General features: G+C 50.6%; 17 protein-coding genes and 1 pseudogene (2 of these 18 cut by a window edge). 16 read left to right on the plus strand and 2 right to left on the minus strand.

Going from position 1 to position 57,671, the window contains the following annotated elements; translation table 11 throughout:
* From BA1DRAFT_RS02525 to tnpB, 6 genes and pseudogenes are all read left to right on the plus strand, one after another.
* On the plus strand, positions 1–33,476 hold the 3' portion of the coding sequence (locus BA1DRAFT_RS02525; RefSeq protein WP_036775858.1) for a non-ribosomal peptide synthase/polyketide synthase. 2,920 nt of this gene lie to the left of the window's left edge; 33,476 of the gene's 36,396 nt are visible here — the last part of the coding sequence; its start codon lies off the left edge, out of view; the stop codon is at positions 33,474–33,476.
* Between the two features lie 2,297 nt (positions 33,477–35,773).
* Positions 35,774–36,193 (plus strand): DUF1795 domain-containing protein, encoded by a 420-nt coding sequence (locus tag BA1DRAFT_RS02530; RefSeq protein WP_036775859.1) that lies wholly within the window; start codon positions 35,774–35,776, stop codon positions 36,191–36,193.
* A gap of 21 nt (positions 36,194–36,214) precedes the next feature.
* Positions 36,215–40,549, plus strand: a complete 4,335-nt coding sequence (locus BA1DRAFT_RS02535; protein WP_235200948.1) for an RHS repeat-associated core domain-containing protein — start codon at positions 36,215–36,217, stop codon at positions 40,547–40,549.
* Entirely contained in the window at positions 40,546–40,983 is a 438-nt protein-coding gene (locus BA1DRAFT_RS02540; protein WP_036775861.1) for a hypothetical protein, read from the plus strand. Before BA1DRAFT_RS02535 ends, BA1DRAFT_RS02540 begins: the two co-directional genes overlap by 4 nt.
* 187 nt (positions 40,984–41,170) lie before the next feature.
* A complete protein-coding gene (tnpA, locus tag BA1DRAFT_RS02545; RefSeq protein WP_036775863.1) occupies positions 41,171–41,473 on the plus strand; it encodes an IS66 family insertion sequence element accessory protein TnpA in 303 nt (100 codons plus the stop codon).
* Positions 41,467–41,670: pseudogene (gene tnpB, locus BA1DRAFT_RS02550) on the plus strand (IS66 family insertion sequence element accessory protein TnpB); the annotation flags it as partial. The gene tnpA and the pseudogene tnpB, both read left to right, overlap by 7 nt.
* Before the next feature lie 214 nt (positions 41,671–41,884).
* On the opposite strand, the gene BA1DRAFT_RS02555 reads toward tnpB, so the two are convergent.
* Positions 41,885–42,763 (minus strand): LysR family transcriptional regulator, encoded by an 879-nt coding sequence (locus tag BA1DRAFT_RS02555; protein ID WP_036775865.1) that lies wholly within the window; start codon positions 42,761–42,763, stop codon positions 41,885–41,887.
* Positions 42,764–42,932: 169 nt separating this feature from the next.
* Between BA1DRAFT_RS02555 and BA1DRAFT_RS02560 the strand changes: the two genes are divergently transcribed.
* Positions 42,933–44,144, plus strand: a complete 1,212-nt coding sequence (locus BA1DRAFT_RS02560; RefSeq protein ID WP_036775866.1) for an MFS transporter — start codon at positions 42,933–42,935, stop codon at positions 44,142–44,144.
* Between the two features lie 64 nt (positions 44,145–44,208).
* On the plus strand, positions 44,209–45,228 hold the full coding sequence (locus BA1DRAFT_RS02565) for an alpha/beta hydrolase (RefSeq protein ID WP_082303617.1): 1,020 nt from the start codon (positions 44,209–44,211) through the stop codon (positions 45,226–45,228).
* A gap of 226 nt (positions 45,229–45,454) precedes the next feature.
* Here BA1DRAFT_RS02565 and BA1DRAFT_RS02570 read toward each other — a convergent pair whose 3' ends face one another.
* Complete coding sequence (locus BA1DRAFT_RS02570; RefSeq protein WP_036775870.1) at positions 45,455–46,195, minus strand: SDR family NAD(P)-dependent oxidoreductase; 741 nt, start codon at positions 46,193–46,195, stop codon at positions 45,455–45,457.
* A gap of 1,529 nt (positions 46,196–47,724) precedes the next feature.
* Between BA1DRAFT_RS02570 and astC the strand changes: the two genes are divergently transcribed.
* The 8 genes from astC to BA1DRAFT_RS02610 form a co-directional block, all read left to right on the plus strand.
* Positions 47,725–48,933: an aspartate aminotransferase family protein gene (astC, locus tag BA1DRAFT_RS02575; RefSeq protein WP_036775871.1), complete on the plus strand. Its 1,209-nt coding sequence runs from the start codon at positions 47,725–47,727 to the stop codon at positions 48,931–48,933.
* Between the two features lie 44 nt (positions 48,934–48,977).
* Entirely contained in the window at positions 48,978–50,006 is a 1,029-nt protein-coding gene (gene astA / locus BA1DRAFT_RS02580) for an arginine N-succinyltransferase (RefSeq protein WP_229001395.1), read from the plus strand.
* A gap of 2 nt (positions 50,007–50,008) precedes the next feature.
* Complete coding sequence (gene astD / locus BA1DRAFT_RS02585; RefSeq protein ID WP_036775874.1) at positions 50,009–51,484, plus strand: succinylglutamate-semialdehyde dehydrogenase; 1,476 nt, start codon at positions 50,009–50,011, stop codon at positions 51,482–51,484.
* Positions 51,485–51,533: 49 nt separating this feature from the next.
* Complete coding sequence (gene astB, locus BA1DRAFT_RS02590; RefSeq protein ID WP_036775876.1) at positions 51,534–52,877, plus strand: N-succinylarginine dihydrolase; 1,344 nt, start codon at positions 51,534–51,536, stop codon at positions 52,875–52,877.
* Positions 52,878–52,889: 12 nt separating this feature from the next.
* Complete coding sequence (gene astE, locus BA1DRAFT_RS02595; protein WP_051560626.1) at positions 52,890–53,876, plus strand: succinylglutamate desuccinylase; 987 nt, start codon at positions 52,890–52,892, stop codon at positions 53,874–53,876.
* A gap of 94 nt (positions 53,877–53,970) precedes the next feature.
* On the plus strand, positions 53,971–55,425 hold the full coding sequence (locus BA1DRAFT_RS02600) for an amino acid permease (RefSeq protein ID WP_036775877.1): 1,455 nt from the start codon (positions 53,971–53,973) through the stop codon (positions 55,423–55,425).
* Positions 55,426–56,155: 730 nt separating this feature from the next.
* Positions 56,156–57,040, plus strand: a complete 885-nt coding sequence (locus BA1DRAFT_RS02605; protein ID WP_036775879.1) for an LPD16 domain-containing protein — start codon at positions 56,156–56,158, stop codon at positions 57,038–57,040.
* Between the two features lie 12 nt (positions 57,041–57,052).
* Positions 57,053–57,671 carry the 5' portion of a cysteine desulfurase family protein gene (locus BA1DRAFT_RS02610; protein WP_036775880.1) on the plus strand. Its footprint extends 536 nt past the window's final position, so the window shows 619 of its 1,155 coding nt (coding positions 1–619); it begins with the start codon at positions 57,053–57,055; its stop codon lies beyond the right edge, outside the window.

Here is a 57,671-nt window from a genome sequence, read left to right on the forward strand (position 1 = left end):
CTCGCCTGTACCGCACCGGGGATTTGGCCCGTTATCTGCCGGACGGCAATCTGGAATTCCTGGGCCGAAACGATCAGCAGGTTAAAATCCGCGGCTTCCGCGTTGAACTCGGGGAAATTGAAGCCCGGTTAGCCGAGCACCCAACGGTGCGTGAGGCGGCGGTGTTGGCTCGGGGGGAAGGGCAGGATAAACGACTGGTGGCCTATGTGGCGGCGGAAGCCCATGACGGGCTGGTGAACAGTCTGCGTGCTCATCTGCAAGCTATTTTGCCTGACTATATGGTGCCGTCAGCCTTTGTGCGGCTGGATGCGTTTCCGCTAACGGCGAACGGTAAATTGGATCGTCGCGCACTACCGGCACCTGATAGTGAAGCCTTTGCCCGTCAGATTTACGAAGCGCCTCAAGGAGAAACAGAAATAGTGCTGGCGGCGATTTGGCGTGAATTACTGGGGATTGAGCAGATAAGCCGGTATGACAGCTTTTTTGCTCTGGGTGGTCATTCGCTACTCGCGATACGGGTGGTTGAACGGCTGCGTCACTTGGGATTGACACTGACGGCGCGTGATCTGTTCCAATCGCCGGTGTTATCAGACCTGGCGCAAACATTGGGACAGCATCAAGCTGTGATAATACCGCCTAACGTTATTACGCCAGCAACTACGGCCCTGACGCCAGCGATGTTGCCGCTGATTGATTTGACTCAGGCTGACATTGACCGCATCGTCGGGCAGGTGCCGGGCGGGATCGCTAATATTCAGGATATCTACGCCCTATCGCCGTTGCAGGATGGTATTTTGTTCCACCATTTACTGGCAAACGAAGGTGATCCCTATCTGTTGACGGGGCAAATGGCTTTTGCTGATCGGGCGCTGTTGGATCGTTATCTGGCGGTGGTGCAACGGGTGGTTGATCGCCACGATATCTTACGTACCGCTTTTATCTGGCAAGGATTGTCAGTCCCAGCGCAAGTGGTCTGGCGTCAGGCCACTTTATCGGTGACTGAACTGACATTAAACCCGGTTGATGGCCCGGTTAGTGAACAGTTAATCCAGCACTTTGATCCACGTCAGCATCGTCTCGACCTGAGTGAAGCGCCGTTATTGCGTTTTGCCGTGGCGCAAGAAACCGATGGTCGTTGGATTCTGCTGCAATTGCTGCATCACCTGATTGGCGACCATGAAACAATGGAAGTGATGCACCGCGAAGTTCAGGCATATCTAACAGGTCAGGAGGAGAGCCTGCCTGTACCGGTGCCTTTCCGCAATCTGGTGGCTCAGGCCCGGCTGGGGGTGAATCAGGAGGAACATACCCGCTTCTTTACCGAGATGCTGGCGGAAGTGGATGAACCGACGCTGCCATTCGGCTTGACAGAGGTGCATCGTGATGGTTCACAGGTGACGGAATCTCACCGGATGTTGGCGCCTGAGTTGAATACCCGTTTGCGCGGTCAGGCCCGGCGTTTGGGCGTCAGTCTGGCGGCGTTGTGTCATCTGGCCTGGGCACAGGTATTGGCGCGTACCAGTGGTCAGGAGCAAGTCGTGTTTGGCACCGTACTGTTTGGGCGTATGCAGGCAGCGGATGGCGCCGACAATGGTATGGGGCTGTTTATTAATACCTTGCCATTGCGGTTGGATATCGATGAAACCCCGGTACGGGAGAGTGTACAGATTGCTCATACCCAACTCGCCGGATTACTGGCGCATGAGCATGCGTCACTGGCGCTGGCTCAGCGTTGCAGTGGGGTTGCCAGTGGTACGCCGCTCTTTAGCGCCCTGTTGAACTATCGGCATAATGCCTTATCGGCAGCATCAGATGAACTGATTGGCGGTATTGAATTCCTTGGCATACAGGAACGAACCAACTACCCGTTAGTGCTGTCAGTGGAAGATTTTGGCGATGCACTGGGACTGACAGCTCAGGTAGTGCAACCGTTTGAGTCAGAACGGGTATGTGGTTATATGCAACAGACGCTGGAGAGTCTGGTGGAGGCTCTTGAGCAAACCCCGGATATGGCTGTTCGGGCATTGGAAATTCTGCCGGAAGCGGAACAGACGTTGCTGTTAAAAAATTGGAACGCCACGGAAACCGCCTATCCTGATGCGTTATGTATCCATCAGTTGTTTGAACAACAGGCGGAGAAAACCCCTGACGCGATAGCATTAGTGTATGAAGATCAGACCCTCAGTTATGCCGAATTAAATGCCCGCGCTAACCGGTTGGCTCGTCAACTCATAGAACAAGGGATGTGTCCCGGTGATCATGTCGCGTTTCTGCTAGAGCGCTCGATGGAGCTGGTAGTGGCGCAATTGGCGATTCTCAAAGCCGGTGCTGTTTACGTGCCGATAGATCCTAATGTGCCGGATGAGCGGAAAAATTGGCTGATAAATGATTGCTCCGCCAGATTGCTGCTTACCGATACACAGGCGGACATTCCGGCGGATCTGGCTGTGCCGCTGTTGCGTCTCTCGGATGAGACAGAGACAGACAACGAGGAAGATCGCCTTAACCTTGACTTACCGCGTTCCAGCACTGAGTTGGCGTATATCATGTACACCTCCGGTTCGACCGGGATACCTAAAGGCGTCTTGGTGCCGCATCGTGCGGTGGTCCGGCTGGTGATTAACAACGGCTATGCTGAAATCGAACCCGATGATCGGGTGGCTTTTGCCGCTAACCCGGCTTTCGATGCCAGCACGTTTGAAGTCTGGGCGCCGTTGCTGAATGGTGGCGCGTTAGTGGTTGTTGATCACGCCACTTTGCTGACGCCGCTAGAGTTTGTACAGGTTCTACAAGTTCAGCGAATTACTGTTCTGTGGTTGAGTGTTGGATTGTTTAACCAGCTAGCAGAAGAGCTATCTCCGGTTTTACCGCAGATAAGGCTCCTGATTGTCGGCGGAGATGCCCTTGATCCGCATGTTATCGGTCAGGTGCTGCGCACGAATCCGCCACAACAGCTATTAAATGGCTATGGGCCGAGTGAGGGCACTACCTTCACGACCACATACCGTATCAATGCAGTCGCGCCGGGAGCGACCAACATCCCGATTGGCCGACCGGTAGCCAACACGCGGGTTTATCTGTTGGATGCCTATGGCCAGCCGGTGCCGTTGGGGGTAGTCGGAGAGATTTATGTGGGTGGAGATGGGGTGGCCTATGGTTACCTTAATCGGCCTGAATTGACCGCCGAGTGTTTCCTTGTCGATCCGTTCAGTGATAACCCGGATGCCCGTATGTACCGCAGCGGAGATTTGGCGCGTTATCTGCCGGACGGCAATCTGGAGTTCTTGGGCCGTAATGATCAGCAGGTTAAAATCCGCGGTTTTCGTATTGAACCAAAAGAAATTGAGGCCCGGTTAGCCGAGCATCCAACGGTGCGTGAAGTGGCGGTGTTGGTACAGGGGGAAGGTCAGAATAAACGGCTGGTGGCCTATGTGGTGGAATCAGCGGATGACGGGCTGGCGGACAGCTTGCATACTCACCTGAGCACTATTTTACCTGACTATATGGTGCCAGCGGCCTTTGTGCGGCTGGATGCTTTTCCGTTGACGTCGAACGGTAAGTTGGATCATCGGGCGTTACCGGTGCCGGACAATGAAATTGTTGCCCGTCAGGTTTACGCTGAGCCTCGGGGAGAAACAGAAATAGCGCTGGCGGCGATTTGGCGTGAATTACTGGGGATTGAGCAGATAAGCCGGTATGACAGCTTTTTTGCCTTGGGTGGTCATTCATTGCTTGCTGTACGTATGATTGGGCGCTTGCGTCATTTGGGACTGACACTGACGGCGCGTGATCTGTTTCAGTCGCCGGTGCTGTCAGATCTGGCGCAAACATTAGGACAGCATCAGGCTGTGAAAGTGCCGCCTAACGTCATTACGCCAGCAACCACAGAGTTGACGCCGGCAATGTTGCCGCTGATTGATTTGACTCAAGCTGATATTGACTGCATCGTCGGGCAGGTGCCGGGAGGGGTTGCCAATATTCAGGATATCTATGCTCTGTCGCCGTTGCAGGATGGCATTTTGTTCCACCATTTGCTGGAGAATGAAGGCGATCCCTATCTATTGTTCAGTCAGATGGCCTTTGCTGACCGGGCGCTGTTGGATCATTATCTGGCCGCGGTTCAGCGGGTGGTTGATCGCCACGATATTTTGCGTACCGCTTTTCTCTGGCAAGGATTGTCAGTGCCGGCGCAGGTAGTCTGGCGTCAGGCCGCCTTATCGGTGACGGAACTAACACTGAATCCAGTTGATGGTCCGGTCAGTGACCAGTTAACCCGGCGTTTTGATCCGCGTCAGCACCGTATTGATTTGAGGGAAGCACCGTTATTACGTTTTGTAGTGGCGCAAGAAACTGATGGCCGTTGGATCTTGCTGCAATTGCTGCATCACCTGATTGGCGACCATGAAACGATGGAAGTGATGCACCGTGAAGTGCGGGCGTATCTGGCAGGTCAGGAGGAGAGCCTGCCTACACCGGCGCCTTTCCGTAATCTGGTGGCGCAGGCCCGGTTGGGGATGAGTCAGGAGGAACATACCCGTTTCTTTACTGACATGTTAGCAGAGGTAGATGAACCCACGTTACCATTCGGATTGACGGAAGTGCATCGTGATGGCTCGCAGGTGGCTGAATCTCACCGGATGTTAGCGCCTGAGCTCAATAACCGTTTGCGCAGTCAGGCCCGACGCTTGAGTGTTAGTCTGGCGACTTTGTGTCATCTGGCTTGGGCACAGGTGTTGTCGCGTACCAGCGGACAAGATCACGTGGTGTTCGGTACGGTTCTGTTTGGGCGTATGGCGGCGGGAGACGGGGCTGACAATGGCATGGGGCTGTTTATTAATACCTTGCCGTTGCGGTTGGATATGGATGATACCCCAGTACGGGACAGCGTACAGACCGCCCATACCCGATTGGCTGGATTATTAGCACATGAGCACGCGTCACTGGCGCTGGCACAGCGTTGCAGCGGCGTGCGGGGTGAGATACCCCTGTTTAATAGCTTGTTGAATTATCGGCACAATACTTTGCCGATAACGTCCGATGATTTGATGAGCGGTATTGAGTTTCTTGGCGCGCAGGAGCGGACCAACTATCCGTTAATGCTATCGGTGGAGGATTTTGGCGATGCTCTGGGGCTGACGGCTCAGGTCGTGCAGCCGTTTGAGTCGGAAAGCCTGTGCAGTTATATGCAGCAAGCACTGGAAAGCTTGGTGACAGCGCTGGAACAAGCACCGCAAATGCCGGTACGACAGTTGGAAATTCTGCCGGAAGCGGAACGTACCTTGTTGTTAACAACTTGGAACGCCACGAAAGTCGCTTATCCTGACCAGTTGTGTATTCATCAGTTATTTGAACGACAGGCGGAGCAAACCCCGGACGCGACAGCGTTAGTGTATCAAGAACAAACCCTCAGTTATGCCGAATTAAATGCCCGCGCCAACCGTCTGGCCCATCAACTTATCGCACTGGGCGTCGCACCTGACCAACGGGTAGCGATTTGTGTGGCGCGTTCATCGGCAATGGTGGTGGGATTGCTGGCGGTAATGAAGGCGGGTGGAGCCTATGTGCCGTTAGACCCGGCTTATCCTGGCGCACGTCTGGCTCATATTCTGACCGATGCGGCTCCGGCCGTGGTGCTGGCAGATGAAGCTGGTAGGGTTGCACTGGGTGAGGAAGCGCTGACCAAACTGACAGTACTGAACCCGAATACCTTGCCTGATCAACCGGATTGTAATCCACAGGTACCGGAGCTGACTTCTCGTCATCTGGCCTATGTGATTTATACTTCCGGCTCCACGGGGGTGCCCAAAGGGGTGATGATTGAGCACCGCAATACGGTTAATTTCCTGCATTGGGCTCAACAGGCTTTTGGGGCGGAAGAGATCCGCGAGGTGCTGTTCTCAACGTCGATGAATTTCGACCTGTCCATTTTCGAATGTTTTATGCCGTTATCTCGCGGTGCGGCGATTTATCTGGTGGATGATGCGTTGTCATTGATGCAGCATGCCCTGCCGGTGACTTTGATCAACTCAGTCCCGTCTGCGATGAAACCATTATTGCAGGCTCGGGCGCTGATGGCGTCGGTTCATACTGTCAATCTGGCGGGGGAACCGCTTAAAGGCGCCTTAATTGAGCAGATTTTCAAAGACACGCAAATACAACGGTTGTGTAATCTCTATGGACCTTCTGAAACGACAACTTATTCAGCTTGGTTGCCGATACAGCGAGGCGACCGAATCATTGAAAGTATCGGCCGTCCGATAGCCAACACCTGTCTTTATTTACTGGACGAATATGGTCAACCGGTACCGTTAGGTGTAGTGGGGGAAATTTATATCGGTGGGGCGGGAGTGGCGCGTGGCTACCTCAATCGCCCTGACTTGACGGCGGAACGGTTCCTGATTGATCCATTTAGTGATATGCCGGATGCCCGGATGTACCGCACCGGGGATTTAGCCCGTTATTTGCCGGACGGCAATCTGGAATTTCTGGGCCGTAACGACCAGCAGGTTAAAATCCGCGGCTTCCGTATTGAACCGGGGGAAATTGAATCCCGGTTGGTGGAACACCCGGCGGTGAGTGAAGCTGTGGTATTGGCACAGGGGGAAGGGCAAGAAAAACGGCTGGTGGCCTATGTGGCGGCAGAAGCGAGCGAGGGGTTGATTAACCGTTTACGCGAACATCTGAGCGTTCAGTTGCCTGACTACATGGTGCCGTCGGCCTTTGTGCGGCTGGATGCGCTGCCATTGACGCCGAACGGTAAATTGGATCGTCAGGCGTTACCGGCGCCAGACAATGACGCCTTTGTCCGCCAGGTTTACGAAGCGCCTCAGGGAGCAATGGAAATGGCGCTGGCGGCGATTTGGCGTGAAGTTCTGGGCGTTGAACAGATCAGCCGGTATGACAATTTCTTTGCCTTGGGCGGCCATTCATTGCTGGCGGTACGGGTAATGAACCGGGTAGCCGCTTTGGGTATCGAACTGCCGCTAACCACCCTGTTTAAATTCCCTTCGTTAAGGGCATTTGCTGAGGCTATGCAGACTCGGAAGGAGCAAGCGGATACTATCCTGCCAGCTATTGTGCCGATATCCCGTGAAGGGGAATTACCGTTGTCATTTGCTCAACAACGCTTGTGGTTCTTGGCACAACTTGAGGGCGTCAGTGAAACTTATCATATTCCGATGGCCCTGCGTTTGTGTGGTGAGTTGGATATCGTGGCCTGGCAAAAAGCGCTGAATACCTTATTTGCCCGCCATGAAGCGTTGCGCTCTGTTTTTGTCTCTGTAGATGGTCAGCCGCAAGTGCGGCTGTTGGAGCCGGATAGTGGGCTACTGTTATCTCAATATGATCTGCGCGGGGTTCCAGATGCGGATGGGGTTCTTGAGCGCTTGAGCGTAGAGGAAGCCCATGCGTCATTTGACCTTGACAGTGGTCCGCTTATCCGCGCCTGTCTTATCCGAATCGCTGATGATGAATATCAGTTTTTGCTGACCCAGCATCACATAATTTCTGATGGCTGGTCTGCCAGTGTGTTGGTACAGGAACTGAACACGCTCTATACAGCGTTTATGGCCGGACAATCCGATCCGTTGCCGCCGTTGGCGATTCAATACCCGGATTACGCCGCCTGGCAGCGTCAGTGGTTGTCGGCTGAACGTATTCAGGTTCAGTCTGACTATTGGCGCGCCATGTTGGCTGACGCGCCGGTTCTGTTGGATTTGCCGACAGATCGGCCTCGCCCGCCGGAGCAGTTGTTTGCCGGACAAGCCGTGCCGGTTAACTTAGATGTTGAATTAACGACTGCCCTTAAACGCTTGAGTGAGCAACAGGGCGTCACTTTATTTATGACGTTGTTGTCAGCGTGGGGAATAGTCCTGTCGCGCCTGTCAGGTCAGGAAGATGTGGTGATTGGCACCCCGAGCGCGGGCCGTAGTCGTCGGGAAGTGGAGCCGTTGATTGGCTTCTTTGTCAATACGTTAGCGTTGCGCATGGATTTATCCGGTGAGCTGACCGTGACGGAACTACTGGCGCGAGTTCGGCAAACCGCATTGGCGGCACAGGAGCATCAGGATTTACCGTTTGAACAGGTGGTGGAAATCGTGCAACCACCGCGCCGACTGGCGCATACCCCGTTATTCCAGGTGATGTTTGCCTGGCAGAATAATGAAAGCACGGCATGGGGATTGCCGGGGCTGGCGGTGTCGGCGGTCGATCAGGTCGTTGATGCTGTTAAGTTTGATCTTGAGCTCAACCTGTTAGAAGAGGAAGGCAGGATTGTTGGGGCGTTGAGCTATGCCACGGCTCTGTTTGATCTATCGACCATGGAACGGCAAGTGGGATATCTGCGTGCGGTGCTGCAAGCGATGGCGGCTAACCCTCAACAGCCGGTCGGAGAAATTGATATTCTGTCTCCGGCAGAGCGCAGGTTGTTGTTGGAAACCTGGAACGCGACGGCAACCGTTTATCCTGAGACGTTATGTGTTCATCAATTGTTTGAACGGCAGGTGGAGAAAACTCCAGAGGCGGTGGCCTTGGTGTGTGAAGGGCAGACCCTCAGTTATGCCGAATTAAATGCCCGTGCTAACCGGTTGGCTCATCAGCTTATTACACTAGGGGTAGAGCCGGATCAACGGGTGGCGATTTGCGCGTCGCGTTCACCGGCAATGGTGGTGGGATTGCTGGCGGTAATGAAAGCGGGCGGGGCTTATGTGCCGCTGGACCCGACTTATCCTGGCGGGCGTCTGGCGCATATCTTGCGTGATGCGGCCCCGGCTGTGGTGCTGGCGGATAAGGCTGGCAGGGGGGCGCTAAGCGAGGAAGCGCTGGCTGAATTAACGGTACTGGACCCCAATGTTTTGTCTAACCAAGCGGACGGCAACCCGCAGATATCTGGGCTGACTTCACGGCATCTGGCCTATGTGATTTACACTTCCGGCTCCACTGGGACGCCCAAGGGGGTGATGATTGAGCACCGCAATACGGTTAACTTCCTGTACTGGGCTCAGCAGGCTTTTGAGACGGAAGAGATCCGTAAGGTGCTGTTCTCAACGTCGATAAATTTCGACCTGTCCATTTTTGAATGTTTTATGCCGTTATCTCGTGGCGCGGCGATTTATCTGGTTGATGATGCTCTGTCATTGATGCGGCATGCCTTGCCGATAACCTTGATTAACTCAGTCCCGTCTGCGATGAAACCGTTATTGCAGGCTCAGGCGCTGATGGCGTCGGTTCATACCGTTAATCTGGCGGGGGAACCGCTTAAAGGCGCCTTAATTGAACAGATTTTCGAGAAAACACAAATACAGCGGTTGTGTAATCTCTATGGACCTTCTGAAACGACCACCTATTCAGCCTGGTTGCCGATACAGCGGGGAGACCGGATTATTGAAAGCATCGGACGTCCGATAGCCAACACTTGTCTTTACTTACTGGACGCATATGGTCAACCGGTACCGTTGGGCGTGGTAGGGGAAATTTATATCGGGGGCGCGGGGGTGGCGCGTGGCTACTTCAATCGCCCAGATTTGACGGCGGAACGCTTCCTGATTGATCCGTTTAGTGATGTGCCGGATGCCCGGATATACCGCACTGGGGATTTAGCCCGTTATTTGCCGGACGGCAATCTGGAGTTTCTGGGCCGTAACGACCAGCAGGTTAAAATCCGCGGCTTCCGCATTGAGCCGGGGGAAATTGAATCCCGGTTGGTGGAACATCCGGCGGTGAGTGAATCGGTGGTATTGGCGCAAGGTGACGGGCAGGAGAAACGGTTGGTGGCCTATGTGGTGGCCGCAGCTCATGAGGGATTGATTAACAGTTTACGCGAACATCTGAGCGTTCAGTTGCCTGATTACATGGTGCCGTCGGCCTTTGTGCGGCTGGATGCGTTTCCGTTAACGCCTAACGGTAAGCTAGATCGGCAAGCGTTGCCAACGCCGGACAATGAAGCCGTCGCCCGTCAGGTTTACGAAGCGCCACAGGGAGAAACGGAAATGGCGCTGGCGTCGATTTGGCGTGAAGTTCTGGGGATTGAGCAGATCAGCCGGTATGACAATTTCTTTGCTCTGGGCGGTCATTCGTTGCTGGCGGTGCGGGTGATGAACCGGGTAGCCGCTTTGGGTATCGAACTACCATTAACCACTCTGTTTAAATCTCCTTCGTTAAAGGCATTTGCTGAGGTCATGCAGGCCGGGAAGGGGCAATCGGATACTATCCTGCCAGCCATCGTGCCGATATCCCGCGAAGGAGAATTACCATTATCATTTGCTCAACAGCGCTTGTGGTTCCTGGCGCAGCTTGAGGGCGTCAGTGAGACTTATCATATCCCAATGGCCCTGCGCTTGTGTGGTCAACTGGATATCATGGCTTGGCAGAAGGCGCTGGATACCTTATTTGCCCGTCATGAAGCGTTACGCTCGGTCTTTGTCTCTATTGATGGTCAGCCACAAGTACGGTTGTTGGCGCCGAATAGTGGCTTACTGTTATCGCAATATGATCTGCGCGGACTCCCGGATGCGGATGTTGTTCTTGAGCGTCTAAGCGTGGAAGAGGCTCACGCGTCATTTGATCTTGAAAGCGGCCCGCTTATCCGTGCTGCGCTCATCCGGCTCACCGATGACGAATATCAATTTTTGCTGACTTTGCATCACATAATTTCCGATGGCTGGTCTGCCAATGTACTGATACAGGAACTGAACACGCTCTATACGGCATTTATGGCCGGGCAATCCGATCCGTTGCCGCCGTTGTCGATTCAGTACCCGGATTATGCCGCCTGGCAGCGTCAGTGGCTGTCGGCTGAACGTATTCAAGTTCAGTCTGACTATTGGCGGGCAATGTTGACTGACGCGCCAGTCTTGCTGGATTTGCCTACTGACCGGCCCCGTCCGCCGGAGCAGTCGTTTGCCGGTCAGACCGTGCCGATTAATCTGGATGCGGCGTTAACGACCGCCCTGAAACGCCTGAGTGAGCAGCAGGGCGTCACCTTGTTTATGACGCTGTTGTCGGCCTGGGCGGTGGTGCTGTCGCGTATGTCAGGTCAGGAAGATGTGGTGATTGGCACCCCGAGTGCCGGCCGTAGTCGTCAGGAAGTGGAGCCATTGATTGGCTTCTTTGTCAATACGTTGGCGTTGCGCATGGATTTATCGGGTGAGCTGACCGTGACTGAGTTGCTGGCGCGAGTCCGGCAAACCGCATTGGCGGCTCAGGAGCATCAGGATTTACCGTTTGAACAGGTGGTGGAAATTGTGCAGCCGCCGCGCCGGTTAGCGCATACCCCATTATTCCAGGTGATATTTGCCTGGCAGAACAATGAGAGCACGGACTGGGAACTGCCGAAGCTGGCCGTCTCACCGGTCGATCAAGCGGTTGATGTGGTCAAGTTTGATCTTGAACTGGGCTTGTCAGAAGAGGAGGGCCGGATTGTTGGGGCATTGAATTATGCCACCGTCTTGTTTGATTCGTCGACGATGGAGCGACAAGTGGGATATCTGCATGCGGTGTTGCAAGCGATGGCGGCTAACCCTCAACAGCTCATCGGAGAAATTGATATCCTGTCTCCGGCGGAGCGCAAGTTGTTGCTGGAAACCTGGAACGCGACGGAAATCGCCTATCCTGAGACATTGTGTATTCATCAATTGTTTGAACAACAGGTAGAGCAAACCCCTGACGCGCTAGCGTTAGTGTATGAAGATCAAACGCTCAGTTATGCCGAATTAAATAGCCGTGCTAACCGGTTGGCTCATCAGCTTATCGCACTGGGCGTTGTGCCCGATCAGCCAGTGGCGATTTGCGTGTCGCGTTCGCCGGCAATGGTGGTGGGGGTATTGGCAATACTGAAAGCCGGTGGCGCCTATGTGCCGTTGGACCCGGTTTATACCGGGGAGCGTTTGGCGCATATTTTGACTGATGCCGCGCCGGCTATGGTGCTGGCGGATGATACCGGGCGTAGTGCGCTGGATGAAAAAACGCTGGCTGCGCTAACGGTGCTCGATCCTAATATTTTGCCTGATCAGCCGGATAGTAACCCACAGGTACCGGCATTAACCGCACAGCATCTGGCTTATGTCATTTACACCTCGGGCTCGACGGGGACGCCGAAGGGGGTGATGGTCGAGCATCGTAATATCCAGCGTTTGTTTGAGGCGACGGAATCTTGGTATCGTTTTAACCGGCAAGATGTTTGGTGCCTGTTCCATTCCATTGCGTTTGACTTCTCGGTATGGGAATTATGGGGAGCGTTACGCTATGGCGCTAAATTGGTTCTGGTGCCGCACGCGATTGCCCGCTCCCCTCAAGAGCTGCATCAATTCGTGTGTCAGCACGGTATTACGGTGTTGAATCAGACGCCGAGCGCTTTCAAAGCCTTTATTGCCAGTTATGTTGACAATCCATTACCGGACCAGTTGCGTTATATCATCTTTGGGGGAGAAGCCCTCGACCCGGGTATGTTGCGGCCGTGGTATCGCCTGCGTGAAGAGACCTCGCCAAGGTTGGTGAATATGTACGGTATCACGGAGACGACGGTTCATGTGACTTATCGGGAACTGAATCCGCATGATGTGGAACAGATAACCAGTCCTATTGGTACGCGCATTCCGGATCTAACCCTCTATCTATTGGATAAATACGGTCAGCCGGTGCCGTTAGGGGTAACAGGTGAATTGTATGTTGGAGGGGGTGGTGTCGCACGGGGTTATCTGAATCGCCCGGAGCTGACGGCGGAACGTTTCCTGATTGATCCGTTTAGTGAGCAACCGGGCGCTCGTATGTATCGTACTGGAGATTTAGCCCGTTACCTGCCGGAAGGGGATTTGGTGTTTGTGGGCCGCAACGACCAGCAGGTTAAAATCCGCGGTTTCCGCATTGAACCGGGTGAAATTGAGGCTCGATTGGTAGAACACCCAGCGGTGAGTGAATCGGTGGTGTTGGCATTGGGTCAAGAGCGAGATAAGCGTCTGGTTGCTTATGTCGTGGCGCCCGCGGATGAGGGGCTGGCGAATAGCCTGCGTGCGTACCTAAGCGCTATTTTACCGGATTATATGGTGCCGTCGGCCTTTGTACGGCTGGATGCGTTTCCGCTAACGCCGAACGGTAAATTGGATCGTCGGGCCTTGCCGGCCCCGGACGGCGAGGCTTTTGCTCGTCAGATTTATGCAGCGCCGCAAGGGGAGACAGAAACCACATTGGCGGCTATCTGGCGTGAGTTGTTAGGTATTGAACAGATCAGTCGGCACGATAGCTTCTTCGCACTGGGGGGCCATTCTCTGCTGGCAGTACGAATGATTGAACGTCTGCGTCACCTGGGGCTGACACTGGCGGTACGTGATCTGTTTCAGTCGCCAGTGTTGTCTGAATTGGCGCAAACGTTGGGGCCGCATCGGGCTGTGGTGGTGCCGCCAAATGTCATTACGTCAGCGACGACGACAATTACGCCGGGAATGTTGCCGCTGGTAGATCTGACTCAGGCTGACATTGACAGTATCGTCGGGCAAGTGCCGGGTGGGATGGCCAATATTCAGGATATTTATGCCTTGTCACCGTTGCAGGACGGTATTTTGTTCCATCACTTATTGGCGAGCGAAGGTGATCCCTATCTGGTGATCAGTCAGATGGCTTTTGCTGATCGCGCTTTGCTAGACCGTTATTTAGCGGCAGTGAAACAGGTGATTGAACGTCACGATATCCTGCGTACCGCCTTTATCTGGCAAGGATTATCTGTGCCGGTTCAAGTGGTTTGGCGTCAGGCGCCTTTATCGGTCACTGAATTGACGCTGAACCCGGCGGATGGGCCGATTTGTGAACAACTGACTCAACGTTTTAATCCCCGTCATTATCGTCTTGACTTGAATCAAGCGCCATTGTTGCGGTTTGTGGTGGCGCAGGAGACTGATGGGCGCTGGATGGTACAGCAATTGCTGCATCACCTGATTGGCGACCATACGACGATGGAGGTCATGAACCAAGAAATTCAAGCGTATCTTATCGGGCAAGAGAATAGCCTGCCGGTTCCGGTGCCTTTCCGTAATTTAATTGCTCAGGCACGGTTGGGGGTTGATCAGGCAGAGTATATCCGCTTCTTTACCGACATGCTGGCTGATGTGGATGAATCTACGTTACCCTTCGGATTGGCGGAGGTGCATCGTAATGGCTTGCAGATGACGGAATCACACCAAATGTTATCTCAGATGTTGAATGATCGTCTGCGTAGCCAGGCCAGACGTCTGGGCGTCAGTTTGGCAACGTTGTGTCATTTGGCTTGGGCACAGGTGTTGTCGCGTACCAGTGGTCAGGAGAAAGTGGTGTTCGGCACCGTACTATTTGGGCGCATGGCGGCGGGGGAAGGCGCTGACAGTGGCATGGGGTTATTTATTAATACCTTGCCGTTGCGGTTGGATATCGATGATACCCCGGTACAGGACAGTGTACGGGCAGCACACTCCCGATTAGCCAAATTGTTAGATTATGAGCATGCTTCATTAGCGTTAGCTCAGCGTTGCAGCAAGGTACAGGGTGAAATGCCACTCTTTAGTGCTTTGTTGAACTATCGGCATAACTCATCGGCGGTGGTTTCGGATGAAACCATGAGTGGTATCGAATTCCTTGGTGGGCAAGAGAGTAGTAACTATCCGTTCTCCTTGTCGGTGGAAGATTTTGGTGATGCTTTGGGGCTAACGGCTGAAGTTGTCCAGCCATATGAGCCGGAACGAGTATGCGGCTATATGCGGCAGGCGCTGGAAAATCTAGTGGAGGCGCTAGAGTCGGCCCCGGAGACACCGGTACGGACACTCGGCATTCTACCTGAGGATGAACGCGCGTTATTGCTGGAAACCTGGAACGCCACGGAGACCCCTTATCCTGATCCATTATGTATTCATCAGTTGTTTGAACAACAGGCAGAACAAGCCCCGCACGCCACGGCGTTGGAATATCAACAACAGACTCTCAGTTATGCGGAACTGAATATTCGTGCTAACCGACTGGCTCATCAACTGATTGCGCTGGGCGTCACACCGGACCGGCGGGTCGCGATTTGTGTGGAACGCTCCCCGATGATGGTGGTGTCATTGCTGGCGGTGCTGAAAGCCGGTGGGGCTTATGTGCCGCTGGATTCGACTTATCCGCGGGAACGTCTGGCATATATCCTGAGCGACAGTGCGCCGTCAGTGGTGCTGGTTGATGAAGCTGGCCGGGCGGCGCTGGGCGAGCAGGCGCTGGTAGGTGTGACGGTACTTGATCCGAATATCCAACTTGACCAGCCCGACAGCAACCCGCAGATCCCGGCGTTGACGCCACAGCATTTGGCCTATGTGATTTACACCTCCGGCTCCACCGGGCAGCCGAAAGGGGTGATGGTGGAACATCAGGCGATTTACCAACGTTATCTGGGTTTTAACGACACCTATGCGGTCACCGCGCAAGACCGGCTACTGCAATTTGCCGCGTTTGCGTTTGATGTTTCAGTGGAAGATTTCTTTTCGTCATTATGCAACGGAGCCACACTGGTTATCCGGGATGATAGCTGGCTGGCTTCGATACCAGAATTTATTGCCTTAACCCGACAATATCGTATTACGATGATGTCACTGCCGACGCTATTCTGGTCTGAGCTGGCGGCCAGAGATAATGGATTACCGCTGCCGGATTGTCTCCGGCTCATCATCATTGGCGGTGAGGCGGTGAAAAAGAGCGCTATTCAAGACTGGTTTAGACAGACAGGCCACCGGCCCCGGCTATTGAATGGTTATGGCCCGACAGAAAACACCGTGACGGTGACCTATAAGGACGTGCTATCCCTGGACGATGCCCGTTCTATCGGTCGCCCGGCCAAAAATGCCCGTATTTACCTGCTAGACAGATATGGCGAATTGGTGCCCGCGGGTTGCGTGGGCGAGATGTATATTGGCGGCGTGGGTGTGGCTCGGGGGTATCTCAACCGACCGGCGTTGAGCGTGGAACGTTTTATGCCGGACCCTTTTAGCCGGCTATCTGGTGAGCGGATGTATCGTTCCGGGGATTTGGCCCGCTATCTGCCGGACGGTGACCTTGAATTTCTGGGCCGTAACGACGAGCAGGTTAAAATTCGGGGATTCAGGATTGAACTGGGGGAAATTGAAACCCGACTGGCGGAACACCCGGCGGTACAAGAGGCGGCGGTACTGGCGTTGGATGACGGGCAGGAAAAACGGTTGGTGGCGTATGTGGCGGCGCAAGCAGATGATGAATTGGTTAATAGCCTGCGTATCCATTTGAGTGCTATTTTGCCTGATTACATGATACCGGCGGCTTTTGTACGCCTGGATACTTTCCCGCAGACCCCGAATGGCAAGCTGGACCGCCGGGCATTGTCGGCATCGGGCGAGGAAGCATTTGCTCGTCAGGTCTATGAAGCCCCACAAGGGAAGATAGAGACGATGCTGGCGGCTGTTTGGCGTGAGTTGCTAGGCATTGAGCAGATTAGCCGACATGACAACTTTTTTGCGCTGGGCGGTCATTCATTGCTCGTTGTGCGGATGATTGAACGATTGCGGCGTATCGGTTTGGGTATATCGGTACAAGCGCTATTCCAGAATCCAACACTCCGTGTGCTTGCGCAGTCTCTGGCTGAACATGATGAAATCCCGGTACCTGACAACCGTATTACACCGGATACGGTAGCGTTGACACCGGATCTGCTGCCGTTAATCGATCTGACTCAAACGGAGATTGACCTTATCGTTGAGCAGATACCGGGCGGGCTTAAAAATATTCAGGATGTCTATGCGCTGTCGCCGTTGCAGGATGGCATTTTGTTCCACCATCTACTGGCGAATGAAGGTGATCCGTATCTGTTGACCGGTCAGATGGCCTTTGCTGACCGGGCGCTGTTGGATCGTTATCTGGGGGCGATTCAACTGGCGGTTGATCGGCACGATATTTTACGTACTTCCTTTATCTGGCAAGGGTTGTCAGCCCCGGCTCAGGTGGTCTGGCGTCAGGCCCCATTATCAGTGACTGAACTGGTGCTGGACCCGGCTGACGGTCCGGTTAGTGAGCAGTTGGCCCGCCGTTTTGATCCACGTCGGTATCGTCTCGATTTGAGACGTGCGCCATTGCTGCGCTTTGTCATCGCTCAGGAAGCGGATGGTCGTTGGTTGTTGCAGGAATTACAGCATCATTTGATCGGCGACCATGAAACGATGGAAGTGATGCACCGCGAAGTCCAAGCCTATCTGACGGATCAAGGGGACAGCTTGCCTACGCCGACGCCTTTCCGCAATCTGGTGGCTCAGGTTCGACTGGGGGTGAGTCAGGAAGAACATACTCGCTTCTTTACTGACATGCTGGCGGAGGTCGATGAACCGACCCTGCCGTTTGGACTGACGGAAGTGCATCGCGATGGCTCGCTGGTGGCTGAATCCCACCGGACGTTGCCGGCCGAGTTAAATGACCGTTTGCGTTATCAGGCGAGACATTTGGGCGTCAGTCTGGCGGCCTTGTGTCATTTGGCCTGGGCTCAGGTGTTGTCGCATACGAGTGGTCAGAAGAAAGTCGTGTTCGGCACTGTACTGTTTGGACGTATGCAGGCGGGAGACGGCGCTGATAGTGGTATGGGGCTGTTTATTAATACCTTGCCGCTGCGGCTGGATATTGATGATACCCCGGTACGCGATAGTGTACAGACAACACATACCCGGCTGGCTGGATTGCTGGTGCATGAGCATGCGTCACTGGTGTTGGCTCAGCGTTGCAGTCGTGTACAGGGTGATATTCCGCTCTTTAGTACTTTGTTGAACTACCGGCATAATGCGAATCTGATAGCCCCGCATGAGGCTGTGCAGGGCATTGAATTCTTGGGAGGGCAAGAGCGCACTAACTATCCGTTTGTGCTGTCGGTGGAAGATGGCGGCTCTACTTTGGGATTGACTGCTCAGGTAGTGCAGTCGTTTGAGCCAGAGAGACTATGCGGTTATATGCAGCAGGCACTGGAAAGTTTGGTAGAGGTGCTTGAACAGGCACCGGAAACGCCGGTACGGATACTGAATATTCTACCTGAAACGGAACGGAGGCTGTTGCTGGAGACGTGGAACAAGACTGAAACCGCCTATCCTGAACAGTTATGCGTTCATCAGTTATTCGAGCGTCAGGCAGAGAAAAATCCTGATGCCACGGCACTGGTTTATGAAGAGCAAACACTCAGTTACGCGGAGCTGAATGCCCGTGCTAACCGGCTGGCTCATCAGCTTATTGCATTCGGCGTCGTACCCGATCAGCGGGTAGCGATTTGCGTGTCACGCTCACCGGCAATGGTGGTGGGATTGTTGGCTGTATTGAAAGCTGGGGGAGCTTATGTACCGCTGGACCCAACCTATCCGGTGGAGCGTCTGGCGTATGTTCTGACTGATGCCGCGCCAACTATTTTACTGGCGGATAAAGCCGGACGCGCCGCATTGGGTGAGCAGGCACTGGCAGAACTCACTGTACTTGATCCAAATGCACGGCTTAACCAGCCGGACTACAACCCGCGGCTACCTGAACTAACTTCACGACATCTGGCGTATATCATTTATACCTCGGGTTCGACGGGGGTACCGAAGGGGGTGATGCTGGAACATCGAGGTGTCTGCAACTACCTGCTATGGGCACTGAGTGATTACCTCACTGAAAGCCAATTCGATAGTATCGTTTCGTCACCGTTAGCCTTTGATGCGACCGTCACCAGTCTTTACCTGCCTTTACTGTGTGGCGGCAAGATCCGCTTGATCCGTGACGGGCAGGAGCTGGTTGAACTGCTTCCCGCGCTGTTGTCAATGGAATCGGGTACTCTGGTTAAAATTACCCCCAGCCATCTTTCAGCAATAGGGCAGGAATTAAAAACAGCGGGACAAGAATGCCCTGTTTACTGCTTTATCGTGGGCGGAGAGGCGCTACCCGGTTCCATTGTTGCACTCTGGCGAACATTATCGCCTGGATCACGTATCATTAACGAGTATGGCCCAACCGAAACCGTCGTGGGTTGTACGGTGTTTGATACCCATCACCTGAGCCGTTTTGTTGATAACGTACCGATTGGTCGGCCAATATCCAATACCCAAATCTATATTCTCGATACCCGTGGGGAACCTGCCCCAATCGGTGTCACTGGTGAGCTTTATATTGGGGGAATCGCCGTTGCCCGTGGCTACCTGAACCGACCAGAATTGACGGCTGAGCGTTTCCTGCCTGACCCGTTTAGCAATAGACCTGATGCGCGGATGTATCGAACCGGGGATCTGGTCCGTTACTTGCCAAACGGCAACCTGATATTTGTTGGCCGTAACGACCAGCAGGTTAAAATCCGCGGCTTCCGCATTGAACCGGGGGAAATTGAAGCCCGACTGACAGAGCACCCTGAGGTACGCGGCGCATTGGTACTTGCTCTGGATGATGGGCAGGATAAACGGTTGGTTGCCTATGTGGAGGCGCAGGCAAATGACGAGTTGGTGAACAGCCTGCGTACTCACTTGAGCGCCCTATTGCCGGGTTATATGGTGCCAACGGCTTTTGTGCGGCTGGATGCATTCCCGTTACTGCCGAATGGTAAGCTGGATCGTCGAGCGTTACCGGCGCCGGACAGTGAAGCTGTTGCTCGTCAAGTTTATGAAGCGCCACAAGGGGAAATGGAAATGGCGCTGGAAGCGATTTGGCGTGAAGTCTTGGGGGTTGAACAGATTAGCCGACATGACAATTTCTTTGCTTTGGGCGGTCACTCGTTACTGGCGATGCGAGTGATGAATCGGGTAACCGCTTTAGGTATTGAACTGCCGCTGGCTACCCTGTTTAAATCCCCTTCGTTGCGGGCATTTGCGGAGGTCATGCAAGCCCGAATGGGACAGCCGGACATTATTCTGCCGTCCATCCTGCCGATATCCCGTGAAGGGGAATTACCGTTATCATTTGCTCAACAACGCCTGTGGTTCCTGGCGCAGCTTGAGGGCGTCAGTGAAACTTATCATATCCCGATGTCCCTGCATTTGTCTGGTCAACTGGATATCGTGGCTTGGCAAAAGGCGCTGGATACCTTGTTTGCCCGTCATGAAGCGTTACGTTCTGTCTTTGTTTCTGTAGATGGTCAGCCGCAAGTGCGACTGTTGGAACCGGATAGCGGCTTACTGTTATCTCAATATGACCTGCGCGGAGTTTCGGATGCTGATGAAGTTCTTGAGCGCCTGAGCACGGAGGAGGCCCATGCGTCATTTGACCTCGAAAGCGGCCCGCTTATTCGCGCGGCGCTCATCCGGCTCACCGATGACGAATATCAATTTTTACTGACTCAGCATCATATTATTTCTGATGGCTGGTCTGGCAATGTACTGATACAGGAACTGAACGCGCTCTATACGGCGTTTGTGACTGGGCAACCGGATACGTTGCCGCCGTTGGCGATTCAATACCCGGATTACGCCGCCTGGCAGCGCCAATGGTTGTCGGCTGAACGGGTTCAGGTTCAATCCGACTATTGGCGTGCAATGTTGGCTGACGCGCCGGTTCTGTTGGATGTGCCCACTGACCGGCCTCGTCCGGCGGAGCAGTCGTTTGCCGGAGATGCCGTGCCGGTTAACCTGGATGTTGAATTAACGACCGCCCTTAAGCGTCTGAGTGAGCAGCAGGGCGTCACCTTATTCATGACGCTGTTATCAGCATGGGCGGTGGTTCTGTCACGTTTGTCAAGTCAGGAAGATGTAGTGATTGGCACGCCGAGCGCGGGCCGTGGTCGTCAAGAAGTGGAACCGTTGATTGGCTTCTTTGTCAATACGTTGGCGTTGCGTATTGGTTTATCAGGCGAGCTGACCGTGACGGAATTACTGGCGCGAGTTCGGCAAACCGCATTGACGGCTCAGGAGCATCAGGACTTACCGTTTGAACAGGTGGTGGAAATCGTACAGCCGCCGCGCCGACTGGCGCATACCCCGTTATTCCAGGTGATGTTTGCCTGGCATAACAATGAGAACTCGGAATGGGAATTACCGGGGCTGGCAGTCTCACCGGTCTATCAAGCTTTTGATATTGTCAAGTTTGATCTTGAACTGGGCCTGGCAGAGGAGGAGGGAAGGATTATTGGGGCGCTGAGTTATGCCGCCGCCCTGTTTGATTCGGCAACAATGGAACGACAGGTGGGATATCTGCATGCGGTGTTGCAAGCGATGGTGGTTAACCCTCAACAGCCGATCAGAGAAATTGATATTCTGGCCCCGGCGGAGCGCAAGCTATTGCTGGAAACCTGGAACGCGACGAGAACCGCCTATCCTGAGGCGTTATGCATTCATCAATTGTTTGAACAACAGGTGGAGCAAACCCCGGAGGCCACGGCGCTGGTGTATCAGGAGCAAACCCTCAGTTATGCCGAATTAAATGCCCGCGCTAACCGGTTGGCCCATCAGCTTATCGCATTGGGTGTCGTACCTGACCAGCCGGTGGCGATTTGTGTGTCACGTTCACCGGTGATGGTGGTGGCGCTGTTGGCGGTGTTGAAAGCCGGTGGCGCCTATGTGCCGCTGGACCCAACTTATCCGCTAGAGCGTTTGGCGTATATCCTGAATGATACTACTCCGTCAGTGGTATTGGCTGATGCGGCTGGACGGGCAGCCTTGGGTGATCAGGCGTTGAGCGAGCTGACGGTACTTGACCCGAATACCTTGCCAGATCAGTCGGATCGCAACCCGCCGGTAGCTGCGTTGACGCCGCAGCACCTGATTTACATCATCTATACCTCCGGCTCAACTGGGCAGCCGAAAGGGGTGATGGTAGAACATCAGGCGGTGTATCAGCGTCATTTGGGTTTTAATGAGTCTTATGCGGTTACGGCACAAGATCGGATGTTGCAATTTGCTTCTTTTGCATTTGACGTTTCAGTGGAAGAGTGTTTCTCGACATTATGCAACGGAGCTACGCTGGTTATGCGTGATGATAGTTGGCTGACGTCGATGTCGGAGTTTATTGCCTTAGCCTGGCAGCACTGTATCACAGTGCTGTCTTTACCGGCGTTATTTTGGTCCGAACTGGTTGCCAGAGACGATAATGTATTACCGCTGCCGGATTGTCTCCGGCTTATTATCATTGGCGGTGAGGCGGTCAAAAAGAGCGCCATTCAAGACTGGTTTGTGCGAGAACTCCACCGACCCCGACTATTGAACGCTTATGGTCCGACGGAAAATACCGTAACAGCGACTTGTAAGGAGATTTTATCTCCAACCGATGATTGTTCTATCGGTCGGCCGCTTAAAAATACCTGTGTCTACCTGTTGGACAAATACGGTCAGTTAGTCCCGTTAGGCGGCGTTGGCGAAATGTATATTGGCGGCGTGGGTGTGGCGCGGGGTTATCTTAACCAGCCGGAACTGAGCGCGGAACGTTTTATACCGGACCCTTTTAGTTCGGTATCTGGCGCGCGGATGTATGTTACTGGGGATTTGGCCCGTTATTTGCCGGATGGCAGCCTGGAATTCCTGGGGCGTAACGACCATCAGGTTAAAATTCGCGGCTTCCGGATTGAGCTGGGAGAAATTGAAACCCGGTTGGAGGAACACCCGGCGGTGCAAGAGGCGGCAGTGTTGGTGTGGGAGGATGAGCAGAGCAAACGGCTGGTCGCCTATGTGGCGGCAGAAGCGAATGAAGGGTTGGCAGTCCGTTTGCGTGAACATTTGAGTGCCGTTTTGCCTGATTATATGGTACCGGCGGCTTTTGTGCGGCTGGATACTTTACCGCAGACCCCGAATGGCAAGTTGGATCGCCGGGCGTTGCCGGCGCCGGGGGAGGAGGCGTTTGCCCGTCAGATCTATGAAGCCCCGCAAGGGAAGATAGAAACGATGTTGGCGGCTGTCTGGTGTGAGTTACTGGGTGTTGAGCAGATTAGCCGGCATGATAGCTTCTTTGCGCTGGGTGGTCATTCGCTGCTTGCTGTGCGCATGATTGAACGATTGCGACGTATCGGTCTGAGTATATCGGTAAAAACGTTATTCCAGCATCCAACACTCTGTATTTTGGCACAGTCTCTGGTTCAGCATAATGAAATTCAGGTGCCTGACAACGGTATTACACCAGATACTACAGTGCTGACGCCGGCGATGTTGCCGCTGATTGATTTAACCCAGGCTGACATTGACCACATTGTCGGGCAGGTGCCGGGCGGAATCGCCAATATTCAGGATATCTATGCGCTGTCGCCGTTGCAGGATGGCATTTTGTTCCACCATCTGTTGGCAAATGAAGGTGATCCGTATCTGTTGACGGGGCAGATGGCTTTTGCTGACCGAGCGCTGTTGGATCGTTATCTGGCAGCGGTTCAACAGATCATTGATCGGCACGATATTCTACGTACCGCGTTTCTCTGGCAGGGATTGTCAGTCCCGGCGCAAGTGGTCTGGCGTCAGGCCCCATTGTCGGTGACGGAACTGACATTAAATCCGGCTGACGGCCCGGTCAGCGAGCAGTTAACCCAGCGTTTTGATCCGCGTCATCATCGTCTCGACCTGAGCGAAGCACCGTTGTTGCGTTTTGTCATCGCTCAGGAAACCGATGGTCGTTGGTTGTTGCTGGAATTGCATCATCACTTGATCGGCGATCATGAAACGATGGAGGTGATGCACCGCGAAGTGCAGGCGTACCTGACAGGCCAGGAGGATAATCTGCCTGCGCCGACACCGTTCCGCAATCTGGTGGCTCAGGTCCGGTTGGGAGTGAGTCAGGAAGAGCACACGCGCTTCTTTACTGACATGTTAGCGGGGGTAGATGAGCCGACTCTGCCGTTTGGTTTGACGGAAGTGCGTCGTGATGGTTCGCAAGTGGCGGAAGTTCACCGGATGTTGCCAGCCGGATTAAATGACCGTTTGCGTCATCAGGCGAGACATCTGGGCGTCAGTCTGGCGGCCTTGTGTCATCTGGCTTGGGCGCAGGTGTTGGCGCGTACCAGTGGTCAGAAGAATGTCGTGTTTGGTACGGTGCTGTTTGGGCGTATGCAGGCAGGGGAAGGGGCAGATAATAGCATGGGGCTGTTTATTAATACCTTGCCGTTGCGGCTGGATATTGATGAAACCCCAGTACGGAGCAGCGTGCAGGCCGCCCATGCTCGACTAGCCGGACTATTAGAACATGAGCACGCGTCGCTAGCGCTGGCCCAGCGTTGCAGCGGTGTGCAAGGTGAAATTCCTCTCTTTAATAGCTTGCTGAACTATCGGCATAACACCTTGCTGGCAGCGTCGGATGACATCATCAGCGGTATTGAATTTATTGGTGGGCAGGAGCGGACTAACTATCCATTAATGCTATCAGTGGAGGATTTTGGCGAATCCTTGGGGCTGACGGCTCAGGTCGTGCAACCGTTTGATCCTGAAAGTCTATGCGGTTATATGCAGCGAGCGCTGGAAAGTCTGGTGGATGCCCTTGAGCGAGTGCCGGACATGCCTGTTAGGGCATTGGAAATCTTGCCGAAAGCGGAACGTACGCTGTTGCTCGAAACTTGGAACGCGACGGAAAGCGTTTATCCTGAGATGTTATGTGTTCACCAGTTGTTTGAACAACAGGTGGAGCAAACCCCTGACGCGACAGCGTTAGTGTATCAAGAACAAATCCTCAGTTATGCCGAATTAAATGCCCGCGCCAACCGTCTGGCCCATCAACTTATCGCACTGGGCGTCGCACCTGACCAACGGGTAGCGATTTGTGTGGCGCGTTTACCGGCAATGGTAGTGGGATTGCTGGCGGTGATGAAAGCGGGCGGAGCCTATGTGCCGCTAGACCCGGCTTATCCTGGCGGGCGTCTGACACATGTCCTGCATGATGCTGCCCCAATGGTGGTGTTGGCAGATGAAGCTGGCAGGGCTGTACTGGGTGAGGAAGTGCTGACCAAACTGACAGTACTGAACCCGAATACTCTGCCTGATCAGCCGGACAATAATCCACGGGTGCCTGCGCTGACTTCCCGGCATCTGGCCTATGTGATTTACACCTCCGGCTCCACGGGGGTGCCCAAAGGGGTGATGATTGAGCACCGCAATGCGGTTAACTTCCTGTACTGGGCGCAGCGGGCCTTTGAGACGGAAGAGATCCACGAGGTGCTTTTCTCGACGTCGATGAGTTTCGACCTGTCCATTTTCGAATGTTTTATGCCGTTGTCTCGTGGCGCGGCGATTCATCTGGTAGAGGGTGCCTTGTCATTGATGCAGCATGCCCTGCCGGTGACTTTGATCAACTCAGTCCCGTCAGCAATGAAACCGTTATTGCAGGCTCAGGCGCTGATGGCGTCGGTTCATACTGTCAATCTGGCGGGGGAACCGCTCAAAGGCGCCTTAATTGAACAGATTTTCGCAGAAACACAAATACAGCGGTTGTGTAATCTCTATGGACCTTCTGAAACGACGACCTATTCTGCCTGGTTGCCAATACAGCGAGGCGACCGGATTATTGAAAGTATCGGCCGTCCGATAGCCAACACCCGTCTTTATTTACTGGACGAGTATAGTCAACCGGTGCCGTTGGGCGTAGTGGGGGAAATTTATATCGGTGGGGCGGGAGTGGCGCGTGGCTACCTCAATCGTCCAGACTTGACGACGGAACGTTTCCTGATTGATCCATTTAGTGATATGCCGGATGCCCGTATGTACCGCACCGGGGATTTAGCCCGTTATTTGTCGGATGGTAATCTGGAATTCCTTGGCCGTAACGACCAGCAGGTTAAAATCCGCGGCTTCCGTATTGAACCGGGGGAAATTGAATCCCGGTTGGTGGAACACCCGGCGGTGAGTGAATCTGTGGTATTGGCGCAAGGGGAAGGGCAGGAAAAACGGCTGGTGGCTTATGTGGTAGCGGAAGCCGATGAGGGGTTGATTAACCGTTTACGCGAACATCTGAGCGTTCAGTTGCCTGACTACATGGTGCCGTCGGCCTTTGTGCGGCTGGATGCGTTTCCGTTAACGCCGAACGGTAAATTGGATCGTCAAGCGTTACCGGCGCCAGACAATGAAGCCGTTGCCCGTCAGATTTACGAAGCGCCACAGGGAGAAACGGAAATGGCTCTGGCGGCGATTTGGCGTGAAGTCTTAGGTGTTGAACAGATCAGCCGGTATGACAATTTCTTTGCTCTGGGCGGCCATTCGTTGCTGGCGGTGCGGGTGATGAACCGGGTAGCGGCTTTGGGTATCGAACTGCCGCTAACGACCTTGTTTAAGTCTCCTTCGTTAAGGGCGTTTGCTGAGGTTATGAAGGCCCGGCCCGGTCAACCGGATAATATCTTGCCGATATCCCGTGATGGGGCGTTACCGTTGTCATTTGCTCAACAGCGCCTGTGGTTCCTGGCACAGCTTGAGGGCGTCAGTGAAACTTATCATATCCCGATGGCTCTGCGTTTAAGTGGACAATTGGATGTCATGGCTTGGCAAAAAGCGCTGGATACCTTATTTGACCGCCATGAAGCGTTACGTTCGGTTTTTGTCTCTGTAGATGGTCAGCCACAAGTACATCTGTTGGAGCCGGATAGCGGCTTACTATTATCTCAATATGACCTGCGCGGGATACCGGATGCTGATGTTGTTCTTGAGAGTTTGAGCGTAGAGGAAGCCCATGCGTCATTTGACCTTGAAAGCGGCCCGCTTATTCGCGCGGCGCTCATCCGTATCACCGATGACGAATATCAATTTTTGCTGACCCTGCATCACATAATTTCCGATGGCTGGTCTGCCAATGTGCTGATACAGGAGCTGAACACACTCTATACGGCGTTTATGGATGGGCAATCCGATCCATTGCCGCCATTGGCGATTCAATACCCGGATTACGCCGCCTGGCAACGTCAGTGGTTATCGGCTGAACGTATTCAGGTTCAGTCAGACTATTGGCGGACAATGTTGGCTGATGCGCCAGTCTTGCTAGATTTGCCGACAGATCGGCCTCGACCGCCGGAGCAGTCGTTTGTTGGGCAGTCCGTGCCGATTAACCTGGATGCGGCGTTAACGACCACCCTTAAGCGCCTGAGTGAACAGCACGGCGTCACCTTATTTATGACGCTGTTGTCAGCCTGGGCGGTGGTTCTATCGCGCTTGTCAGGTCAGGAAGATGTGGTGATTGGCACCCCGAGTGCGGGTCGCAATCGTCAGGAAGTAGAGCCGTTGATTGGTTTCTTTGTCAATACGTTAGCGTTGCGCATGGATTTATCGGGTGAACTGACGGTGACGGAATTACTGGCGCGAGTTCGGCAAACCGCATTGGCGGCACAGGAGCATCAGGATTTACCGTTTGAACAGGTGGTGGAAATTGTGCAACCGCCGCGCCGACTGGCGCATACCCCATTGTTCCAGGTAATGTTTGTCTGGCAGAACAATGAGAACACGGAGTGGGGATTACCGGGTCTGGCGGTGTCGCCGGTCAATCAAGCCGTTGATGTTGTCAAGTTTGATCTTGAACTGAGCTTGTCAGAGGAGGAGGGCAGGATTGTTGGGGAGTTGAATTTTGCCGCCGCCCTGTTTGATCCATCGACAATGGAGCGGCAGGTAGGATATCTGTATGCAGTATTGCAAGCGATGGTGGCTGACTCTCAACAGCCGGTCGGAGAAATTGATATCTTGTCCCCGGCGGAGCGTAGGTTGTTGTTGGAAACTTGGAACGCCACGGAAACCGCCTATCCTGAGAAGTTATGTATCCATCAGTTGTTTGAGCAACAGGTGGAGAAAACGCCTGATGCGATAGCATTAGTGTATGAAGAGCAAACCCTCAGTTATGCCGAATTAAATAGCCGTGCTAACCGGCTGGCTCGTCAACTGATCGAACAAGGAGTTTGTCCCGGTGATCATATTGCGCTCCTGCTAGCGCGTTCGATGGAACTGGTAGTGGCTCAATTGGCGATTCTTAAAGCCGGCGCCGTTTACGTGCCGATAGATCCCAGTGTGCCGGATGAGCGGAAAAACTGGCTGATCAGTGATTGTTCAGCCAAGTTGTTGCTTACCGATATGCGGACGGGTATTCCGGCTAACTTGACTGTGCCGCTGCTTCGTCTCGCGGATGAAATAGATACGGGCTGCGAAGAAGATCGCTTTAACCTTGACTTACCGCGTTCCAGCGCCGAATTAGCGTATATCATGTACACCTCCGGTTCTACCGGGATGCCTAAAGGCGTCTTGGTGCCGCATCGTGCGGTGGTCCGGCTGGTTATCAATAATGGCTATGCTGAAATCGTGCCGGATGATCGGGTAGCCTTTGCCGCCAATCCGGCTTTCGATGCCAGCACCTTTGAAGTTTGGGCGCCGTTGCTCAATGGCGGCGCGTTAGTGGTTATCGATCATGCCACTTTGTTGACGCCGCAGGCATTTGTACAAGATCTACAAATTCAACGAATCACGGTTCTGTGGTTGAGCGTCGGATTGTTTAACCAGTTAGCGACGGAGCTGTCTCCGGTTCTTCCACAGATAAAGCTGCTGATTGTCGGCGGAGATGCCCTTGATCCCCATGTTATCGGCCAGGTACTGAACACCAGTCCGCCACAACAGCTATTAAATGGCTATGGACCGAGTGAAGGCACCACTTTTACGGCAACATACCGTATCACTGCATTAGCGTCGGGAGCCGCTCGCGTTCCTATCGGTCGACCGGTAGCCAACACGCGGGTTTATCTGTTGGACGCGTATGGTCAGCCGGCGCCGTTAGGCGTGGTCGGTGAGATTTATATCGGGGGAGATGGCGTGGCCTGTGGCTATCTTAATCGGCCAGAATTGACCGCTGAACGTTTCCTTATTGATCCATTCAGTGATAACCCAGATGCCCGCCTGTACCGCACCGGGGATTTAGCCCGCTATCTACCGGATGGCAATCTGGAATTCCTGGGCCGCAATGATCAGCAGGTTAAAATCCGCGGTTTCCGCATTGAGCCAGAGGAAATTGAGGCCCGGTTAGCAGAGTACCCAACGGTGCGTGAGGCGGCGGTATTGGTACGAGGTGAAGGGCAGGAGAAACGGCTGGTGGCCTATGTGGCGGCGGAAGCCCGTGACGGACTGGCGAGTATCTTGCGTGCCCATCTAAGCGCCATTTTGCCTGACTATATGGTGCCGTCGGCCTTTGTACGACTGGATGCGTTTCCGCTAACGCCGAACGGTAAATTGGATCATCAAGCGTTGCCGGAACCGGACAATGACGCCTTTGTCCACCAAGTTTACGCCGCTCCTCAGGGAGAAACAGAAATAGCGTTGGCGGCTATCTGGCGTGAATTACTGGGGATTGAGCAGGTCAGCCGGTACGACAGCTTTTTTGCCTTGGGTGGTCATTCGCTGCTTGCGATACGGATGGTTGAACGCCTGCGTCACCTAGGATTGACGCTGACGGCGCGTGATCTGTTCCAATCGCCGGTGCTGTCAGACTTGGCGAAAACATTGGGACAGCATCAGGCTGTGATAGTGCCGCCTAACGTCATCACTTCGGCAACTACGGCCCTGACGCCGGCGATGTTGCCGCTGATTGATTTGACTCAGGCTGACATTGACCGCATCGTCAGACAGGTGCCGGGCGGAGTAAGCAACATTCAGGATATCTATGCCCTGTCGCCGTTGCAGGACGGTATTTTGTTCCACCACTTACTGGCAAACGAAGGGGACCCTTATTTGTTAGCCGGTCAGATGGTCTTTGCTGATCGGACTCTACTGGACCGTTATCTGGCAGCGGTACAACAAGTTGTTGATCGCCACGATATTTTGCGTACCGCCTTTATCTGGCAAGAGTTGTCTGTGCCGGCTCAGGTCGTCTGGCGTCAGGCGCCTTTATCGGTTACTGAATTGACGCTAGACCCGGCGGATGGGCCGATTTGTGATCAGCTGATTCAACGTTTTAATCCCCGTCATTATCGTCTTGAGTTGGATCAAGCGCCATTGTTGCGGTTTGTGGTGGCGCAGGAGAGTGATGGTCGTTGGGTGGTACTGCAATTGCTGCATCATCTGATTGGCGACCATACCACGCTGGATGTGATGAACAGTGAGGTTCAGGCGTATCTTACCGAACGGGAGGAGAGTCTGACTTCCCCAGTCTCTTTCCGTAATTTAGTGGCTGAGGCCCGGTTGGGAATGAGTCAGGAGGAACATACCCGCTTCTTTACTGAAATGTTGGCGGAAGTGGACGAACCCACGCTGCCATTCGGATTGACGGAGGTGCATCGTGATGGTTCACAGGTAACGGAATCCCACTGGATGCTGGCGCCTGAACTGAATGACCGTCTGCGTGGTCAGGCCCGGCGTTTGGGGGTCAGTCTGGCGGCCTTGTGCCATCTGGCTTGGGCACAGGTGTTGTCGCGTACCAGCGATCAGGAGCAAGTGGTGTTCGGTACCGTGCTGTTTGGGCGGATGCAGGCAGGTGAAGGCGCCGACAATGGCATGGGGCTGTTTATCAATACCTTGCCGCTGCGGCTGGACATCGATGATACGCCGGTACGGGAGAGTGTGCTGGCCGCCCATACCCGACTGGCCGGATTACTGGCGCATGAACATGCGTCACTGGCGTTGGCCCAGCGTTGCAGTGGTGTGCGGGGAGAGATTCCCCTCTTTAGCAGCTTGCTGAACTATCGACACAATGCATTTTCGACAACGTTGGATGAACTTGTAAACGGCATTGAATTCCTTGATATGCAGGAGCGAACCAATTATCCATTAGTGCTGTCGGTGGAGGATTTTGGCGAATCCTTGGGGTTAACCGTCCAAGTTGCTCAGCCGTTTGAACCGGAACGAGTATGCAGTTATATGCAGCAGGCACTGGAGAGTCTGGCGAAAGCATTGGAACAGACCCCGGAAACACCGGTACGGACATTGAATATTCTGCCGGAAGCGGAGCGTACACTGTTGTTGAAAAACTGGAACGCGACGGAAACCGCGTATCCTGAGGCATTGTGTATTCATCAATTGTTTGAACAACAAGTGGAGCAAACCCCGGATGCGATAGCATTGGTGTATGAAGATCAAACCCTCAGTTATGCGGAATTAAATGCCCGTGCTAACCGGCTGGCCCATCAACTTATTGCTCTGGGCGTCGAGCCGGACCAACGGGTAGCGATTTGCGTGTCACGTTCACCGGCAATGGTGGTGGGAATATTGGCAATACTGAAAGCCGGTGGCGCCTATGTGCCGTTGGACCCGGTTTATACTGGGGAGCGTTTGGCACATATTCTGACTGATGCCGCTCCGATTATTTTGCTGGCGGATAAAGTCGGGCGTGCTGCGTTGGGTGAGAAGGCACTGGCAGAATGCACCGTACTTGACCCAAATGCATTGTTCAACCAGCGGGATGACAACCCGCAGATACTGGCACTCACTTCACGACATCTGGCGTATGTCATTTATACCTCGGGTTCGACAGGAACACCGAAAGGCGTGATGCTGGAACATCGTGGTGTCTGCAACTACCTGCTATGGGCGCGGAGTGATTACCTCACTGAAAGGCAATTCGATAGTATCGTTTCGTCATCGATAGCCTTTGATGCCACGGTCACGAGTCTTTACCTGCCTTTATTCTGTGGCGGCAAGATCCATTTGCTCCGTGACGGGCAGGAGCTGGTTGAATTGCTTCCCGCGTTGTTATCAATGGAATCGGGTGCTTTGGTTAAAATTACTCCCGGTCATCTTTCGGCAATGGGGCAGAAATTGAAAACCGAAGGACGAAAATGTCCTGCTCACTGCTTTATCGTGGGTGGAGAGGCACTGCCCGGTTCCATTATTGCACTTTGGCGAACATTATCGCCTGGATCACGCATCATCAACGAGTACGGCCCAACCGAAACCGTCGTGGGTTGTACCGTGTTTGATGTCAATCACCCGAGCTGTTTTGCTGATAACGTACCGATTGGCCGCCCAATATCCAATACCCAAATTTATATTCTTGATGCCCACGGGGAACCTGTCCCAATGGGTGTCACGGGTGAACTTTACATTGGGGGAGTCGCTGTCGCTCGTGGCTACCTGAATCGGCCGGAATTGACCGCTGAACGTTTCCTGGTTGATCCATTTAGTGATCGACCGGATGCCCGTATGTACCGTACCGGGGATTTAGCCCGCTACCTGCCGGATGGCAACCTGGAATTCCTGGGCCGCAACGACCAGCAGGTTAAAGTCCGTGGTTTCCGCATTGAACCGGGGGAAATTGAAACACGTCTGATAGAGCATCCGGGGGTGCGTGAGGCGACGGTGTTGGCGCTGGGGGATGGGCAGGACAAACGGCTGGTTGCTTATGTCGTGGTACCAGCGGATGAGGGGCTGACCAATAACCTGCGTACCCACTTGAGTGTCACTTTACCTGACTATATGGTGCCGTCAGCTTTTGTGCGTCTGGATGCTTTTCCGCTAACGCCGAACGGTAAATTGGACCGTCGGGCCTTGCCGGCTCCCGACAATGAGGCGTTTGCCCGTCAGAGTTATGAAGCGCCGCAAGGGGAAACGGAAATCGCATTGGCGGCTATCTGGCGTGAGTTGCTGGGGGTTGAACAAATAAGTCGGCATGACAACTTCTTCACGTTGGGCGGCCATTCACTGCTTGCCATGCGAATGATAAATCTTGCCGCCGGTCGGGGTTTGGTTTGCACATTGAATGCTGTGTTCCAATTCCCAGTGCTGACTGAACTGGCTGCGAAAATTACCTCAGATCTGTTGTCTCAGCCGCAAAACAGCGCCATATCGGTACGACTTGATGGGACAGGGTTGCCACTGTTCTTTGTGCCCAGTGGCATGGGTGATTACTCCTATGTCTTCGGGCTGGCTCGACATATTCCATCGGACCACCCGATTTATGCGCTGCCTTGGCCGTCTATTAATGAAAAACCGATGGCGACAATGGAGCGGCAGGCGGCGAGAATGATCACCTTGATAAAGGCTGTTCAACCGGAAGGACCTTATCGGCTATGTGGTTACTCTTCTGGTGGAATATTGGCTTATGCTATTGCTCAGCAGCTTTTGAATGCGGATGAAGTGGTCAATTTCCTGGGATTGATTGATGTGCCTGCGCCTCATTATTTAGGGGAACAGATCATACAACCTAAATATCGGTTCTTTATTGAACTGGCTCGACAGACAGGGGAGGAGTACGCGGAAGAGATTGCGGCGTTATACCGGCGAATCGATGAGTTGAATTTTGTGCAGTTTATTGAAGCGGCACAAGAATTGGCGTTATATCCTGCAAATCTGCATGCTGATGTGATCGCAAAACGTTGGGAGCAGATCGAACATTACGCGCAAATAGTTGCGAACTATGAGCCGCCAGCATTAGCAATAACGCTGCATCAGTTCTATGCGGTAGAGCCTTCTCCCGCTATTTCTTTTATGGAGGATGAAACACCGGAGTCAGTGAACATGGAACCGTCATTGGGTTGGGCGCAGATAATAGCTGATACCTCGCTTGAGCTGATTGCGATACCGGGTAACCATTTTAGTTTATTGGAGGATGATGAGAATAAAACTGTTTTAGCTCAGGCTTTGAATAGGGCGTTGGAAATCAGTTGTGATGAGGAGACATCGTAATACAGATATAGTCAGGCGTTTTAAATAACTTAACCTTGATATGATAATCCGGTATATGTTTTTTATACCGGATTATTTTTTTACTTATTCTTTTTCCCAAGTTAACAGAGCTTTTCACTGATAGCTTTATGACGGGCAGGTTTTAAACGGTTATTAAAAACCCTTGTTTTAACCTCCGATTTTAATCGTTATCAGGTTTTAACCGCTGTTTTTATCACTTTTATTATCTGATTTTTATTCAGTTTAATCATCATGGCATATCGTATTTTACATTTAATAAACATTAATCGTACCCGCTTTTTATCTTTGCTGAGGTTGTTTACGCTCAATCCTGAGCGATTTCTATAGGTTATCTTTTCGCATAAATTATGCCTGTAAATGGCCTGATGGTATTAAAGATACCTCCTTATGTTTTTTCGGATAATCAACGCGCTGTTTAGAAGTTAAATCCTGCCACATTAACCGTTTTACCCTTTTTTATTGCGTTATGTTTATAACCTGCTGAATAAAATAACAGGGAGAAAACACGTTAATATCAACATGCCGAATAACATTATTTTACCTGCTGATTTCTTTTCAACTCTCTGTTAATAGTTATACCAGCGATTCACCGTCCTTATAAAAAAGGTCTCTATTGCGTTAAACCCATATTTTCCTTTTAGATAAATCTTTAATCTCGCTGTATACTCACTTTTAAATCATTATAGCAGGGAATAAATCTCTTTATTCACGCTGTACTTTTTAAAAAGCGGGCATTAATGGGAGAGCTACTTTTTAAATCCCCAGATGAATTAATAAGCGATAAAAAACGCTTGCATTCACTAATAACTGGAAATACAAGTAAAAAGAGAAAGTTAATCACGTTAAAAAAAATGGCATCGGTAAAACAACCATCATTCCTGGGTTTTTCCTATTTTTTAAAGCAAAAATGCATCTAATAGATGGTTTTGATTAAGCAGTTTTTATCAACCTAATGTTCTTTCGTTTCCTGATACGTAGTTAACTTCCCCGTTTCCATTAAACTGATGTTTAAGTTTTCTCTTTTCCCTGTATTTAATTCTTCAACTTTAAAACCCGAGCAGATAACCGGGATGATAATAATATTTAAACTCAATGCCTGATGATTTCATCATGTTTAATAATGCTAATCTAATCAATCTAAAGGTTTATCAATTTTCTTTAATGATTGTCTCTGTTTTTCGTAAACCCCTTACAGCCCATGTAAAACCGCTTACTTAAGCACATTAGCTTAATTCGGTTAATCCGGTTAAATATTTTCACTCTTATTATTGGATTAATGCGGTCACTGTGTTAATCAATTCAAGACTGGTTTTTCCGAATGTTTTCTTTGCCAATATCAATATAGCAGCGAATTTTCTACCTATTTTTAAAAAGCCTTAATCACCTATTTTTACCGTTAATGATTAAATTTTCAGCTGTTTTTTCATAACACACTGACTACTTTTTCCCGAGGTTAAAACGACACTGACAAACCCTAAACGCCTTTTTAATAACGGTTTTATCATATGCGGATAAAGCGTATCTCATCTTGCCTGAATGAGTGAAAACTTCTGACACGCTTTGCTTTCAAATCACATAAAAAACGACAAAGCACATGATTTAATCTGAGTGAATCTTAACGTTACGAAGTCAATAAAAAGCGCTAAAACGAAATGTTAAAGACAGTAAAACAGCGTTAAAACCCCGCCGGATTGTAGCAAAATGCGATAAAAAAGAGTTTAATGGCCATGAAAACGGTCAGTACACCTTTTTTCGTTTTATGATTAATGAAAACTCCACCGTGATAATCGAAGCGTTAAAAGTAAATACAGCCTAATACGGTATCCGTTGCTTTCGTTTAATAAAATTCGGATGTTGGGTGAACGTAGCGGGTTAAAGGATTTGCGATTTATGTCACATTTATTAAGTTAATCAAATGGTCATCATACAAACAGACGGGACAACATAAGTTTTTTGTTATATGTTCCTGACTGGATATTAAACAAATGAACTGTTTAATTAGTTATCTTAACCAGACGCTTAAACAGCAATAGCATATCCCCGACGTTGCCTGTTCATACAGGTTATCAATAAGACTGTCAGCCACAGACTGCCAGCGCTTTCATCGTTCTGACATAACTTGCCCGAGGCGCTTTAACCTTTGGGGCAGCTTATGAGCTGCTCCCCTGACCTGATAATACGTTCAGTTAACCTTGTTATCTGATCGTTATTATCTGACCACGCCAGGTAAGTTCACTGGAACATGACAACCTGTTTCAATCAACAACGGAAAAAGCATGGAAAACACCACCTATCAGATGAATGAAGGCTCACTGGCTATCCCGGACAACTGGCGGGATGAATCCATGAATGTATTTGTGCTGCCGGACGACAGCGGCATCAATCTGGTGGTCAGCCGCACCCCGGTCCCCGCCGGCACGGATAACCCCGCTTACTATGAACAGACCCTGGCACAGTTTTGCACCCATCTGCCCGGGTACCAGGAGCATCAGCGCAGCGAAATCACCCTCAGCCAGCAACCCGCCCGCCGTCTGGATTACCAGTGGAAAAGCCCGGAAGGCGACATGTACCAGACCGTAATACTGCAAATCCGGGGGCCGCTGCTGCTGACCTTCAACCTGACCTCCCCCGCGCCTTTTGAAGACGGCCAGCGTGATGCTCTGCTGGCCATTGTCCACAGTTTTCAGGCGGCCTGATGACCTGACAGGAGGAACACCATGTCACTTGGTGATGAAATCGTCACCCGGATAGCGCGGGTTGGCGCCCGGCACGCGGTGCACGTCTCCCCGCCACAGGGCTCTCCCGGTCCGGCCGCCGCCCGTGAGGGCGACCCGATTAAACATGCCAGCTTCCTGGGGGCGCTGGCGGGCGCCATTACCGGCGCGCTGATAGGGGCGGCGGTCTTTGCCGCGGCATCGGCACTGGTGGGGCTGACTATCCTTACCGGCGGGCTGGCCACTGTCGCGGTCATTGCCCTGGGGACCGCCGCCACATTTGCCCTTGGCGATGTCATCAGCGCCGCCAGTTCGGCCGTCACGAAAATGGTGGACAGCATCGGCCCGCCGAGCGGCGCCCTGGCGAGTGGCTCCCCCAATGTCTTTATCGAAGGCAAACCGGCGGCCAGAGCCACCACCGATACCGCCGTTTGCAGTAAACACCCGGCGCCCCCCCTGATTGCTCAGGGCAGTGAAACCGTGTTTATTAACGGCTCGCCGGCGGCCCGGGTGGATGACAAGCTGGCGTGCGGCGCCACCATAAAAGCCGGGGCCAAAACGGTGTTTATCGGCTCCGGGCAGGGGACTTACCTGGCAGTCGCCGAAGAGTTCTCCGCCTGGGAGCGGGCGATACTGATGGCGGTTGAATTTCTGGTGCCGCCGTCACGCGGCGCCCTGAAAGGGCTGGGTAAACTGTTTACCAAACAAACCGGGGCAAAGGTGGTCAGCGGGGCGATTGCCGGCGTCAGGCATGCCGCGAAGATAATCACGGGGAAAACCCTCTGCTGTGCCAAAACCGCCTTCAAAGAAACTCAGGGCGTGAAACGTTACCGGGAAGCGACGAAAAAATTCTTTACCGGCGACCCGATTGACGTCACCACCGGCCAGCTGTTTGACCAGCGGACCGATATCACCCTCGGCCAGACCCTGCCGCTGGTGTTTCTGCGCAGCTGGGCGCCGGAGGAACAGGGCTTACTGGGGCCGGGCTGGACGGACAGCTTCTCCGAATGCGCCCTTGCCACCGGCGACCGGGTAGAAATCCGCACCACCGAAGGGGCATCGCTTTACTTTGCCTTACCGGCCGCTTATACCCACAGCGTCAACCCGGACCACCCGGATTTCACCCTCAGCCGGGGAGAACAGGGATATATCCTCCGTCACCGGGATTCACCGGTTCGCAAATATTTTGCGCTGTCCTCTCCGGCCTCATCCGAAGGGACGCAGCGCTGGCGGCTCACGGAACACCGGGACGTGTATGACAACCGGCTGCGGTTTATCTATAACGAGCACGGCCAGCTGACACAGGTTCTCCACAGTGACGGGCCGGCGCTGACGCTGCTTTATAACCTGCGCGGACAACTGACAGAGATACGCCGCACCGATGAAGGGTTACAGGAAGTGATGGCCCGTTATCACTACCATGATAACGGCCGGCTGGCGGAAGCGGACAGCGCCCAGCAATTTCATCTGTACTATGAATATAACGCCCAGGGCCTGATAAGCCGCTGGTCCGATGGCGACCAGACCTGGGTGGATTACCGTTATGATAAACAGGGGCGCTGTACTGACAGTGTGGGAGCCGGCGGCTTCTATCCGGTCCACCTGGATTATGCCCCCGGCCTGACCCGCTCCACCACCCCACAGGGGCACACCACCACCTGGCATTACAACGACCAGCAGTTAATCACGGCAATCCACACCCCGTGCGGCGGCGTGACCCGCTATGACTATGACCGCTGGGGCAATCTGGTCAGACAGATATTACCGGAAGGGGAAACCCTGACGCTGACTTATCTGGCCGATACCGGCCGGGTCACTTCGCTGACGGAGGCCGACGGCGCGGTATGGCAATACAGCTATGAGGCTGACAGCCTGCAACTGACCGGCATGACCGACCCGCTGCAACGCACCTGGCTGCCTCAGTATGATGAACAGGGCCAGCCGGCCGGATTCATTGCACCGGACGGCCGGAAAACCACGCTGACCCGCAATGCTTTCGGGCTGGTGACATCCGAAACAGACCCGGACGGCAACAGCCGCACACAGGAATATGATAAGCATCAGCGGCTGGTGCGGGTGCTGGATGAAGAGAACCGGACCGTCAGTCTGGGTTATGACAGTCAGGACCGGCTGCGCAGCCTGACTGCGGCGGGGGCGCTGTGGCGCTGGCGTTACAACCGTCATCACCGGGTGGCGGTCAGTGACCGGCCGGACAACCAGCTGGAACACTTCACCCATGACCGCCACGGGAACGTAACCTGCTGGACCGATGCCCGCGGCGTAAAATGGCAGGTGGAGTACGGTCCGTTTGACCTGCCGGTCGCCCGGCGTGACGGCGAGGGGCATCGCTGGCAGTATCGTTATGATGCCGACACGCTGCAACTGACGCAGGTGATTAACCCGCAGGGAGAAACTTACAGCTATACCCTGGATGCGGATGGCCGGGTTATCACCGAGCAGGATTATGCCGGCACGCAGTGGCATTATCGCTATGACCGGTCGGGGAACTGCATTGAAAAGCGGGACGGGGAAGAGAATGTGACCCGCTACGACTATGATGCCGCCCGCCGGCTGACGGCGCTGCACGCCCCGGAAGGGACCACCCGTTATCATTACGACAGCGTGGGCCGGCTGTTAACCGTGGACTCCCCGGACAGCACCCTGCATTTTGAATACGACGAGCAGGACCGGATAGTGCGGGAAATCCAGCCGCACGGCGAGATTCTGCGTCACTACCCGGATACCCGCACGGCAGAACGGCAGTTGCTGACCGGTGAAACAGCGCCGGTGGCCGGTCCGGCCCGGTTTAGCGGCCAGACCCGCCTCTGCCGCTGGCAGAGCCGGCGGGAGGTTAACCGGGTGGGGGAACTGATTAAGCTGACGCTGGCGGAGCAGGCGCCCCTGACCCTGGAACGGGATGACGCCGGCCGGGATACGGGCCGTTATGTGGACGGGGGATTTATTCTGCGTCAGCAGTACAGCCTGATGGGCCAGTTAACCGCGCAACGGGCCGGCCGCAACCCCTACTTTTTCCGGCCGGCTGAACCGGACGAGATTGAGGGACCCGCTTACGCGGGCGTGGCCCGCCGGTATGAATACGATACCGCGCTGAATCTGACCGCCGCCAGTGATGACGGGCAGCAGGTCAATTATCTCCTCAACGGCAACGGCCAGGTGATTTCGGTGGGGGAAGGCCGGACACTGCGGGAGCATTATCAGTATGATGAAACGGGGTACCCGTCAAGACGGTTTGACGGGGTGCAGGAGATTATGGGGGAAACCCTCTATCAGGAGGGCCACCGCCTGAACTGGGTGGGCTCGCACCGGTTTGTTTACGACCGGGCCGGCCGCATGCAGGAGAAACAGTTTTTAGCGGAAGGGTGCCAGCTGGCGCTGACGAAATACCGGTGGAACAGCCAGAATCAGCTGACCGGGCTGATTACCCCGGACGGGATAGCGTGGGAATATCGCTATGACGCCTTCGGGCGGCGGACAGAAAAACGGTGTATCCCGAGCGGTAAGCGGACCACCTACCTGTGGGACGGCGACGTGCCGGCAGAAATCCGGGAGTATCAGCACGGCCGGCTGAAAATGATCCGCCATCTGGTGTTTGACGGCTGGGAACTGATAGCGCAGCAGACGCAGGCGTTTACGCTGAATCTGGACAACCGGGTGGAACTGATGGCCGGGGAGGTGCAGACCCAGTATGCGGTCAGCGCCCCGACCGGCGAGCCGCTGGCGCTGTTCGACCCGACGGGTAAACGGGTGTGGCGGCGGCCGAAGCAGTCCCTGTACGGGCTGCGGCTGGGCGGATACGGCGAAAACCCGCAACTGGACCCGGGCCTGAGATTCGCCGGACAACTTTTTGATGAAGAAAGTGGTTTATTCTATAACCGGTTCCGCTATTATTTGCCGGAAGCGGCGTGCTACCTCAGCCCTGACCCTTTGGGGTTAGCAGGAGGAGTAAATCCTTACAGTTACGTGCATAATCCGACTGGTTGGATCGACCCGCTGGGTCTTGCTGGCTGTCCAGCAATTAAAGACTCATTTGAACAAGCTAGAAATAAGGCATTAAATTGGCTTACAGATAGAGAATTTAAAGCAGAGAGAGTGAACACTGGTAAGTTTGGTTCTACAAAGAACCAGCCTGTCGGAATGACTACCGCTGATGGAAAAACAGGTTTTAGAATTGAATATGATGAAAGAAGCGGTGCCCATATTAATGTCTTTAGTGGAAAAGAAAAAGGTGAACATTTCCTTTTTGATGCTACTGAGAAAACAGTTACTAAACTGCAAAAGCTATTTGATCTTCCATCAAAACCGTGGAAAGGCTCATGACTCTTGATGAAGAAATTAGAAATGAAATCAATCAACAACCTAATCCTCCAGTAATAATAGATGACTGGGAAGAAATAGCCGATTCTTTATCAGATTCTTTTGAATGGAAAGGCTCTAAAATAGATTGGTCAAAAACCAATAATCATCAAAGTTGTTTATATACGAAAGATGATGATTTGGAATTATTAATGAATAAATTTGTTGCAGATCATTCTCTTAACAAGGTCATATCTAGCAGTAAAACAATTTATTATATAAATGATTCATCTTTAGACTTTGCAATCGCTATGAATCCAGAGCAATTCCATGCTATTTCTTTGCTTGTTATTAATAATGTGCCACAACATCATTATTTTTTTGATGAAAATAAAAAATGGTGCTTTGTTATTAGCTCTGAGGGATATATAGATTTTGGGTTCTCTAATTTATCCTAAAACATATTAATAAGGCCGGAAGATCCTAAGTGATCTTCCGGCCTTATTAATGATCTATCTTGGCGAATACCCACAGTAAGGTAATGTTCCGGTGGACTCACCGTAAACGTCCGGTCATCTCACCTTGTTCTTCCCCTCCGGCCCCTGCTCGCTACTGCTTCCTTACCTTCACCTGGAGACTGACACCATGAGCCGTAGCCGATATACCCCGGAACAAAAACAGCAACATGTGACCCAATGGCGCCACAGTGACCTGACCCGAAAACAGTATTGCCAACAGCATCAGCTGAGTTTTTCCTCTTTCCGCGACTGGATTGCCGACAGTCACAAAATGCGCCAACCTCTCAGCCAGACACTGCCCGCCCTCTTGCCGGTTTCACTCCAGCCTGACGACGCGCCCACCGTCACCCTGCATACCCCAGACGGCTATGCCATCGTCTGTCCATTGACGCTGTTGCCTGATGTGACGCGGGTACTGGCCCGATGCTGAAACCGCAACAGCTTTTTCTGGTGCGAGAGCCCGTCGATATGCGCCGGGGCATTGATGCCCTGACCCAGCACCTGGAGGGACTGAATTTACGCTGGCAGGACGAAGCCGCTTTTGTCTTCTGTAACAAGGCCCGCTCCCGTCTCAAGGTGTTGCGCTGGGACCGACACGGTGTCTGGTTGTGTATCCGCCGTCTGCATGCCGATACCGATTCGCGGTGCTGGAAACCCAGCTGTCACGCCTGCATTTCCCGGAAGCTCCCCGGCGGCCCGCCCCAAACGGACAGCCTTATACCGACGACTTTACCCTGTGAAGATATCTGGTTGGCGCTGGAGACGGCGCCTTACTTTTATTACCAGAGAACCGTTGATATTTTTTCTATCTCCGCCCCGGAGACAGTTATGCTTATTTACTCTAGACGTGATACCTGACGGCTTCCACAAAAGCCATAAAAGCCGGTGAAGCTTGTCGCCGGTTGGGATAATAAAGATGAAATCCCTGAAAATATGGGCACCAGTCTGCTAAGACTTCTTTTAGTTTCCCGTCGGCAATGTAGGGTTTAGCTAAATATTCAGGAACATAAGCCAGTCCTATACCATCCAGTGCGCTATTCAGAAGATGAATAGTACTATTTGAGGTAAATTGCCCATTGACCCGAATATTCAGCTTTCTGCCATCTTTCTCAAATTCCCACACGTAAACACCGCCAACAATTGAATAACGGGCATTAATACAACAATGGTTTGTCAGATCATGAGGAGATTGCGGAATTGGATGCTGCTCAAAATAGGCGGGTGTCCCAACTACGGAGAGGCGCCAATCCGGACCAAGACGTACTGCTATCATGTCTTTACTGATAGCTTCGCCAAGCCGGATTCCTGCATCAAAACGCTCATTGACAATATTCGTGAAGCCGTAATCGATATTGACCTCCACGTTGATGTCAGGGTATCTGGCAAGAAACTTGGCAAGCATGGGCCTCAGGATCATCTGTGCCGCATCGTCTGAGCAAGTGATCCGAATTGTACCCGCAGGTTTATCCCGAAGTTCACCCAATCTTTCAATTTCAGCGTTAATCTGCTCAAAAAGAGGACTAATAGAATGTAATAATCTTTCCCCTGCTTCTGTCGGTGCGACATTACGTGTTGTGCGGGTTAATAAACGTACCCCGAGTCTTCCCTCCAGAGCTTTAATGGTGTGGCTGAGTGCTGATGGCGTGACGCCCATTCTTGCCGCTGCCTTTGTAAAACTTTGCTCCTCTGCCACTAACAAAAATGCTTGCAGATCATCCATCCTGAAACCTCAATTGTTGAATTTTTCTCACAAGAGCATGCTAATTATAGCGTCTAATCAAAGAAACACTATGCAATTAAGATCTACATGAGTTTGATTATCGCCATAGTTGTTTGGGATGCATAAAGCACGTCATTCCGTTCTGCTATCAAATGAATGCCGGAGAAAAATGAAAACTGTTGATATTGATGTAAGACCATACACGCATTCAACACAGCCTCCTGCATGGGGAGCGGTCTTTTCGATGGCTCTCTGTGTTGTTGTATTGATTGCGTCAGAATTTATGCCCGTCAGCTTGCTAAGTCCAATTGCACAGGACTTGCAGATGAGCCAGGGGCAGGTGGGTCAGGCTATTTCAGTTTCAGGCTTTTTTGCCGTGCTGACCAGCCTGCTGAATACTCCCCTGACAGGTAAGTTCGATCGGAAAAAAGTGCTGCTGAGTTTCACGCTGCTTCTGACAATATCCGGGGTGATTGTGACACTGGCCGTTAGTAACGTGGAGTTCATGGTCGGACGGGCTTTATTGGGCATCGCCATTGGTGGTTTCTGGTCAATGGCGACGGCGACTGTGATGAGGCTGCTTCCACCTGATTCTGTTGCGAAAGGGCTGGCTCTGATAAACGGTGGCAATGCGCTGGCAGCGACCATTGCAGCCCCGCTAGGTAGCTTTTTGGGACAGTATATTGGCTGGCGAGGCGCTTTTTTTATGGTGATCCCACTTGCCATACTGGCGTTTGCCTGGCAGTGGCGGGGGATTCCTGCGATGGAAGCCAGTAAAAAAAGCGAAGCAGTCAATCCATTCAGGTTGCTAAAAAAAACGCAGGTTGCCTTGGGTATGGCTGGCATTATGTGGTTATTCATGGGGCAGTTCGCGGTTTTTACCTATCTGCGGCCGTTTCTGGAAACGATTACTGGCATCAGTGTGACTGAATTATCCTTCACGTTCCTTCTGTTGGGTGCTAGCGGTCTGGTTGGAACATATTTCATCGGATTGTTATTAAAAAAACGGTTGTTTGCCTACCTGATTGCTATCCCTCTCGCGATGGCAGTGGTTGCGGTAGTCCTTACCATTTTCGGAAATTCTGGCATAGCGGTTGCGGCGTTACTGGCAACTTGGGGATTAGTCGCCACGCCAGCGCCGGTTGCCTGGGGACTCTGGTTGAGCCGCGCACTGCCGGATGATGCGGAAGTTGGTGGTGGCCTGATGGTCGCGACTATTCAGCTAGCTATTACGTTAGGAGCCAGTTCCGGCGGAGCAATGTTTGATGTCATGGGTTGGAAAAGCCCCTTCGTCTTTGGCGCGGTATTACTGTCGTTATCTGCCATTTTTACCTGGGCTGCGCAGCGTTCAGCTCATCCAGACGTTATTGCTCATGGGTAAACATGGGCAATAGCAGAGAAAAATGTACTGACTTTTATATTTCATTAAAGGCAAATATATGAACATGAAAAAGATAGTTTCAGCAATAGCTTTGAGTACGATGTTATCAACATCGGCAGTAGCATCTGCCGCGGATACGCTGGCTTGGGATAAAATATTTGCGCAAAGTGACAAGGTAATTCACCAGAAGGTGTCGTTCTATAACCGTCTGGGAATTAATCTGGTTGCCGATATGTATATTCCAAGAAACTTGGATATGTCGAAAAAGCACCCAGCTATTATTGTTGGTCATCCTTTTGGGGGCGTCAAAGAGCAGAGTTCGGGTTTATACGCCCAGACAATGGCAGAGCGTGGTTTTGTCACTCTGGCTTGGGATGCATCCTATAACGGCGAGAGCGGCGGTGAACCTCGTTCGATTGCCTCCCCAGAAGCTTTTGTGGAAGATTTCAGTGCTGCTGTTGACTTTATTGGCACCCGCTCATTTGTTGACAGAAATCGCATTGGTGTCATTGGTATCTGCGGGAGCGGAGGGTTTTCACTCAGTGCTGCGGCTGTCGATCCTCGGATGAAGGCCATAGTGACTATCAGTATGTATGATATGGGCCGGGATCGCCGTCAGGGATTGGGGGACACAATGACCAAAGAGGATAGGATCAAAGCACTTGAAGACATTGCCCAGCAACGCTACGTCGAATTTGAAGGTGGGCAGAAACGCTATGTTATCGGGACTCCGGAAGAAATTACCGCCGAGTCACCCGCTGTAGCTCGCGAGTTCTATGATTACTACCGGACGCCGAGGGGACACCATCCTCGTTCAACAACAGCAATGTCTCTGACCAGCAACCCGGCATTAATGAATTTCTTTCCGTTCTCTCAAATAGAGGCAATCTCGCCCCGTCCGATTCTGTTCATTGCGGGAGAGAAAGCTAATTCTCGTTACTTTAGCGAGGATGCTTACAAATTGGCGGCTGGGCCTAAGGAACTTTACATTGTTTCCGACGCATTGCATGTGGACTTATATGATCGGACGAAATTCATTCCATTTGACAAGATTACATCATTTTTCACTCACAACTTGAAATAAGGTAATAACAAACTAAAGGCGCCTTTAGTTCCAGGCCGCTGATAAATCGCGTTTAAAATAGCGAGGTTCGTCAGCGGCCTGAATACCCTTTTTATAACAGGCATCAACAATGTGGAGCATATCAGCCGTATTGCGCCTAGAGGAGGCTACTGTCTGCTTTGCCCGGTTTTAATATGGCTCAGAGCTGAATGATGATGCTCCGTTAAAACCTAAGATATTAAGAAAGTTACTGCGCGGTATATCCACCATCAATGGGGTGGAAACTACCGGTGATAAAAGACGCATCCTGAGATAATAAGAAGCAAACTAGTGCAGCGACTTCATCTGGTGTTCCGAGGCGGCCGATAGGCTGAAGCTTGATCGCTTCTTGGACTACATTGGTGTCGATCCTGGACATCAACGGCGTGTCGATGTAACCAGGGCCGACGGCGTTGATCCGAATCCCTTGTGTAGCGTATTCCAGCGCGGCGGTCTTTGTCATGCCTAGCAACGCATGCTTGGCTGCTACGTATGCAATCGAGTTGGCGAGACCAACACTACTTGCGGCCGAGGCCATGTTAACAATCGCACCACCGCCGGAAGCCAACATCGCGGGGATCTCGTACTTCATTGAGTACAGCACGCCGTGCATGTTGACATTGATGACCTGATGCCAATCATCCAACGGATAATCTACGGTCTGATGAAACGAGCCGACTATCCCTGCGTTGTTGACTGCCAGGTGTAGTGCTCCAAAGGTCTCTACCGTTTGAGCCACTAAGCGCTCTACCGCAGATGCTTGGGAGACGTCGAGCTGAATGGCGATAGCCTTATCAAGGTCATTGGCAAGAGCTTGAGCTGCGTTGCCGTCAAGATCGGCCACGACAACTTTTGCGCCGTTTGCAGCCAGTCTGCGGCAGATTGCCGCACCAATACCCATAGCTCCGCCGGTAACGATTGCCACCTTACCGTTAAAATTTAAAGTCATATATTCTACTCCTGTAAATGATGCGAAATAAGTTCATACTATCCTTGACTGCCTGTGGCATATCCTCAATCGATTCAGGCAATTCAGCATTTTTAATAAGTGATCAAATTAGTTCTAGCTTGTATTGGCCCTTTTTTCTATTTACATTAACGATATTATCTTAATCTTATTAAAATAATTCCTAATAAATTGTTTTTCAACTTAATCTTATGTTTTGTATAATTTGATGTGTTGAATGATTTTGTAAATATTGAATAAGTCGTATTATGGATTAATATTGTATCTATTGTTTAGAATAGATGGCTAATTTTACTGGTGTTTGCCAAAATAAAATTTTTTATAATTAAATGTAAAGTTTTAGTTTGTATTTAAAAATATTTAATGGTTTTCAATAATATAGGTTTGATATTAGTATGAATAAAATAAAATGTAACGTGATTTAACATTTATATATAATAAGTTCACATGATGATTCCACTTTTAATAATGCAGTTATGTGTTTTTCAATGAAAATTTCAGGAAATTAAAAGAGGTTTCTTATTTAGAGTGATAAATTGATGGTAAAGATTATATCTGTTGTTTCAATCGTAAAGCAGTACCGTATATCAATTCTTTATCAAGTCGGTAAAGTAATTAGTTTAAGCTTCTGAATAGGAAGTTGGTAATCAGTTGTGATGGAAATGTTTTATAATTCTAATATATTAAAATATAATGAATTGTTTGGCATTAGTGTGACGATTTGGGATAAATGGTGTTCTCGAGTTTTTCCTATGTAAAAGCAAGATTGAGGAAAGTGATAATCGCTATTGAATAGTTTTCACTTGAAAAGACTTTACCTGTTTCTCTAATCTAAGTAAATCATTGAGGTAAGGTACAATAAAGTCAATTTGTGAAAAATAATCTTAATGGGCAGGGGTATTGTTGTTGTCTGAAATTTAAGAGCATTTAGATATAGTCAATTTTCTTAACTGGATAGTTAATTCTACATTAAATTATTGTCAGATTGTTCACTTCTTTTGTTGTTTTGGATTATCGGTTTACTCTGGTTTTTAAAAGTTAAATTACGTCAAATTTTATTTTGCATTTAAGTAAATAAATTTCTAGCGTTATTAATGAATAATTATTTATTTATTCTTTTCATCTATATGTAGCAGATTTCATTTATTCACTTTTTATTCGCTTTTTATTCACTAAAAGTGCATAAATTGTGCATAAAAATACTTTTTGGAATTTTGAACGAGATCAAAAAGTATTTTTTTTGTGTCTAACTTGTGTTGACTTTGTTAAAGGCGGGCAACAGTATCTGTCTAGTGGCTGTGCAGCTATTTTTGGGAATAGTCATGGGATTAATAAGAATAATATTAAAAAGATCCTGTAATTCTATTATTTTTAAGGATTTTTAGGTTTCAGTTTGGTAAACCTTTTCCTCGGCATACATTAATAAGTTGTGTAAGTGTGAGACGAAAAATGATGCGGGGTATATTACTTTCTTTCGTCCGTGTACTCTCTATTTTAAGGGGAAATGATCTATGTTAGAAAATATTCAGAGAAGTTGGTTTGATCACTATATGGTTCCTTGTTTCTCTCCTGCCAGGTTCATACCTGTTCGGGCCAAAGGTTCGAAAGTATGGGATCAGGATGGTAAGGAATATATCGATTTTGCAGGTGGAATTGCCGTTAATTCATTAGGGCATGCACATCCTGAGTTAAAGGATGAGTTAATTTCTCAGATTGAGAAAATATGGCATATAGGTAATGGTTACACCAATGAACCTGTCCTGAAATTAGCAAAAAAACTCGTGGAAGGTACTTTTGCTGATAAAGCATTTTTCTGTAATTCAGGAGCGGAAGCTAACGAGGCAGCATTAAAGTTAGCAAGAAAATATGCCTCTGATAAATATGGAAAAAATAAAAGTGAAATTATTTCGTTTAAAGATTCTTTTCATGGGAGAACATTATTTACCGTTACAGTAGGAGGGCAGCCAAAATATTCACAAGATTATGCTCCCCTTCCGCAAGGAATTACCCATCTTCCTTATAATGATTTATCGGCAATTAAAGAACACATTTCTGAAAATACCTGTGCGGTTATTGTCGAACCTATTATCGGTGAGGCCGGTGTTATTCCCGCAGATCCTGCGTTCTTGCAGGAATTACGTACTTTGTGTGATCGTTTTCAAGCGTTGCTTATTTTTGATGAAGTTCAAACTGGGGTAGGTCGTACAGGGTATCTTTATGCTTATCAGGAATATGGTATTGAGCCTGATATTCTTACCAGTGCTAAAGGTCTCGGCGGCGGCTTTCCTATCGGCGCTATGTTAACAAAACAACATATTGCAGCGGTTTTTCAACCAGGAACGCATGGTACTACGTTTGGTGGTAATCCTTTGGCGGCAGCAGTTGCCAATAAGGTGCTTTCCATTGTTAATCAGCCGGAACTGCTCACCGGCGTTTTGCAACGTCATGATTACTTCATGGATAAATTGTCGAAACTGAATCAGCGTTGCCGAATATTCAGTTGTTTGCGCGGTAAGGGGCTGCTTTTAGGCGCTGAATTGGATAAGGCTTGGCAGGGTAAGGCGAAGCAATTAACTAATTTGGCCGCAGAGGAGGGGTTAATGGCCTTAATCGCGGGTCCAGATGTATTGCGCTTTGCGCCGGCATTAAATATCGACTTTGCTGATATCGATGAAGGTCTGGCTCGTCTTGAAAGCGCCATCATGCGGTTTGTCGGTTAATAGTAAGGTTTATAGGTTAATAGTAAGTTGAAGGTGACGTTATGATGCTTTTCCGAGCTGTCCGGCATAGTGACTTAAATGGGGTTCAGTCTTTATCTCAACGCGCTGGTATAGGTTTGACATCTTTTCCCAATAACCTGGAGCAACTACGCGCACGTATTGCGCGTAGCGTTGATACTTTTGATGGAAAACTGTCCAGGGCTCAACAGGGATTCCTTTTTGTGCTGGAAGATACCAGTGTGAATCGGGTGGCGGGTGTCAGTGCCATCGAAGTGGCGGTTGGGCTGGAAGAGCCGTTTTATAACTTTCGGGTACAAAAAACCGTTCGCTCATCACGTGAATTGGGGATTTATAAATCTATTGAAGCGTTAACTTTGGAGCAAGATCAGACCGGTAACAGTGAATTATGTACCTTGTTTCTCGATCCAGAATATCAGAAGGGGAAAAATGGAACATTTCTCTCCAAAGCTCGTTTTCTTTTTATCGCCGCATTTAGGGATATTTTTTCTAAAATTATATTCGCTGAAATGCGGGGAGTTGCAGATGAGCAAGGAAATTCCCCTTTCTGGAATTCATTGGGACAACATTTTTTTGGTATTCCTTTTTCTCAGGCAGATTACTTAACCGGTATTGGATCGAAAACCTTTATTGCAGAGCTCATGCCCCTTCACCCTATTTATATCTCCTTATTATCGGCTGAGGCTCAGAAGGTGATTGGGCAGGTCCATGAAAAAACTGTACCTGCGAGGGCCATTCTTGAAAAAGAAGGTCTTGCCTATCAAGGCCATATCGATATTTTTGATGGCGGCGCTTTATTACAGGCTGAGATTGACCGGATACGTGCGGTAAAAGAGAGCCGCCTCGTTCCTGTTAGTAAAGCAGCATCAGTGACCAGAGATGATGGTGTTTCTTGCATCGTTGCCAATCAGCAGTTTAGTGAATTCCGAGCGCTTTTATTAAATGTGGCGTGTGACAGTAATGAACTGTTTTTAACAACCGCTGAGATGGATGCACTTCAAGTAAGCGATGGGGAGCAGGTTCGACTGGTTAGTCTCTTTCCAAAGGAAAATTAAACATGAATTATAAAGCACATTACATTGGGGGAAGATGGATTGAGGGGCTGGGTGAGTCAATAACTAAATTTTCCCCAATAGATCAACAGATTCTGTGGCAAGCTAACAGCGCTGATGCTTCTCAGGTCAGAGCCGCTTGTCATGCTGCCCGCGAGGCGTTTTATGTCTGGTCGCATTTGCCCGCCAGTGAGCGGATTAAAGTCGTTCAGACGTTTGCGGCTTTACTGAATGAGGAGAAAGAGACGCTTGCTCGTGTTATCAGTCAGGAAACCAGTAAACCGTTATGGGAAACGCGGACTGAAATACAATCCATGATAGGTAAAGCGGCGATTTCTATCGAAGCGTGGGAACAGCGTACCGGTGAATCAGAAACGATTATGCCAGACGGCCGTGCCTTACTGCGTCACCGTCCTCACGGTGTGATGGCGGTTTTTGGTCCGTATAACTTTCCCGGGCATTTGCCTAATGGTCATATTATTCCTGCGCTTATTGCGGGTAATACGCTGGTGTTTAAACCAAGTGAATTGACGCCGATGACCGCGGAAGAGACGGTGAAACTATGGGAAAAAGCGGGTTTGCCCGCCGGTGTGCTCAATCTGGTTCAGGGAGCGCGCAGTACCGGGACTGCATTGCTGGAGGATAAGCAGATTGATGGCGTGCTGTTTACGGGGAGCGCCAATACTGGTTTTCACTTTCACCGCGTGCTTGGCGGTCAGCCGGAGAAGATGTTGGCGCTTGAAATGGGGGGAAATAATGCATTGATCGTCGATGGTTGCGACGATATTGATGCCGCGGTTTACACCATTGTGCAATCAGCATTTATCTCAGCCGGTCAACGTTGCACTTGCGCCCGCAGATTGTTGGTGAAAAATGGCGTGCATGGAGATGCGGTGATTAAGCGTCTGGTGGAGGTGACAGAACGGATCGTGCCATCCCATTGGGATGCCCAACCTCAGCCGTTCATCGGTGGAGTCATTTCTCTACAGGCTGTGCAAAATCTATTGGAAGCTCAAGATCGGTTGCAAAAACTGGGAGGGATCTCTTTGGTCTCGCTGGAGCAATGTCAGCCGCAATCAACGTTTCTGACCCCCGGAATTATTGATGTTAGCCAAATCGCTGATGTTCCTGATGAAGAGTATTTCGGGCCGCTGCTCATGCTTATGCGTTATGACACATTTGATGAAGCGTTGGCAATCGCCAACAACACCCGATTTGGGCTGGCGGTCGGTTTAATTTCGCCGGATGCTGCTTTGTTCCAGCGCCTGTCAGAAGATGCCAGAGCGGGCATTGTGAACTGGAATAAGCCGTTAACCGGGGCTTCCAGTAAAGCGCCTTTCGGCGGCATTGGCGCGTCAGGAAACTACCGACCTAGTGCTTATTATGCTGCCGATTATTGTGCCTGGCCGATGGCATCTCTGGTTGCCGACGAACTTACTTTTCCTGAGACGCTTGCGCCGGGGATCTGCTTCCCTGATTAACCGTTTAACGGAATAGGTTTCAATTTATACAATTTTTTCAGAGGGATTTATGGCTGGTTTTGAAGCGAATTTTGATGGGTTGGTCGGCCTGACCCATCATTATGCGGGGCTTTCTGTGGGTAATAAGGCTTCGATTAATAATAAGGATAGCGTATCTAATCCGCGTAAAGCCGCGTTGCAAGGTGTGATGAAAATGAAAGCGCTGGCTGATGCGGGGTTTATTCAGGGAGTGCTTCCTCCGCAACAACGCCCTAATATCCCTGCCTTACGTAATTTAGGTTTTGTCGGCAGTGATGAGCAGATACTTCATAAAGCGGCCAAATATTCTCCGGTGTTATTATCAAAACTGAGTTCTGCTTCATCAATGTGGACGGCAAATGCGGCAACCGTGTCGCCTTCGGCGGATAGCGCTGATCAGCGAGTTCATTTCACGGTAGCAAATTTGAATAACAAGTTGCACCGTTCGCTGGAAGTAGAAACGACAGCCGCCGCGTTAAAGGCCACGTTTGCTGACCAAAACTATTTTGTCCACCATCAGGCTCTTCCACAACATGAAGATTTTGGTGATGAAGGGGCGGCAAACCATAATCGCCTTGGCGGTGATTATGATACTCCCGGCGTACAGGTGTTTGTTTATGGCCGTAGTGTGTTTCGCGGCGGCCCGGTACCCAAACATTATCCGGCGCGGCAAACATTGGAAGCCAGTGAAGCGATTGCCCGACTGCATCAGCTTAATCCGGCGCAAACCGTTTTTGTCCAGCAAAACCCGGTCGCCATTGACAGTGGTGTTTTCCATAACGATGTGATTGCGGTCAGCAACCGAAATGTCCTTTTTCATCATCAACATGCTTATCTTCATCAATCTCAGGCACTGGCCGAAATTAAGCAGAAACTGGCGGTGTTGGGACAGGATTTTGTCTCAATTGAGGTGCCGTCTGAGCAAGTAAGCATTAAAGAGGCCGTTAATTCCTATCTTTTTAATAGTCAATTGTTGAGCAAAACTGACGGAAAGATGATGATCGTTGTTCCTGAAGAGTGCCGTCAAAATGCTGTCGTTTGGAGCTATTTACAGTCGCTGATTGCGCAATCCTCTTCACCGATTAATGAAGTTTGTGTTTTTGATCTGCGGGAAAGCATGCGCAATGGCGGCGGCCCGGCTTGTTTGCGTCTGAGGGTGGTACTCAATGATGCTGAATTTCGTGCTGTTAATCCTGCAACATTGTTGAATACGCCGCTCTACAATCGCCTGACCGAATGGATAACGCGCCATTATCGTGACGAATTATGTGCCGGTGATTTGGTTGATCCTCAGTTACTTCGTGAAGTTTATACCGCTCTGGATGAGCTAACGCAGATCCTGAATTTAGGGTCGATCTATGAATTTCAGCGCTAAATTGGAGCAGATATGGATCTGTTAACATTATTGCTTGAAAAAAAACTTGCCGACCACCTGACATTTCCAGAAACAATGAGCGCACATTGGTTGTCAGAAGGGGTATTGCAACTGATTCCCCATGAGGGAGAAAATCGGTCTCTGGTGATTTCTGCCGGCATTCACGGTAATGAAACCGCGCCCATTGAAATATTGATTCAGTTACTCGCGCAGTTGGCGGATGGTACGTTAACACTAAAAAATAAATTGTTGATCATCTTCGGTAATTTGCCTGCGATACGGGCGAATCGACGTTATTTACAGCATGATTTGAATCGCATGTTTAGTGGCCGTTATCTGGATTTCCCGCAGGGAGATGAGCGATCGCGTGCGGCTGAACTTGAAGATGTCGTGAGTTGTTTTTTTGCTGAACCTTCGGTGTCGTCGACAAATATTCGCTGGCATATTGATCTGCATACCGCTATCCGCGCTTCTCACCATGAACAATTTGCCTTGTTGCCTGTCAAGAGCCGTCCCTTTTCCGCTGAATTTATGCAATGGTTGCATGACAGCGATATTGATGCACTGGTTTACCATCGTGAGAAAGCCGGGACTTTCAGCCATTTTCTGAGTGAAAAGTTTGGGGCGGATAGCTGTACGATGGAGATGGGTAAAGCAATGCCTTTTGGGGAAAATGATTTAACCAAATTCCAAAAAATTACCGATGCCCTTTATAACTTAATTTCTTTATCACCAATAACTGCACGCATTAAATCTGAGCTGAAACATTATCAGGTAATTGACTCTATTATTAAGAGTGATAATAGTTTTCAGCTTCATATACCCACAGATACCTTGAATTTTACTGAATTACCAGAAGGATTTGAAATCGCCAGCCAACATGATCGCCATTGGAAAATTAAATTTCCGGCGAAATTTATTTTATTTCCTAATGCTGAGGTAGCTAATGGATTAAGGGCGGGACTGTTACTTGCGTTAAATGAAAAAATAATTAAATAAGATATTACTCTAATTTCTTCCTGAAGCCGTGGTAACTTCTTATTTGGGAAGATTTGGCAGTCAACTGCTTCTTTAATGACGGGCGGGTATTATCATGATAAAAAACAATAAAACTCAACAAAACCTTTCGGCAGAGAAATTTGCTGATACACAAACGCTTCATAGAGGGCTGAGTGCGCGTCATATTCAATTGATTTCTATTGGTGGTGCTATTGGCACAGGTTTATTTATGGGATCAGGAAAAACCATTGCCGTATCGGGTACATCGATCATTATTACCTATGCGATTGTTGGTTTTTTTGTCTATATGGTAATGCGGGCAATGGGAGAATTACTCCTGACGAAATTGAGTTATCGCTCTTTTGCCGATTTCGTTTCCGATTATTTAGGCACCAAAGCCAGTTTTTTTCTCGGCTGGACTTACTGGATGAGTTGGATTGTCTCTTGTATTGCTGATGTTGTTGTATGCGGCGGCTACATTCAATATTGGTTTCCCGGCGTTTCTCTTTGGGTGCCTGCATTTATAACGTTAGGTTTGCTGGGTACTTGTAATCTTCTTTCTGTCCGCTTATTTGGCGAAGCTGAATTCTGGTTCGCCATGATTAAAGTCATTGCGATTTTAGCGCTGATTATTATTGGTGTTGGTATGGTGATGGTAGGTTGGCAATCACCAGATGGTATGATCGCTTCTGTGAATAATTTAACTGATCCATCGGTATTTCTGCCAAATGGTATTTTTGGTTTTTTTGCTGGTTTCCAAATAGCGATTTTTTCTTTTACCGGTGTTGAGCTAGTTGGCACGATGACGGCAGAAACCAAAGATCCGGAAAAGATATTGCCGAAAGCCATTAATAATATCCCGATAAGAATTATTATTTTCTATATTTTCTCCATGTTAAGCATCATTGCTGTCACTTCCTGGGGGCGAATTTCAGCGGAAGTTAGCCCTTTTGTGACGCTATTTGCCTTGGCTGGTCTGCCTGCCGCCGCCGCAGTGGTTAATTTTGTTGTGTTAACGTCGGCAATGTCCTCTGCTAATAGTGGATTATATGCCTGTACACGTATGCTTTATGGCTTATCAACAGAAAAGAATGCCCACCGGAAATTTAAAATTCTTTCCCGTAATACCGCAATTCCTGTACATAGCTTGATGTTTTCTTGTTTCTGTATGGTGATTGGTACGTCGCTTTTATTTATCATACCGAATGTCATGCAGTTGTTTACTATTGTATCCACCGTTGCTTCGATTATGGTGATTTATAGCTGGTGTGTGATTTTGATTGCCTATTTGGTTTATCGTAAGAATTGCCCTGATGTACATAAACGTTCAATCTTTAAGATGCCTTTGGGGATGTTAATGACTTGGATAACCCTGACCTTTTTCATCTTTACCATAGTGGTAATGGTTTTTGACCCGGATACACTGGTTGCACTTTGTGTCACGCCTTTATGGTTTATTTTGTTAAGTATTTTATGGCGCGTAAAAAAGAGAAATGAGGCACAGGAAGAACAACGTTATCAGATATCAAAAGAGAGTTTTCGTTCGTAGTCAGCTAATTGAGAAATAATGAATTGAAGCAGCTAGAAAAATGGCTTCAATGGTGATCTCATATTAGCCGAAACGGCTCATTTGATTGCATGATATTCAACGAATACCAAACAATTACCTCAGGTGATAATCAAATCGTTTGGCGGGCGGGGGTTTGCCTTTGCAGATATTTTAGTCAGAGTTGCGTTATTTCTTTTGACCTACTTCCAATTGAGAATTTGTTAAGTCCATTAGTTTTCACCTGCTAAGTGTTTAGTCCCTTCAATGCCAAATAGGCTTCCATGCTACCTGTATTATTAGTCGAATCTGGCATTGGATATTCATGATCTCGGTGCTTTTATTAAATTTTAAATTAAATTTATTGATGCTTTATTTTGTTTTTCGTCAAATTTTTTAATTCATTTTGAATCGTTGACCGTTTTAGTTAATGCCTTTGGTCTCTCCGAGGCAAGGATATACAACATTAATCTTGGCTGTTAGTGTATATTAAATAGTACAGGGTGTGGATTTAATAATTAATATTATTAATTGTTGTATGATAGATTGTATGTAAATATATTATCTATTATCAGTCGATAATTGATAATTGATAATTGTTGTGTGGGAGGATGTTCATAGTGAGTGAAATTCAGCAATCCACCAGGAAAATTAAAATGGGTTATACGGTTTCCATAACTATAATACAGCCTTTAAGTTTCTAATAAAATCAATAATATAAATATAGGCACATATGCAGCAAATTAACATCTCAAACAGCCACCGTTTGGTTCAATCCGAGGCTGAGCTACTCGACCTTATTCTCGCCGAAGTAACTAATACTCCACATCCGGATCTCGTCATTATGGCAGGGCATTTCATGCTCTTCCTTGACGAAGAACGGGGATGCCTCGTACCGGGGGTTATCGAAGAAAATAGTTCGCCCATGCGAGAAAAAATTGAACGACGTGTAGGAATCTTTCCAGGATATACTTGGGAACTTGGTGTTCGAATCGCAGAGCAGCTTGATCCCCAATTCGAAGCGATTAAATTTCTATTGCTTATCAACGATTGGCAATATGTTTCGCGCGATAATGGGCCTGCATCCGAATTAAGACGTGTCTTCTACGAGCAATTCTCCGCGCTTCCGGCCTCATACCAATCTATCTTGGAGCGCAGCGGGCGATTCTCTGAACAAAACATACTTGCAAGCCGCAAGCACCCTATTGCCTACCCGGAGACTTGGCTGAAATATCGGTTCCAGAAAAGCGCCGATAAGTTGGTCAAAGCGGGGCTATTAAATCGTCGGGTTCTCGACAATGGCCCTGATGCTGGAACCGAAATTTCTCTTGTGGACGAAAACGGCGACTATCGTCCTCTCATTACCTGTGGTGTTACCGGATGTGCGGGAGAGATCACGGAGATGATCTCTGAGGTCTACAACGCGCAACATCGCCTTCTGGTGATTTTTGCCCCCGGCGAATGTTTCCAACCGGTCAAAACAGGGGTAAGCACCGCGCTCTCTCTGTATGGGCTTTCGGGTATGAAGGTGATTGTTGCAGATCCCGGTGGAAGCGGAGAGATGCAGCAGCAAGAGATCTATTCGAAGCTCGTTAACGTTGCCGTCTTCACTTCCTGATAGGGAGTCGCTATGAATGTCAATGAAAACCCGACTGGCACAATCTATCTGGATCATTGCGCCACGACACCATGCTTTCCAGAGGTCGTCGACATCATGCGATTCTATATGGAGCATGAATTCGGCAATGCTTCTTCCGCTCATGTGATGGGGCGTCGTGCCCGGCATGCGATTGAGAACGCCACCCAACAAGTTGCGTCTCTCATCGGCGCCCGCCCGGAAGAGATCGTCTTCACATCGGGCGCTACAGAAGCCAACAACATCGCTCTTTTTTCGAGTTTTGCCCACAACGAATGCGCTCCTGCGGGAGCGCTGCTTTGCCCCATCGACCACAAATCTGTGTTGCTCGTCGGCAAAGAGTTGGCTCGTCGGGGGCTTGCTGTCGAGTATCTGCCGGTTGCCGCCAATGGTCGGGTAAAACCGGAAGATGTCATGACTAGACTGACCGCCGACACCCGTATCGTCAGCGTCACTCATGTGAATTCTGAGCTAGGCACCGTTCAGCCGGTGGATGAAATCGCCGCAATCACGCGTCGGTCAGGCGCTTGGCTACATGTGGATGCTGTCCAGTCTGTCGGCAAAATTCCTATGAACGTCAAGGAAACGGGAATTGATATGCTTTCATTTTCCG

It is taken from the genome of Photorhabdus aegyptia (assembly GCF_000612035.1).
Classification (GTDB): domain Bacteria; phylum Pseudomonadota; class Gammaproteobacteria; order Enterobacterales; family Enterobacteriaceae; genus Photorhabdus; species Photorhabdus akhurstii.

What these genes read in the sequence shown, in the direction of transcription:
- astE (WP_051560626.1), top strand. Translation starts at nt 52,890, where the DNA reads ATGGATCTGTTAACATTATTGCTTGAAAAAAAACTTGCCGACCACCTG.
- BA1DRAFT_RS02565 (WP_082303617.1), top strand. Translation starts at nt 44,209, where the DNA reads ATGAAAAAGATAGTTTCAGCAATAGCTTTGAGTACGATGTTATCAACA.
- astD (WP_036775874.1), top strand. Translation starts at nt 50,009, where the DNA reads ATGAATTATAAAGCACATTACATTGGGGGAAGATGGATTGAGGGGCTG.
- BA1DRAFT_RS02605 (WP_036775879.1), top strand. Translation starts at nt 56,156, where the DNA reads ATGCAGCAAATTAACATCTCAAACAGCCACCGTTTGGTTCAATCCGAG.
- BA1DRAFT_RS02555 (WP_036775865.1), bottom strand. Translation starts at nt 42,763, where the DNA reads ATGGATGATCTGCAAGCATTTTTGTTAGTGGCAGAGGAGCAAAGTTTT.
- BA1DRAFT_RS02540 (WP_036775861.1), top strand. Translation starts at nt 40,546, where the DNA reads ATGACTCTTGATGAAGAAATTAGAAATGAAATCAATCAACAACCTAAT.
- BA1DRAFT_RS02560 (WP_036775866.1), top strand. Translation starts at nt 42,933, where the DNA reads ATGAAAACTGTTGATATTGATGTAAGACCATACACGCATTCAACACAG.
- astB (WP_036775876.1), top strand. Translation starts at nt 51,534, where the DNA reads ATGGCTGGTTTTGAAGCGAATTTTGATGGGTTGGTCGGCCTGACCCAT.
- BA1DRAFT_RS02570 (WP_036775870.1), bottom strand. Translation starts at nt 46,195, where the DNA reads ATGACTTTAAATTTTAACGGTAAGGTGGCAATCGTTACCGGCGGAGCT.
- astA (WP_229001395.1), top strand. Translation starts at nt 48,978, where the DNA reads ATGCTTTTCCGAGCTGTCCGGCATAGTGACTTAAATGGGGTTCAGTCT.
- astC (WP_036775871.1), top strand. Translation starts at nt 47,725, where the DNA reads ATGTTAGAAAATATTCAGAGAAGTTGGTTTGATCACTATATGGTTCCT.
- BA1DRAFT_RS02600 (WP_036775877.1), top strand. Translation starts at nt 53,971, where the DNA reads ATGATAAAAAACAATAAAACTCAACAAAACCTTTCGGCAGAGAAATTT.
- tnpA (WP_036775863.1), top strand. Translation starts at nt 41,171, where the DNA reads ATGAGCCGTAGCCGATATACCCCGGAACAAAAACAGCAACATGTGACC.
- BA1DRAFT_RS02535 (WP_235200948.1), top strand. Translation starts at nt 36,215, where the DNA reads ATGTCACTTGGTGATGAAATCGTCACCCGGATAGCGCGGGTTGGCGCC.
- BA1DRAFT_RS02530 (WP_036775859.1), top strand. Translation starts at nt 35,774, where the DNA reads ATGGAAAACACCACCTATCAGATGAATGAAGGCTCACTGGCTATCCCG.